Source organism: Paenibacillus vandeheii, assembly GCF_030433635.1.
Taxonomy (GTDB): Bacteria; Bacillota; Bacilli; order Paenibacillales; family Paenibacillaceae; genus Paenibacillus; species Paenibacillus vandeheii.
In genome coordinates this window covers 1-57,671 of record NZ_JAROCD010000021.1, presented here as the reverse complement: position 1 = coordinate 57,671, position 57,671 = coordinate 1, and the positions used below count along the sequence as shown (strand labels likewise).

The 57,671-nt window shown below is 40.3% G+C and carries 56 protein-coding genes, 3 pseudogenes and 1 riboswitch; of the genes and pseudogenes, 9 read left to right on the top strand and 50 right to left on the bottom strand.

What is annotated here, in order from left to right; translation table 11 throughout:
* Positions 1–20: 20 nt before the first annotated feature.
* From P5G61_RS29425 to P5G61_RS29345, 17 genes are all read right to left on the bottom strand, one after another.
* On the bottom strand, positions 21–458 hold the full coding sequence (locus P5G61_RS29425) for a protein-tyrosine phosphatase family protein (RefSeq protein WP_301249749.1): 438 nt from the start codon (positions 456–458) through the stop codon (positions 21–23).
* 27 nt (positions 459–485) lie between these two features.
* Complete coding sequence (locus tag P5G61_RS29420) at positions 486–767, bottom strand: iron-sulfur cluster biosynthesis family protein (RefSeq protein WP_301249748.1); 282 nt, start codon at positions 765–767, stop codon at positions 486–488.
* 17 nt (positions 768–784) lie between these two features.
* Positions 785–2,566, bottom strand: a complete 1,782-nt coding sequence (gene arsA, locus P5G61_RS29415) for an arsenical pump-driving ATPase (protein ID WP_301249747.1) — start codon at positions 2,564–2,566, stop codon at positions 785–787.
* Positions 2,567–2,585: 19 nt separating this feature from the next.
* A complete protein-coding gene (gene arsD / locus P5G61_RS29410; protein ID WP_024634599.1) occupies positions 2,586–2,951 on the bottom strand; it encodes an arsenite efflux transporter metallochaperone ArsD in 366 nt (121 codons plus the stop codon).
* Between the two features lie 57 nt (positions 2,952–3,008).
* Positions 3,009–3,428, bottom strand: coding sequence for an arsenate reductase (thioredoxin) (arsC, locus tag P5G61_RS29405; protein ID WP_024634598.1), 420 nt, complete (start codon positions 3,426–3,428; stop codon positions 3,009–3,011).
* Between the two features lie 39 nt (positions 3,429–3,467).
* The gene (locus tag P5G61_RS29400) at positions 3,468–4,763 is read right to left on the bottom strand and encodes an arsenical efflux pump membrane protein ArsB (protein ID WP_024634597.1); all 1,296 of its coding nucleotides are present in this window, start codon (positions 4,761–4,763) and stop codon (positions 3,468–3,470) included.
* Between the two features lie 107 nt (positions 4,764–4,870).
* Entirely contained in the window at positions 4,871–5,197 is a 327-nt protein-coding gene (locus tag P5G61_RS29395) for an ArsR/SmtB family transcription factor (RefSeq protein ID WP_024634430.1), read from the bottom strand.
* Positions 5,198–5,354: 157 nt separating this feature from the next.
* On the bottom strand, positions 5,355–5,678 hold the full coding sequence (locus P5G61_RS29390; protein ID WP_024634429.1) for an ArsR/SmtB family transcription factor: 324 nt from the start codon (positions 5,676–5,678) through the stop codon (positions 5,355–5,357).
* Between the two features lie 124 nt (positions 5,679–5,802).
* On the bottom strand, positions 5,803–6,555 hold the full coding sequence (gene pstB / locus P5G61_RS29385) for a phosphate ABC transporter ATP-binding protein PstB (protein ID WP_024634428.1): 753 nt from the start codon (positions 6,553–6,555) through the stop codon (positions 5,803–5,805).
* 19 nt (positions 6,556–6,574) lie between these two features.
* Positions 6,575–7,468, bottom strand: a complete 894-nt coding sequence (gene pstA, locus P5G61_RS29380) for a phosphate ABC transporter permease PstA (RefSeq protein WP_024634427.1) — start codon at positions 7,466–7,468, stop codon at positions 6,575–6,577.
* Positions 7,469–8,386, bottom strand: coding sequence for a phosphate ABC transporter permease subunit PstC (gene pstC / locus P5G61_RS29375; protein WP_024634426.1), 918 nt, complete (start codon positions 8,384–8,386; stop codon positions 7,469–7,471).
* Between the two features lie 83 nt (positions 8,387–8,469).
* Positions 8,470–9,459, bottom strand: coding sequence for a PstS family phosphate ABC transporter substrate-binding protein (locus P5G61_RS29370; protein WP_024634425.1), 990 nt, complete (start codon positions 9,457–9,459; stop codon positions 8,470–8,472).
* A 122-nt stretch (positions 9,460–9,581) separates the two neighbouring features.
* Entirely contained in the window at positions 9,582–10,010 is a 429-nt protein-coding gene (locus P5G61_RS29365) for an arsenate reductase/protein-tyrosine-phosphatase family protein (protein WP_024634424.1), read from the bottom strand.
* Positions 10,010–10,729: a winged helix-turn-helix domain-containing protein gene (locus P5G61_RS29360; protein ID WP_152532790.1), complete on the bottom strand. Its 720-nt coding sequence runs from the start codon at positions 10,727–10,729 to the stop codon at positions 10,010–10,012. Before P5G61_RS29360 ends, P5G61_RS29365 begins: the two co-directional genes overlap by 1 nt.
* 336 nt (positions 10,730–11,065) lie before the next feature.
* Positions 11,066–12,472, bottom strand: a complete 1,407-nt coding sequence (locus P5G61_RS29355) for an NAD(P)-binding domain-containing protein (protein ID WP_024634422.1) — start codon at positions 12,470–12,472, stop codon at positions 11,066–11,068.
* Between the two features lie 80 nt (positions 12,473–12,552).
* Positions 12,553–13,011 carry a MarR family winged helix-turn-helix transcriptional regulator gene (locus tag P5G61_RS29350; RefSeq protein WP_175395102.1) on the bottom strand — a complete coding sequence of 153 codons (459 nt, stop codon included), beginning with the start codon at positions 13,009–13,011 and terminating at the stop codon, positions 12,553–12,555.
* A gap of 47 nt (positions 13,012–13,058) precedes the next feature.
* A complete protein-coding gene (locus P5G61_RS29345; protein ID WP_024634062.1) occupies positions 13,059–14,126 on the bottom strand; it encodes a flavin-containing monooxygenase in 1,068 nt (355 codons plus the stop codon).
* Positions 14,127–14,437: 311 nt separating this feature from the next.
* Between P5G61_RS29345 and P5G61_RS29340 the strand changes: the two are divergent.
* Positions 14,438–14,975: pseudogene (locus P5G61_RS29340) on the top strand (cupin domain-containing protein).
* 82 nt (positions 14,976–15,057) lie between these two features.
* Here the strand turns inward: P5G61_RS29340 and P5G61_RS29335 are convergent.
* Positions 15,058–15,600, bottom strand: a complete 543-nt coding sequence (locus P5G61_RS29335; RefSeq protein ID WP_024634061.1) for a recombinase family protein — start codon at positions 15,598–15,600, stop codon at positions 15,058–15,060.
* Between the two features lie 163 nt (positions 15,601–15,763).
* Between P5G61_RS29335 and P5G61_RS29330 the strand changes: the two genes are divergently transcribed.
* The 4 genes from P5G61_RS29330 (at position 15,764) to P5G61_RS29315 (ending at position 20,027) form a co-directional block, all read left to right on the top strand.
* Complete coding sequence (locus P5G61_RS29330; RefSeq protein WP_024634060.1) at positions 15,764–17,227, top strand: SulP family inorganic anion transporter; 1,464 nt, start codon at positions 15,764–15,766, stop codon at positions 17,225–17,227.
* A gap of 16 nt (positions 17,228–17,243) precedes the next feature.
* Positions 17,244–17,663: a universal stress protein gene (locus tag P5G61_RS29325; protein ID WP_024634059.1), complete on the top strand. Its 420-nt coding sequence runs from the start codon at positions 17,244–17,246 to the stop codon at positions 17,661–17,663.
* Positions 17,664–17,768: 105 nt separating this feature from the next.
* Complete coding sequence (locus P5G61_RS29320) at positions 17,769–19,502, top strand: ribonuclease J (protein WP_024634058.1); 1,734 nt, start codon at positions 17,769–17,771, stop codon at positions 19,500–19,502.
* A 3-nt stretch (positions 19,503–19,505) separates the two neighbouring features.
* Positions 19,506–20,027, top strand: coding sequence for an NUDIX domain-containing protein (locus P5G61_RS29315; protein WP_024634057.1), 522 nt, complete (start codon positions 19,506–19,508; stop codon positions 20,025–20,027).
* A gap of 434 nt (positions 20,028–20,461) precedes the next feature.
* Here P5G61_RS29315 and P5G61_RS29310 read toward each other — a convergent pair whose 3' ends face one another.
* The 14 genes and pseudogenes from P5G61_RS29310 to P5G61_RS29250 form a co-directional block, all read right to left on the bottom strand.
* A complete protein-coding gene (locus P5G61_RS29310; RefSeq protein WP_024634394.1) occupies positions 20,462–21,628 on the bottom strand; it encodes a cation:proton antiporter in 1,167 nt (388 codons plus the stop codon).
* A 1,379-nt stretch (positions 21,629–23,007) separates the two neighbouring features.
* A complete protein-coding gene (gene xerS, locus P5G61_RS29305) occupies positions 23,008–24,093 on the bottom strand; it encodes a tyrosine recombinase XerS (RefSeq protein ID WP_024634443.1) in 1,086 nt (361 codons plus the stop codon).
* 266 nt (positions 24,094–24,359) lie between these two features.
* Positions 24,360–24,542 (bottom strand): annotated as a pseudogene (locus tag P5G61_RS29300) (VOC family protein); the annotation flags it as partial.
* A 78-nt stretch (positions 24,543–24,620) separates the two neighbouring features.
* A pseudogene (locus tag P5G61_RS29295) lies at positions 24,621–24,716 on the bottom strand (ArsR/SmtB family transcription factor); the annotation flags it as partial.
* Positions 24,717–25,094: 378 nt separating this feature from the next.
* Positions 25,095–25,331 carry an S-Ena type endospore appendage gene (locus tag P5G61_RS32005; protein WP_435874305.1) on the bottom strand — a complete coding sequence of 79 codons (237 nt, stop codon included), beginning with the start codon at positions 25,329–25,331 and terminating at the stop codon, positions 25,095–25,097.
* Between the two features lie 102 nt (positions 25,332–25,433).
* Positions 25,434–26,324: a multicopper oxidase family protein gene (locus P5G61_RS29290; RefSeq protein WP_024634441.1), complete on the bottom strand. Its 891-nt coding sequence runs from the start codon at positions 26,322–26,324 to the stop codon at positions 25,434–25,436.
* Positions 26,325–26,708: 384 nt separating this feature from the next.
* A complete protein-coding gene (locus P5G61_RS29285; protein ID WP_024634440.1) occupies positions 26,709–28,697 on the bottom strand; it encodes a peptidoglycan D,D-transpeptidase FtsI family protein in 1,989 nt (662 codons plus the stop codon).
* Between the two features lie 167 nt (positions 28,698–28,864).
* Positions 28,865–29,482 (bottom strand): TVP38/TMEM64 family protein, encoded by a 618-nt coding sequence (locus P5G61_RS29280; RefSeq protein ID WP_024634439.1) that lies wholly within the window; start codon positions 29,480–29,482, stop codon positions 28,865–28,867.
* A gap of 158 nt (positions 29,483–29,640) precedes the next feature.
* On the bottom strand, positions 29,641–32,076 hold the full coding sequence (locus P5G61_RS29275; protein ID WP_152532791.1) for a heavy metal translocating P-type ATPase: 2,436 nt from the start codon (positions 32,074–32,076) through the stop codon (positions 29,641–29,643).
* 19 nt (positions 32,077–32,095) lie between these two features.
* Positions 32,096–32,293: a cation transporter gene (locus P5G61_RS29270; RefSeq protein ID WP_024634437.1), complete on the bottom strand. Its 198-nt coding sequence runs from the start codon at positions 32,291–32,293 to the stop codon at positions 32,096–32,098.
* Between the two features lie 256 nt (positions 32,294–32,549).
* Positions 32,550–32,879, bottom strand: a complete 330-nt coding sequence (locus P5G61_RS29265) for a four-helix bundle copper-binding protein (protein WP_081718281.1) — start codon at positions 32,877–32,879, stop codon at positions 32,550–32,552.
* A 181-nt stretch (positions 32,880–33,060) separates the two neighbouring features.
* Positions 33,061–33,297, bottom strand: coding sequence for a glutaredoxin family protein (locus P5G61_RS29260; RefSeq protein ID WP_024634435.1), 237 nt, complete (start codon positions 33,295–33,297; stop codon positions 33,061–33,063).
* A gap of 47 nt (positions 33,298–33,344) precedes the next feature.
* Positions 33,345–33,548, bottom strand: coding sequence for a cation transporter (locus P5G61_RS29255; protein ID WP_024634434.1), 204 nt, complete (start codon positions 33,546–33,548; stop codon positions 33,345–33,347).
* Between the two features lie 311 nt (positions 33,549–33,859).
* Entirely contained in the window at positions 33,860–34,180 is a 321-nt protein-coding gene (locus P5G61_RS29250) for a metal-sensitive transcriptional regulator (RefSeq protein WP_024634433.1), read from the bottom strand.
* Positions 34,181–34,329: 149 nt separating this feature from the next.
* Between P5G61_RS29250 and P5G61_RS29245 the strand changes: the two genes are divergently transcribed.
* On the top strand, positions 34,330–35,919 hold the full coding sequence (locus tag P5G61_RS29245; RefSeq protein WP_024631552.1) for a multicopper oxidase family protein: 1,590 nt from the start codon (positions 34,330–34,332) through the stop codon (positions 35,917–35,919).
* 294 nt (positions 35,920–36,213) lie between these two features.
* Here the strand turns inward: P5G61_RS29245 and asnB are convergent, their stop codons facing one another.
* The 9 genes from asnB to P5G61_RS29200 form a co-directional block, all read right to left on the bottom strand.
* A complete protein-coding gene (gene asnB, locus P5G61_RS29240) occupies positions 36,214–38,109 on the bottom strand; it encodes an asparagine synthase (glutamine-hydrolyzing) (RefSeq protein ID WP_024631551.1) in 1,896 nt (631 codons plus the stop codon).
* Positions 38,110–38,315: 206 nt separating this feature from the next.
* Positions 38,316–38,789 (bottom strand): C40 family peptidase, encoded by a 474-nt coding sequence (locus P5G61_RS29235; protein ID WP_024631550.1) that lies wholly within the window; start codon positions 38,787–38,789, stop codon positions 38,316–38,318.
* A gap of 5 nt (positions 38,790–38,794) precedes the next feature.
* Positions 38,795–38,928, bottom strand: a riboswitch (cyclic di-AMP (ydaO/yuaA leader).
* Positions 38,929–39,094: 166 nt separating this feature from the next.
* The gene (locus P5G61_RS29230) at positions 39,095–39,802 is read right to left on the bottom strand and encodes a response regulator transcription factor (protein ID WP_024631549.1); all 708 of its coding nucleotides are present in this window, start codon (positions 39,800–39,802) and stop codon (positions 39,095–39,097) included.
* A gap of 101 nt (positions 39,803–39,903) precedes the next feature.
* Positions 39,904–41,295: a sensor histidine kinase gene (locus P5G61_RS29225; RefSeq protein ID WP_024631548.1), complete on the bottom strand. Its 1,392-nt coding sequence runs from the start codon at positions 41,293–41,295 to the stop codon at positions 39,904–39,906.
* A 106-nt stretch (positions 41,296–41,401) separates the two neighbouring features.
* Entirely contained in the window at positions 41,402–42,022 is a 621-nt protein-coding gene (locus tag P5G61_RS29220) for an NAD(P)/FAD-dependent oxidoreductase (RefSeq protein WP_024631547.1), read from the bottom strand.
* 271 nt (positions 42,023–42,293) lie between these two features.
* On the bottom strand, positions 42,294–43,202 hold the full coding sequence (locus tag P5G61_RS29215) for a WD40/YVTN/BNR-like repeat-containing protein (RefSeq protein ID WP_024631546.1): 909 nt from the start codon (positions 43,200–43,202) through the stop codon (positions 42,294–42,296).
* Positions 43,203–43,466: 264 nt separating this feature from the next.
* Positions 43,467–44,453 (bottom strand): stage II sporulation protein P, encoded by a 987-nt coding sequence (locus tag P5G61_RS29210; protein ID WP_024631545.1) that lies wholly within the window; start codon positions 44,451–44,453, stop codon positions 43,467–43,469.
* Positions 44,454–44,887: 434 nt separating this feature from the next.
* Complete coding sequence (locus P5G61_RS29205; RefSeq protein WP_024631544.1) at positions 44,888–45,448, bottom strand: YdhK family protein; 561 nt, start codon at positions 45,446–45,448, stop codon at positions 44,888–44,890.
* A gap of 996 nt (positions 45,449–46,444) precedes the next feature.
* Positions 46,445–46,762, bottom strand: a complete 318-nt coding sequence (locus tag P5G61_RS29200) for an NAD(P)/FAD-dependent oxidoreductase (protein ID WP_024634614.1) — start codon at positions 46,760–46,762, stop codon at positions 46,445–46,447.
* A gap of 150 nt (positions 46,763–46,912) precedes the next feature.
* Here P5G61_RS29200 and P5G61_RS29195 point away from each other — a divergent pair, with 150 nt between their 5' ends.
* Positions 46,913–47,281, top strand: a complete 369-nt coding sequence (locus P5G61_RS29195) for an ArsR/SmtB family transcription factor (protein ID WP_435874304.1) — start codon at positions 46,913–46,915, stop codon at positions 47,279–47,281.
* Complete coding sequence (locus P5G61_RS29190) at positions 47,268–49,397, top strand: heavy metal translocating P-type ATPase (protein ID WP_301249745.1); 2,130 nt, start codon at positions 47,268–47,270, stop codon at positions 49,395–49,397. The genes P5G61_RS29195 and P5G61_RS29190 overlap by 14 nt, the downstream gene beginning before the upstream one ends.
* Before the next feature lie 270 nt (positions 49,398–49,667).
* Here P5G61_RS29190 and P5G61_RS29185 read toward each other — a convergent pair whose 3' ends face one another.
* The 9 genes from P5G61_RS29185 to P5G61_RS29145 all read right to left on the bottom strand — a co-directional run bounded on the left by P5G61_RS29185 (position 49,668) and on the right by P5G61_RS29145 (position 56,934).
* Complete coding sequence (locus tag P5G61_RS29185) at positions 49,668–50,522, bottom strand: cupredoxin domain-containing protein (protein ID WP_301249744.1); 855 nt, start codon at positions 50,520–50,522, stop codon at positions 49,668–49,670.
* 375 nt (positions 50,523–50,897) lie between these two features.
* Positions 50,898–51,335: a protein-tyrosine phosphatase family protein gene (locus tag P5G61_RS29180; RefSeq protein ID WP_029881694.1), complete on the bottom strand. Its 438-nt coding sequence runs from the start codon at positions 51,333–51,335 to the stop codon at positions 50,898–50,900.
* A gap of 1 nt (position 51,336) precedes the next feature.
* Positions 51,337–51,762: an arsenate reductase (thioredoxin) gene (gene arsC, locus P5G61_RS29175; protein WP_024634603.1), complete on the bottom strand. Its 426-nt coding sequence runs from the start codon at positions 51,760–51,762 to the stop codon at positions 51,337–51,339.
* Between the two features lie 56 nt (positions 51,763–51,818).
* On the bottom strand, positions 51,819–53,201 hold the full coding sequence (locus P5G61_RS29170; protein WP_301249742.1) for an arsenic transporter: 1,383 nt from the start codon (positions 53,199–53,201) through the stop codon (positions 51,819–51,821).
* On the bottom strand, positions 53,198–53,527 hold the full coding sequence (locus tag P5G61_RS29165) for an ArsR/SmtB family transcription factor (RefSeq protein ID WP_301249741.1): 330 nt from the start codon (positions 53,525–53,527) through the stop codon (positions 53,198–53,200). Before P5G61_RS29165 ends, P5G61_RS29170 begins: the two co-directional genes overlap by 4 nt.
* A gap of 131 nt (positions 53,528–53,658) precedes the next feature.
* Positions 53,659–53,886, bottom strand: coding sequence for a hypothetical protein (locus P5G61_RS29160; RefSeq protein WP_301249739.1), 228 nt, complete (start codon positions 53,884–53,886; stop codon positions 53,659–53,661).
* Positions 53,887–53,914: 28 nt separating this feature from the next.
* Complete coding sequence (locus P5G61_RS29155) at positions 53,915–54,952, bottom strand: flavin-containing monooxygenase (RefSeq protein WP_301249738.1); 1,038 nt, start codon at positions 54,950–54,952, stop codon at positions 53,915–53,917.
* A gap of 69 nt (positions 54,953–55,021) precedes the next feature.
* Positions 55,022–56,437, bottom strand: a complete 1,416-nt coding sequence (locus tag P5G61_RS29150) for an NAD(P)-binding domain-containing protein (RefSeq protein ID WP_301249737.1) — start codon at positions 56,435–56,437, stop codon at positions 55,022–55,024.
* A 68-nt stretch (positions 56,438–56,505) separates the two neighbouring features.
* Positions 56,506–56,934, bottom strand: a complete 429-nt coding sequence (locus P5G61_RS29145; RefSeq protein ID WP_301249755.1) for a MarR family winged helix-turn-helix transcriptional regulator — start codon at positions 56,932–56,934, stop codon at positions 56,506–56,508.
* Between the two features lie 161 nt (positions 56,935–57,095).
* On the opposite strand from P5G61_RS29145, the gene P5G61_RS29140 reads away from it, so the two are divergent.
* Positions 57,096–57,383, top strand: a complete 288-nt coding sequence (locus tag P5G61_RS29140) for a GNAT family N-acetyltransferase (protein WP_301249735.1) — start codon at positions 57,096–57,098, stop codon at positions 57,381–57,383.
* Positions 57,384–57,671: the final 288 nt, after the last annotated feature.

Below are 57,671 nucleotides of genomic sequence, written 5' to 3'. Positions count from 1 at the left end.
CTTTATTAAAAGAAATAATATTAACTATTAGTTGCTTCATACATACTCTTCAGTACATGACGCATTTCAGGCTTGATTGAAATGTCCGGACGTCTCTCCATTGCGAGTTTTTCAGCTTCTTCAACTGTAGTAGCTTCACCCAAGTTCATCAAAAGAGCTGTAGCTACTGTACCCGTACGGTTCCGGCCACCAGCACAGTGAAAGAATACTTTTTTACCTTCCTGAACAGCTTCAGTCACGGCTTGAATAGCGGACTTGATGGATTCTTCCTGATCATTCCCATTTTCAACAATTGGATAATGATGTCGGTGTGCTGAATCAGGAAATCCTTCTTGTGCCTTACCATCATCTCGGAGATCAAATACCTCAGTTACACCTTGCTCCTTGATCGCACTTAGAGCAGCATCTGCTCCCCCAATATATACTTTACCTTTAACCAGTTCATGATAGTTAGACATCGTTATCCTCCTCTTTTCTAATTGTGCTTAACAGCAACTTGAGCCTCCACTAACGACGAGTCCAAGTCCATCAGCAGATTGTTCCACATCCAGGGTAATCGATTCTACGGTAGCTGCAATCTCGGGATCGACAGCTACGCGTATCGCATTGATTTCCTGTACCACATCGTTCTCTGCAGGATCAGCGAGCCCTAGTTGAAAACTGGGTCCACAGCATCCGCCGCCAACCATGGCAAACCGAAGCGTATGCACACCTGCTTCTTTCATCATTGCCTCGATATAGGTTTTAGCACCATCGGTAATCATCATCCTCGGTTGACTCCTCTCTATACTTCACTCGTACTTCCCGCTTCAGTCCAGGTCTTTAAGCTATCATAACCAACTACTTCTCTGGATTCCCATGGTATAATCACGGTGTTTCCATCCGAAGCTTTATGAATCTGCTGAATCCATTCCTGCTCAGCGATGGCCCGTCCGCTAAGAATGGGGTCCATGGTGTCTGTCACGGCAAAACTTTGATTAATGGTCCACCACTTGGTTGGTATACTGGCCCGCTGTAAGTCCTGTTCCAAACGAAAAGCCTCATAATACGGTGTAGCCTCTGCGAGTGTAACAATAACAACACTTGTTTCATTCGGATCACGAAGTCGTGGTAACAAATGCTGAACGGCAGCCGGGATGGCACCTGCTGAACGTGCAATCTCCTTATGGTACTCTTCCGTTGCATCGAGAAGAAGTAACGTGTGCCCTGTTGGAGCCGTATCAATAACCACAATCTCATCGCTGCTTCGTTCAACCAGATTGGCAAATGCACGGAAAACTGCAATTTCTTCAGTACAAGGTGATCTTAAATCTTCTTCCAAGTAAGCCAGACCATCCTCATCCAAAGAATCCTTGTTCTGCTCCAGGACTTCCTGTTTATATCGTTCCAGTTCGACCTTCGGATCGATACAGCTCACGGTGATGTTGTCCGTCTCTTGTTCGAGCACATGACTCAGATGGGAAGCGGGATCGGTTGTGCTCAGATGTACCCGGTGACCTCTCTCTGCCAGACCAACAGCTATAGCTGTTGCGACCGTTGTTTTGCCTACGCCGCCTTTTCCCATGGTGAAAATCACTCGGATACCCTGGTTCTCCATATCATCTACGAGATGTTGCAAAGGGAAAACCAACGAAGAATTTACATTTTTCTCTTGTACCAGCCTAACCTCCGGGGCATCGAAGAAATGACGCAAATGCTCAATGCCAGTGATGTTAAACGGCGCTAGAGGAATTTGATAGATTGGAAGCTGCTGAACAGCTTCAGGAAGTTTCTCCAATGCACGTACCTGTCGACCGTAAAAAGCAGAAGAAACTGTATCCTGCTCGACAACCGAAGAAAGCATCCCGTTCACGATCAATAACTGATTCTGAATACCGATCTCTCCAAGCTCTTGCGATGCCCGCGCAGCTTCCTTCAGCGGCGAATCATCCGGACGAGTCACCAGTACAAGTGTCGTCTCATTGGAATCAGACAAGGTTTGGACGGCATCCTCATATAATGTTTTTTTCGCTTCCAGACCGGCAAGCGGTCCCAGACAGGAAGCGCCATGCGTACTTTCAGATAAAAACCCGCTCCAGGCGGTCGGCAATTGCAACAAACGCAGCGTGTGCCCTGTCGGAGCCGTATCGAACAAGATGTGATCATACTGCTCTCGCAGTTCTTGATTAGTCAGCATGGAACTGAACTCATTAAAGGCAGCTATTTCAACCGTACAGGCTCCAGATAATTGCTCTTCCATCGTGGCGATCACTGTATCTGGAAGCACGCCGCGGTATGGCCCAACCATTTCAGCTTTGTACTCATTAGCGGCGGTTTCAGGATCGAGATTGGCGGCATCCAGATTATTCATTCCAATTACAGGTACGGGGTGATTAGAGAGCTCCATACCAAAAACATCCTGTAGGTTAGAAGCTGGATCGGTGCTCACCAGCAAAACACGCTTCCCCGAATCGGCAAGCGATACGGCTGTTGCACAAGCCGTAGACGTCTTGCCTACGCCCCCTTTTCCGGTAAAAAACAGATAAGGGGTTAACGACATGGATTTCGGTTCAAATCGGTTTAACATGTTGAGAGGACCTTCTTTCCTAAAGCTCGGATTTGGTTTTGACTTCAAGACGTATTCTCGGCTTAGCCACCAGTTCTTCTTCCGTCAAACCGGTCCATTGAACGAATTCTTCGTTGCTTGGATAACCATTTTCCTTTACCACTTGACCATCTACAATGATAATGGGCAGCACTTGAGGACCCTTTTCAGCCAAAAGCTGTCCTACGAGCGGACTTGCCACAAAAGCATCAGGTTCACTGGTTAAGTTATAACGGGATACCTGAAACTGTTTCTTTTGCAAATTATGGACGACAGCAGATACACGAATCAGTTCCGGATCAACACCCGGACCACACACGCCGGAAGAACAACACATGGCAGGATCGTAGATCTCCATTGTTTTCAACGCGAACACCCCTCTCCAAATTAGAAAAGCCGGGAAACATTCTCCCGGCAGTTTGTATTATTTGCCGGTTTCAGCGAACGTTTTAATGCGCTCCCCAATCTGGTCACGAACCCTTTGGAATACAGCCCATTTCTCTTCATCTGTCCCTTGCGCTTTGGCAGGATCATCGAACCCCCAGTGTTCCCGCTTGACATGTTGTGGTGTCATTGGACATTTATCCGCAGCGTCTCCACACAATGTGACTACAAAATCAGCATTGTTCAACAACTCTGAATCAATGATATCGGAAGTTTGAGTTGAAATATCTAGGTCAACTTCTTTCATGGCTTCCACTGCTTTTGGATTCAGACCGTGTGCCTCAATTCCCGCACTATAAATGTTCCAGTCCTCACTTAGATATTTCTTAGCCCAGCCTTCGGCCATTTGGCTCCGGCAAGAGTTGCCAGTGCATAGGAAGTACAGTGTTTTTTTACTCATGTTCATCGTCTCCTCGTTGTTTGAATTATAGAATGCTTTTTATAGAATGCTTAACCACAGATACAGACCCAATAGCGTAATAAGCAGAGTCGGAACGGTGATCATGATACCTGTCTTAAAGTAAGTGCCCCATGAAATTTTGACGCCTTTCGTGCTAAGTACATGAAGCCAGAGTAGCGTCGCCAGTGAACCGATCGGAGTAATCTTGGGACCCAGGTCTGATCCAATAATATTGGCGTAAATGAGCGCCTCCCGAACCTTTCCTGTAGCCGTTGTTGCATCAATGGCAAGCGCATCAATTAGCACGGTAGGCATATTGTTCATCAAGGATGAAATAATTGCCGCAATAAAGCCCATACCCATCGTTGCAGCAAACAATCCTTGATCCGCCACAGCCTGAATGACCACGGCTAGGAGATCCGTTAAACCCACGTTACGTAGACCATAGACCACGACATACATGCCGATGGAGAAGAATACGATGGCCCACGGCGCTTCTTTGACAACCAATGTAGTCGGTACAGCAGAACTGCGGGAAGCCATGAACAGGAAGAATATCGCGACAACACCGGCCACAAGGGATACGGGAATACCGACGAATTCACTGGTGAAGTATCCAATGAGCAGAACTCCCAAGACCACCCACGACAATCGAAACATTTTCATATCTTTAATGGCAGATACTGGAGGTTTCAATTCACTGGCATCAAAACGTTTGGGAATACTCTTTCGGAAGAAGAGATACAATACGCCGATACTCGCAACCAGTGAGAACAGATTCGGAACAAACATCCTTCCTGCGTACTCCATGAATGTAATGCCAAAGAAGTCAGCAGATACAATGTTGACTAGGTTACTTACAACCAGTGGCAAAGAGGTCGTATCCGCAATAAATCCGCTGGCGATAATGAATGGAAATACTTTTTTCTCATCGAAATTCAGTGCGCGTACCATGGCTAGAACAATCGGTGTCAGAATCAGTGCGCCTCCGTCATTGGCAAAGAAGGCAGAAACCACAGCACCCAAGATTGAGACGTAAACAAACATCCGGACACCATTTCCGTGAGCAGCCTTGGCCATATGTAAGGCAGCCCACTCGAAAAATCCGATACGATCCAGAATTAACGAAATCAGAATGATCGCTACAAACGCAAGCGTGGCATTCCAAACGATTTGCGTCACATCCCAGACGTCTTGGAGATTGACCACACCCACAAGTAAAGCAAGAATTGCTCCGCCGCAAGCAGACCAACCAATGGACAGGTTTTTAGGTTGCCAGATGACGAGGACTAACGTAATTAAAAAGATAATGCAGGCCATGACGACAGAAAACACAAGTTCTACCTCCTCTAATCAAGTGCAGTATAGCTAATAACATTCTCCTCATACCTTCATGTCATTCAATTATTATATAATGATGTACTTATATAATGATCAAAAGTTCAACTACAAATGCGAGGTACGTCCACCTTGTTCAGAGTCCGGAGAATGTTTTGGGAATGAGGCATGGCGTCCAGAACGGTTTTGATATAAGGTGTATCATCCACATTTAAAGAATAGTAGACCCACTGTCCTCGTTTATTTTCCTTAACCATCCCTTGATCCTTTAATTTACGTAAATGCTGACTAATCCCCGGTTGAGAAATATCCAAGACATCAACAAATTCGCAAACACACCAATCCCGATCTTTAAGGAGCGTCAACATGGTTAAACGGGTTTTGTCTCCCAAGAGCTTTAGTTTGTCTGCCGCTTCATGTATGGTCTTCAATTGAATTCCTCCTTCCAGACGGTATATAATCGAATAATTATATTATAATATAGTTATTTAATTGTATCAACCCTTTACCGTAAAAAAAGTGTGCGTCGACTCCATGGTATAAAGAGTCCACGCACACCGTTTTATTCGGTTGAGTATTCAGCCTCCCTTAACACTGGGAACCGACTCCTTTTTTCCCCAAAGACAGCAGCACAGTTTCCTGATCTGGCATCTGATCGAGCACCGCTTTAATATATGGCTTATCTTCTACATCTAAGGAATAGTATACCCACTGCCCCCGGCGTGTTTCGCTAACAATCCCCTGAGACTTTAATTTGCGTAAATGTTGGCTAATTCCGGGTTGAGACATATCAAGTACTTCAACAAAATCACATACACACCATTCTTTCTCTCTTAAGAGAATGAGCATGGTCAGACGGGTTTTATCTCCAAGCAACTTTAACTTATCTGAAATTTGTTCAATAGATTCCATTTGCGTTCATCCTTCCCTGCGTTCAACAATCCTAACTGATATATAAGTTTATATTTATATTCTAAAGCAAGGATATGTTGAAATCAAGGAAGTCAGTGTAATGCTTCTTTCGTGAACATAACCTTCAACCAAAACGACCTGCAACATAATTCTCCGTTTTTGGATTTTTCGGGTTACTAAATATTTGGCTTGTGTCGTCGTATTCAATCAGTTCTCCATCCAGAAAAAAGGCACAATGATCTGAAATCCTTGCAGCTTGATGCAAGTTGTGAGTCACCATCACAATCGTATAGGATTGTCGAAGTTCTTTAACGAGTTCTTCAATTTTAAGGGTGGATAACGGATCTAATGCAGCAGTAGACTCATCCATCAGCAAAATTTCAGGATTCATCGCCAGAGCTCGGGCGATACATAAGCGCTGCTGTTGTCCTCCTGAAAGCTGCAGAGCGGATTTTTTTAGCAGGTCTTTCACTTCGTCCCATAAAACCGCTGCTTTCAGACTCTTCTCCACAATATCATTCAACTCGGGTTTGCGGGTAATGCCGTGTAACCGAGGACCATAAGCGATATTATCATAGATTGATTTGGGAAACGGATTAGGCTGCTGAAACACCATTCCCACTTTTTTTCGGAGTAGTTCCACACGCACTTGATCATCATAGATAGCATGCCCCATAATGCGAATATTTCCTTCAATTCGCACCCCATCGATACGATCATTCATCCGGTTAATGGTTCGAAGAAGTGTTGATTTTCCACAGCCCGAAGGACCAATAAACGCAGTAATGGAATGTTCAGGTACATCTAGACTAATATTTTTCACAGCCTGTTGCTGTCCATAAAATACACTCAAGTCTTGAATTTGAATGGCGTTCATACAATATGTCTCCTTAAAATTACAGGTTTTTCTGATATTTATTTCTCAATACAACGGCAATCAGATTAAGTGTAAGCAGCAGAATGAGCAGAACAATAATACCACTCGCGGCTAAATCGTGAAACGAAGTCTGCGGTTTGGATATCCAGTTGTATACCTGTATAGGAAGCACCGTAAATTGGTCCATCAGATTACTAGGTAAAAAGGCTACATAGGTTAAAGCTCCAATCATCACCAGAGGAGCCGTTTCTCCGATTGCTCTGGACACTGCCAAAATGATCCCCGTCAAGATCCCTGGAAAAGCGGACGGAAGGACAGAACGTTGTACGGTCTGCCATTTGCTGGCTCCCAGTGCAAAAGAAGCATCTCTGCGGGAACCTGGAACGGCTTTTATCGCTTCTTGTGCAGACACGATAATCACCGGAAGGACAAGCAGTGTCATGGTTAATGCCCCGGATATCAGACTTCGCTCCAGGTTTAATCCTCTCACAAAAATGGTGAGTCCCAGGATACCATAGACAATGGATGGAACTCCGGCAAGTGTACTAATATTAAGCTGTATTAGTCTAGTCAGCCTGTTTTTCTTTGCGTACTCTTCCAAAAATATAGCTGCTCCGACACCAATAAGAAATGAAATTGGAGCCATGATACAGACCATATAGAGCGTTCCAACGAGGGCTGACTTCAAGCCAGACCCCTCTGCCCTGCGAGAAGGGTAATTGGTAAATAACTCAGGAGTAAATGTAGCAACTCCGTCAATCATAATATCGATAATAAGAAGCATAAGTGCAAGTACCCCGACGGACGTCGCCGCCAGAAACAAAATTTTCATCCAACCGTCTCTTTTTTTTCTGGCCTGAACCTGTTTTGTTTCTGTACTCTGGATGTTCTGCTTCACAACCGTTTCAGGCATTTAGTAGACCTCCCTATATCTTTTCGATACAGCCGCAGCAATGATATTTAAGATAAGCGTGATTACAAACAACGTAAGACCTACAGCAAAAATAGATCCATACGCTAGTGATCCATGCGGAGTATCACCCAAACTCACTTGCACGATGTAAGCTGTCATGGTTTGAATACTATCAAGTGGGTTCGCCGTAAGCTGAGGAGTCGCACCTGCTGCAACAGTTACAATCATGGTCTCTCCTATAGCACGAGAAAAGGCAAGAACAAATGAAGAGATAATTCCGGATAATGCTGCAGGAAGAACAACTTGTACAGCCACTTCAAATCGTGTTGCCCCCAGCGCATAAGCCCCGTATCGCAAACTGCTGGGCACAGCTCTCATGGCATCTTCGCTGAGTGATGAAACCATAGGAATGATCATCACGCCAACGGCAATTCCTGCACTTAGGGCATTAAACAGACTCGTTCCGGGAATAAGCGTTTGAATGACAGGGGTAATAAAGCTTAAGGCAAAATATCCATAAACGATGGTTGGAACTCCGGCCAAAACCTCTAGCACAGGTTTCACGATGTTTCGTACTCGCAGTGTTGCATATTCACTCAAATAAATGGCTGTTGCCAGCCCTACAGGGATGGCAATACAACAAGCAATTAGCGTGACCATCAATGTTCCAAACATTAACGGAACTACCCCAAAGCTTACTGGCTGAATTAACGGCGCCCAAGTCGTACCTGTTAAAAATTCAAGAATCGGCACCTGCTTGAAGAATGCAATGGATTCTGAAACGAGTGTGTATACGATGCCTATTGTTGTAAGGATGGACACCAATGCACATAAGAATAAAAGGAAAGGCATCACATAATCTGCGTATCGCACCTGGTTAGAGCGAAAAGGATGATTTCCTTGGGGTATTGTGTTCATATCAGCTCTCCTCATTAAAAACTAAAGCGTGTGTGACGCCTCTTGGTCCCCAAGAAGCATCACACACGTTAAGGTTTACGCGGTTACTTTAACTTCTCCAAATCTTCCTTATACATTTCTTCTGGCAAACGAATATAGCCGACCTCTTCTGACAATTCAGCAGCATTCGTCAAGTAGTATTCAACAAATGCCATAACTTCAGGATTTTCCAGCTTTTGTTTGTTCACATAAATATAAAGCGGTCTGGATAGAGGTGCATAGGTCCCATCATTAATCGTTTCGTGTGTAGGTGTAATTGGACCGTTTCCTCCATCAATGGGAACCACCTTCAACTTGTCCTGATTCTCTTCATAGTAAGCAAATCCGAAATACCCAAGGGAATACTTCTCACCTGCCACACCTTGAACCAGTGTATTATCATCTTCACTGAATGTAACTTGCGCATCGTTCCGGCTTTGCTGCGCTTCCTCGTTTACCGTTTCTGTGAAGTAGTCAAATGTTCCTGAATCGGCACCTGGTGAGTAGATTTTAATATTCTCATTTGGCCATTCACTGCGTACGTCACTCCATTTCATGACTGTACTTCCAGGTTTGAAGATGCTGTGCAACTCTTCTACAGTCAGATGATCGACCCAGTCATTCTCGGGATTGACCAAGACGGAAAGACCATCATATGCAACTTCAAGTTCCAGATACTCTACGCCATTTGCTTTCGCATTTTCGGCTTCTTCCGGTTTAATTGGACGGGATGCATTATTAATCGCCGTCTCTCCGTTAGCAAATCGTTTAAACCCGCCTCCTGTACCTGAAACACCAACGGTGACACGGACATCTCCATGTTCTTTACCAAACTCTTCAGCTACCGCCTCAGTAACGGGATATACCGTACTTGATCCGTCAATATCCACCGTTCCTGTCAATTTTTCCGAGGTGCCTTGTTCTTCTGATGTAGCGGTTTGTCCATTCCCTGAACTCTCGTTACTACCTGTACTAGCTGTACCCCCTGCGCATGCTGACAAAGATAGTGCTCCTACCAGCACCAACAGCATATAAAACCATTTTCCCTTTTTCATGATCCCCATCGCTCCTAAAATTTAATGTTTATATACACATATCATTATTAGTTTATATGATTAAATGAATTCTCCTTTTGTGTTAAATCTGTGTAAAAGGTTTAGCCACAATCGTTTTGGATTCAAAAAGTCCGGAGTAATCCATATTCGTTTAGCAATTCCCTCACGTACATTTTGATCTCTTCTCTAGTTTGACGAACAGCAAGGATCGTAGGATTATTTACAGCGAGTGGATCGGTAATCGGCCATACTCGGTAATCCAGACCAAAAGGGATTACGGGACAGGCCTCTCTGGTCTCATCGCACAGTATAATAATAACGTCGGAATCTACAAATGAAATCATATTGAGGAGCTTGCCCGACTCTTCATGACAAGGTACATGTTCTTCCTGAAGAACTTGAATGGTAAGTGGATGAACAGGCCTCGGATCTATGCCGCCGCTATCTACCTGCACCTGTTTGTCCGCATAGAAAGAAGTATACGAAGCCGCGAGCTGACTTCGACAACGATTATGTGTACACCAGAAAAATATTCGTTTGGGCTGTTTCATTAACTCACTCCTTTAAATTGCAAGCAATATCCAAAGTTTCGTTTGGTTTGAATATGAATCAAATCATCAAATATCTCTATCTTCCGCCGCAGTTCATTCACGTAATACTCAACACGCCTCCGGTCCAGTACAATGTCTTTCGCTAGCAAAAGTTTTAGCTGTTCAGCCGATGTATACTGCTCTGGCCGTTGAAGAAGTTGCATTAATAGATAAATTTCTGCCTTGCGTAGTGCCTGACGAACATGCCCCAAACGTATCTCCATACAATCGAGATAAATTTCAATTTCATTTAACTTAAATGCTTTATGTTGAACAGATACTTGCCAGTCATAAGGTCGAATCTTCATTCTGTACTTGGCCCAAATCAACTTTAGTTTCAAGTTCAATTCCTCAAATTCAAAAGGAACGTTAAGATTTTCCTTAACAAAATCTAAACCTTCTCCAGCTTCATTTCTTTCATCATCAACGGGCGTCTCAGCAAGCAAGAGAATTGGTGGCGTATGTCGAAAAGACTGTATTGTCAAAAGAATATCCCTCTCCTTGGCTTGCTTCGAATCTAAAATAATCAGATCCAGATGACTCGAATCTGTATAGTGTCTATCTTCAAAGTTTTTGACGTGGTATCCTTGCTTGGATAAACCGAATTGCAATAAGCTGATCATCATTGGATTATGATGAATAACTAAAATTTGTTTTGGTACAAAGTCCATCCATTCCATAAGCAAAATCACACCTTCTTCCGTAGACTATAATCAATCTTCTTGAGATACTTAAGTGTCGATAAAAAACTCTATTTCAGACAAATATAAGCCTATGCTTATATTGTAATACTCAATTTACCTAAAGCAAATGGTTTTACAGAAATTTTACAAAGGGCTGGTTTTCAGCAATCCTGATTGGGTGGCTAAAAGATAACCATATCAACATAATTACCGTTTGAAGAAGTAGATCGAGCCATAATAATCTTGACGGAAGTAGGAAAATTCAAGAAGAATATAAAAAGGTACGTTAACAAATAGGTTGTTAACGTACCTTTTTTGAAATTTCAACTCATATCATCCTTCATTAGAACAAGAGGAACTGCAATCACCGGTGGCTTGCACTTGCTTTGCTTGTGGACGACTGACACTGCATACCCCTGTTTCAGGCAGATCGAGTTCTACTTTTGCAGCAGCCTCCAGATCACCCGCCAGAAAAGCAACTACAGATCGAACTTGTTCGTAACCTGTGGCCATCAGGAAGGTCGGTGCACGGCCATAACTTTTCATACCCACAATATACAGGCCTGGTTCTGTATGACGCAATTCCTTTTCCCCATGAGGTCGAACGGTACCGCAACTATGAATGTTCGGATCGATTAGCGGAGCCAACGCTTCCACACTTTCTGTTGCCTGGTCAATGCTCAAACGTAGTTCGCCAAGAAAGGAAAAGTCAGGTCGGCTTCCTGCATTCACAATGATTTCATCCATGTGCTGCAGTTCGCGGCTTTCCCCAAGCTGCTCTCCACTAATAGTGATTCTCTCCCCATCTTGCTTCAACTCCTGAATGTGGAACGGGGTGACCACACTAACCTTTCCGGAATCCACCAATTCATGCATGCGACTGCCTAATTCCCCCCTAGCTTCCAGTTGATCATTCGCTTCTCCACCATAAGCTTCCTCTACTTGATCTCTTCGCATAATCCAGGTCAGTTTGGTATGAGCATTCGTTTCTTGCAGTTTAGCTAAATCAAGTAAGGTATTTAAGGCTGAATGGCCGCCACCTACGACAGCAATATGTTTACCCGTATAGCGCACTTGATCGGCCCCAAGTACATCCGGTATACCATAGAATATCTGTTTATGAAGAGATTGCTCCTGAGAAGTCAGTACTCCGCTTGAAAGCACCGGATTTGCTTTTCCCCAGGTTCCCGAAGCGTCAATGACAGCTCTCGCCTCATATTGTTTGGCCTTGCCTTTTTCTTCTACATAGATGACAAAAGGTTGTTGTTCTCTACCGGGTGTTTTCATTTTATCTGTATTTTTGCGACTGATCCCAACAACACGTGTATTCAAATGAAGATCGGAGTTTATCTCGGGTAACTCAGCGAGTGGTCGTAAATACTGATCACGCAGCTCATGTCCCGTCGGTAATTCGTCTGGAGATGGGGCAATCCACCCATTCTTCGTCAACAACCTTTCTGCTGCTTTATCTAGGTTATACTGCCATGGCGAAAATAGACGAACATGGCCCCACTTGGAGATATTCTCACCTACTTTACTCCCCGCCTCAAAAATGATAAATGATTGGCCAGCTTCAATCAGATGTGCCGCTGCTGCCAGACCAATAGGCCCAGCACCAATGATGGCTACAGGTAAATGAGATAGCTCTCCTTGGTGTACAGGATCTTGAAGAGAGATCTGCTTTTCCATGAGCGTAGGTTCACAACAGGACTCGACTGGTTTAAATTCAATGTTTTTCATTTCAAATGACCTCCAGTAGTTAGTTAAATATATTTGCAACCTACAAGTATTAGAGAAATGTAACGGGGTAATAATGCTCATTACCCCACTGACGTACAGCACATTTTCGATTTTAACATACTCTCATTAAGCAGTTTAACAGATTGCATAACGATTGCTTTTTCTGTATCAGTCATGAAAGAAAAAACCTCTTCCAGATGTGTATTCATCCGATGATCTATAGCTGTCGCTACAAACTTCCCCTCTACCGTCAATCTCAGAATGTATACTCTCCGATCTTCAGGATGAGGTGTTTTTAAGACCAGGTTTTTCTTAATCAACGTCTGTATTTGACGACTAAAGGTTGTAATATCCATGGCTAGCGTTTCGGCAATTTGTTGCATAGATGGCTCATGTTGATGGTCAATTTCATATAGGATATGACTTTGGATTAAAGATATTTCCTGCTCTCCAACCGTGCAACAATTTTTATCCAGCAAGCCGAAGCGACGTACCATGATCTGTAATAACTCTCTTGGGTTTTGGTTATCCGGCAACATGATCACCTCTTGGTGTCTATTATAATCATATTATTTGTATATTGCAACTATTTTAAATTATTCTGCTTTTCTAAATTGTTTTGGATATGCTTAACGACATACTCAGCATCTGGCCCCACACCCCGAAGAGTTGCTGATGCAAAGGAGCGCTGTCCAGACAAGCCTACAAAATAAAGTCCGGGGATTGTCTTGCTAATCCCGTTCTTTTGCTCGGGTTCGCCTTGACCATCCAGTCCACCTAATGCATCAATATAAGAAACGTTGGAACGATATCCTGTCGCGAAAATGACGGTTTGGACCTCTTCTTGTGTTCCATCAGACCAGATCACACCTCTGTCATAAAATGCGGTGAACATTTTCTTTTGTTTCGGGTTCCCCGCTTTAAGCCGCTGCTTATATCCATCCAAATCCAGAACGGATGACCCGTTTGCAAATGACTTCCCAAATTTCCAAAACGAATCGATCCCCGTTAGCTTAAACCAGAAGTGAATATCCTGGCCCAAGAGACGCTGCGGGATTAGTGCTACTGGTTCTCTCACAGCAAGTGTTGTTTCAGCTACTTCGGATAGTTCCATCGCAATCTGAACCGCGGAATTTCCTCTCCCTACAACAATGACCGATTGATTATGAAAAGGGGCCGGTGTTCGATACGTCGCGGAATGTAAGATTTCTCCCTCAAATTGTTCATGGTTTGGAATCGAAGGGGTATAGGGTCTACTAAACGATCCAGTTGCCAAAATCAGATTGCGAGCCACGTATTTCTTTCCACTTGAAGTTGTTACTGTAAAAACCCCGGATTCTTTGGATACTTGATCTACATGGCTGTTATAAACCAAAGGCAATCCAAAATGAGAAGCATAGTCCTTCAAGTATTGAATAACTTCATCACGTTGTGGGTATCGATCCCCTGGAGAATCTATCGAAAGCCCCGGCAGAGACGAGTACTTGGCCGGTGAGAATAACTTCAAATTATCGTAATACTGTGGCCACGCCCCTACCGCTGCTCCTCCTGCCTCCAAAATCAAAAAAGACAGCCTTTTCTTTTTTAAATGATAACCGGAAGCAAGTCCTGCCTGACCTCCACCAATAACAATGACATCCCAGATTGGCTCCATAACACATCTCCTTCAAATATAATTAGAGTGATTCATTCTTACAAGGTATGTACTCGTTTAGTATAATTGTTTATTTGCAAATTGCAAGTATATTTCTTCGATGACTAGTTATCTCATCTAAAAAGCTACCCTGGAAGTGTTCATTAAAACGCTCGGTAAAAAAATTATAACGTTTACTTACGTAAACGCTCCACGTCATAAAACCAATGTAAACATGTAGGCTTATGCCCATTATTGCAAATGTTGTATACCTTTCTATAGGCGGCTGCATAGGGTGTGAGTAGATATTTCACCAAAGAAGGAGAATGACTATGTACCCTAAATTATCAAATCGAAATCAATGGCATAATCCAGTGCCTAACATCCGGAATAACAACGGACAGGTCCTCACCCCTCCGTATTGCCATGGAAATGTGAACCTTAGTCACCCTGGTGGAAATATAGAAATAAGAGATTATGGACAACAACCACTTGTAATCAATATTGATCAAGCTACAAAGTATAATCAAAATTATCGTACGGCTCTATGGACAGGAAAGCACTTTCAAGTGACTCTGATGAGTATCCGTGTTGGCGAAGATATCGGTCTGGAAGTCCACCCGACAACCGATCAATTCATACGGATTGAAGAAGGTCAGGGACTTGTGCAAATGGGAGACGAGAAAGACAAATTGAATTTTCAAACGATGGCCTGTGAGGACTATGCCGTTATGGTGCCTGCTGGAAAATGGCACAATATCCAACACAGGCAGTATACCTCTTAAAGTGTACGTGATCTATGCACCGCCTGAGCATCCTTATGGGACAGTGCATGGAACAAAAGCCATTGCCATGTCTTCTGAAAGTTAGTTGATCGTATTCTAATGCAATTTACAAAAGCCTGATTTCTCTTCATCGTCGTGGAGAAAAATCAGGCTATTTCTTAATTTAATTACTTATCGAGGTATCGATACAGCGTTGTTTTGCTAATACCTGTTTCTTCACGAATTTCAGCAAGACTGTACTCTTTACTTTCATACATTTGTATCGCCTTCATTACGTTCCCATCCAATTTACGAGGACGACCTAACTTCGTCCCCTTTTCCTTCGCTTCATCCATTCCTTTTTTCGTGCTTTCACTGCTTAAATCTCCTTGGAAGTCAAGTAAAGCCTTCACATGCTCCAGAAAAATACGACCAGAACTGTCCTGTGTATTCAAATTTTCATTCAGAGAATACAGATGGGCCTCTCGCTTTTGAAATTCCTTCAGCAGATCGACAAGATGTTTTGTAGAGTCAGCTAAGGAGAACAATCGAGTAACAACGACGACATCTCCTGCTTCGAGCTGGTTCATCATGGCATTTAGCTGCGTTCTTTGCTTTGCAGATGAATGTTCTTCCTTCAATATTCGATCACAGGATTTCCGCTTTAAAATTTCGTGTTGATTTTGACAATTCGGGTCATCCTGTGAAGGTCTCATATAGCCAATAATCATGTTAAAACTCCTAACTGCAACTGACATTATAAAATTATAACACAAAATAAGAACCGAAATGGTTCCTTTTTGGGACTTCCTGTGATAAGATCAATATACTTCAACCGGATATGACTTTTAGTCGAGTAAGAGTCATAAAAAAAGATAAGGAGTGGAAGTACACGTGATTGAACGGATTAAGAAAGATTGGTTCTCTAATATTCGAGGGGACATATTAGCCGGGATTGTAGTGGCATTGGCACTCATCCCCGAAGCCATTGCATTTTCTATTATTGCTGGTGTAGATCCCATGGTGGGTCTGTATGCATCGTTTTGTATTGCTGTCATCATCTCATTTATTGGTGGCCGACCAGGGATGATTTCGGCTGCTACTGGAGCCATGGCCTTACTTATGGTTCCTTTGGTCAAGGAACATGGCGTTCAGTATTTACTGGCTGCCACCATTCTTACTGGGGTTATCCAATTGCTTTTTGGCGTATTCAAAATCGGGAAACTCATGAAATTCATCCCGAGGGCTGTCATGATCGGTTTTGTGAATGCTCTCGCTATTCTGATATTCATGGCACAAGTTCCCCATTTTGTAGGCATATCTACGCTGACCTACATCTTCGTTGGAGTTACCTTACTTATTGTATATGTTTTACCCCGATTCTTCAAAGCCATTCCAGCACCTCTTATTGCCATTGTGGTTCTAACCGCAGCTGCCATTTGGGGGAACCTGGATTTGGGAACGGTTGGAGAGCTAGGTATTATCACACAATCTCTTCCCTCATTCTTTATTCCCGATATTCCTTTTAATATCGAAACATTGCAAATTATATTCCCTTATTCTATTTCACTGGCTATTGTCGGGTTGGTTGAATCTCTATTAACGGCTTCCATCGTGGATGATATGACGGGAACGAACAGTAACAAAAACAAAGAAGCTCGCGGACAAGGAATTGCTAACGTCATTACCGGTTTCTTCGGCGGTATGGCAGGCTGCGCCATGATTGGACAGTCTGTAATCAACGTCAAGTCTGGTGGGCGAGGAAGGTTATCTACACTCGTTGCAGGCGTATTCCTCATGTTCCTTATCCTTGTACTTGGCGGTGTCGTTGTTCAGATCCCTATGCCTGTACTCGCCGGGATCATGATCATGGTAGCCGTCGGAACATTTGACTGGTCTTCCTTCTCTTATCTCCGTAAAGCTCCAAAAAGTGATGCACTCGTGATGCTAGTCACCGTTATTGTTGTTGTAGCAACCGATAATCTTGCACTAGGTGTCATTGTCGGCGTCATTCTCAGTGCCATCTTCTTTGCTTCTAAAATTTCAAAGGTGAGTGTGAAGCAGCTCTCAACGGAGAAAAACGTAAGATTTGATGTGTCGGGTCAGCTATTCTTTGCATCGGTGGAAGGTTTTATTGAATCTTTTGACTTCGAGATTGCGGATTCGGACATTAGTATTGATTTTTCAAATGCACATATTTGGGATGACTCAGGTGTAGGGGCTGTCGATAAAGTAGTCATTAGATATCGGGAGAATCATAACCGAGTTAAGATTAAAGGACTGAATACGTCAAGTGAAAAACTCGTAAATAAGTTAGCGGTTTATCAAGATCCAAATGCACAATTAAAATCACATTAAGGTAGGAGAGATGAACATGTATCAACATATTCTACTTGCTGCAGATGGTTCTAATAATGCCATTCGGGCAGCGAAAGAAGCCGCTTATATTGCATCCTTAATCCCTGATGCTGAGGTCGAGATTCTGTTTGTTGTAGACCTGTCCAAGGTCAAAGATGAAGTGCTCCATTCTCAGAATCATGAGGAAATTGAACTGAAACGTAAACAGAAACTTATGCCTGTTCAGCAAGAACTTACAGAGAAACATGTGAACTATCGAGTTACCTTCGTAAATGGAGATCCTGGTCCTACGATTGTTGATTACGCGAATAAGAACAGCGTTGATCTGCTTATTATCGGTAGCCGGGGACTGAACTCCTTACAGGAATTCGTACTTGGAAGTGTGAGTCATAAAGTCGTTAAGAGGGCTCATTGTCCAGTTATGATTGTGAAATAGATGATGGATATGAAGCACAGGACCTCTGCAATTGCAGAGGTCTCGCTTCTTTTTCTAAAGGAATTAGATTAGATCATTTAAACGTTGACTGGAGGAGAGGAAATCTTGGAACACTCCAAATTAAAGACTCAAAAACCACAAAAAACATCACGCTATCTTCCTCCTGCTGTACGTATTTTTGCGCTTGGAGGTCTCGGGGAAATTGGAAAGAACATGTATGGGATCGAATATAAAAATGAAATCATTTTGATTGACGCAGGTTTGAAATTCCCCGATGCCCATATGAACGGTGTAGATTACATTATTCCTGATATACGTTACTTGCTGGACAAGCCTCAACAGATTAAAGCTCTTTTCCTTACTCACGGACATGAAGATCATATTGGCGCTATTCCCTATTTACTCAGACATCTTTCGTTTCCAATCTATGGCGGTGCACTAACAATCGGCTTGGTCAAAGCCAAGTTGGAAGAGCACAAGTTAACGAATTCAGTGGATTTTCATATCATTCAGGATCACGAACGCGTATCATTTCAGCAGCTTTCTGTTCATTTTTTCCGAACAATACACAGCATACCCGATGCCTTTGGTATCGTTGTAGATACGCCCTATGGTTCTATTGTGCACACAGGTGACTTCAAATTTGATATGACACCTGAAGGAAAGACAGCAGATCTTCATAAAATGATGCAGTTAGGTGAAAAAGGTGTGCTTGCTTTGCTGTCTGATAGTACCAACAGTGAACGCGAAGGTCAGTCTCTTTCAGAACAAACAGTGGGTGAATCTGTTTTGGAATTAATCCAGCAATGTGAAGGCCGAGTTTTGTTTGCGACTTTTGCATCCAATGTCCACAGGTTACAACAAGTCATTCATGCTGCTTCAGAGTGTAATCGGAGAATTTTAATACTGGGCCGCAGTATGGAAAAAATATTCTCCATTGGTCAAGAACTTGGACACCTTCATATACCACAAGGTATGTTAATGAATATGAAGGAAATCCACACCACTCCACATCATCAAGTCATCATTTTATGCACGGGTAGTCAAGGAGAGCCTAATGCAGCTTTAACCCGTATTGCAGCCGGCTCCCACCGTCACGTTCAAATATTCCCAGGAGATATGGTTGTCTTTTCTTCTTCTCCGATCCCTGGTAACGTCATTCAAGTCAATCGAAGCATAGATATGCTGATGCGTTCTGGAGCCGCTGTCCTCTACGGAGCAGAGTATGACATTCATACTTCAGGGCATGGATCACGGGAAGATTTAAAACTGATGATACGGACCATGCGCCCGAAATATTTCATACCGATCCATGGAGAATATCGAATGCTGGTAAGTCATCAAAAACTAGCTGAGCAAGTTGGAATACCCTCCAACAGAATCTATGTATTGAACAATGGAGAGCCTCTCCTCATTACTAAATATCATGCTCGAAAAGGAAGGAATCTCCCTTCGGGATCGTCATTTGTGATACGTGGTAAAGTTGAGAGGCATGAGCCTGAACTCATTGATGAACGCAATAGATTGGCTAAGGATGGTGTACTTATTGTAGCACTTGTCTTAAACAATGAGACATGCCAAATGATATCAGGGCCTGATCTCATTAGCCGAGGGTTTGTCTATGTACGAGATGCTAACGAACTGATGAAAACAGCAGAATCACATTTGAAATCCGCACTATATGGACTAGAGCAGAAAAAAGAAGCCCGCTGTGGGATTTGGGAAAGGAAGATCTCAGAAGTACTCCAGAACTTCTTTTACTCACAATTACAACGAACTCCTGTGATTTTCTCTTCCATTCATAGCGTTTCACATCCTACTCAAGTAAAGGACGACTAAACAATGAGAATGATTCAAAAGTTAATTCATCCCGATACACCTGATCCAAATGGCCGAATGTTTGAACGAAAAGCAGCACGTGGCATTATTATGCGTGGTTCTGAGATTCTTCTACTCTATACCCGTAGATATAATGACTACAGTTTTCCCGGAGGTGGTGTGGAAGCGGATGAGGACCTACTAAGTGGGCTAAGAAGAGAAATTGCCGAAGAAACCGGAGCTACCCAGGTTGAGGTAACAAACGAGTTCGGCTACATTGAAGAGTATCGTCCCCATTACAAACCCGAATATGATCTGATCCATATGTTATCTTATTATTATGTTTGCAACATTCATGAACAGCTTGGAGAAGCCAAACTCGAAGATTATGAAATGAACAATGGGATGTCTGCCGTCTGGATCGACATTCATCAGGCCATTAAGCATAATCGGCAGGTAATATTGAATAAAGAGGCTTCCATGGGATTTTCCATTGAAAGAGAGACGATTGTTTTAGAGTTGATTGCATCTGAATTAATCTTTTAGATTAGAATATTAGACTCGCAATGTAATTTGTAATGGCCCCACATTCATGTCCTCAACCAGGACATGAATGTGGGGCCATTAAATTAAACTAACCTGTCTATAACGAACTATCTTATGAAAGTTCGATATAATTATTAGAGTTGAAGCCATCTAGTTACATCTTCAGATATAAGACCATTCTGACGATGTGTGACAGGCATTTCACTGATTTGTAATAAAAAGTAACTATCATGCGTCCGCAGACACTCAAGAAGGTACTTATCTAACAAATCAATATCATCAGCTGTTTTAATTAAATACACTCTGTCATGAAGATGTTTGACCTCAAACAGGTGTTCAAGATGAAAGTTTATACACTCCTCAGTCCATCCTTCATTTTTAGGCTTATAAGAAAACAAATAGAGTTTAGATATAATATTCGCCCCCTTTTACTCTTATAGTCCGCCTTCTTTTGAAGCAGTTTCCTTACGTGGCTTAAATAACACCTTTAACATTGGTGGAGCCATTAAAGTTGTAAGAATGACCATTATAACAACTGAAGTGAAATATTCAGGTAAAAGAAGCCCTGCTTGTATACCAGTTGAAGCAATAATTAATGCAACTTCTCCTCTTGATACCATCCCAGCTCCTATAGCAAAAGAAGATACATTGCTGAATCCTGTAATCTTTGCTCCCAATGCACCGCCCAGTAATTTAGTCAAAACAGCAGCAATGGTTAGAACGACAAGGAATCCTATCTGTTGTCCTACACCTTCAAATGAAACATTGAGGCCAATGCTCACAAAAAACACGGGAACAAAAATTGAATATGCAATGGGCTCGACCTTTTTTTCAACAACATTCTTAAAATTCGTTTGTGAGATTGCAATACCGGCAGCAAATGAACCAATTATACCGGCCATACCCATCAAATCAGCAAAGTACGCAAATCCAAAACAAATGAAGAGTGCGATTGATATTATGGGTTCTGTTACCTTAAGAGTTGAGAGCCACTTCATAACACGAGGAACTATAAATACCCCTGCAACAAACACACCTATGAAGAACAGCACTTTCTTCCCTACTAAAAGTCCTAACGATACATCCTGATCTGTACCCAAGAAACTCATCATAAATGCCAAAAGAATAACAACTAAAATATCGTCTACTACAGCAGCTCCGAGAATAGTTGTGCCTTCTTTTGAACTTAAACGATCCATATCCTTCAGCACTTGTACTGAGATGCTTACAGATGTTGCACTGAATAAAACACCCATAAAAAGTGCATAGTTCGTGGATAGTCCAAATAGATCTGCTACTCCAAATCCACCTACAAAAGGAAGAATAATTCCGCCAATGGCAACGGCAACCGCGGACTTCCAGTTTTTCTTTAACTGGTCAAGGTCCGTTTCTAATCCAGCAATGAACATAAGTAATAGGACACCTATCTCAGAGATGTAATGAATAAATTCATTATTATTAATCCACCCGAGAATTGCAGGTCCTAAAATAATACCGACTACCAGTTTGCCAAGTACAGAGGGTTGCCCCAATTTTACTGATACATGTCCTGCTATTTTTGTACTAACAATGATTAAAGCCAAATACCATATAAATTCCATTCTATCTACTCCTCAACAACAACATATAAAATAACTTGAACGCGTTCCTGAACATAATAATTGACCTAAAACCTTAGGTCAATATAGCATTTAAACCAACGAAATAGAGTTGTAATACTTATGATAACCCTTGATAATCCCTGTATACGTATTTTTTAATTAAAAGCCAAAAAACAAGCATTAGGGTCGATTTTTAATATGTACAAAAAAACATAATTACTGAGAAGCGGAACCCCTCAGTCATACTCTACTTGCATACGCATCTTGCCTGAAATAATGAAATCAACTTCATCACCATAGTCCAAATAGCTTGACTGAAGGATCTTCTTTGAAATGATCTATAATCAGACCATCTTGTTTGGTCTTGTAACGTTGTGCATGCTAAGAGTCATTTTTCTTCCTCTGCAGTAGGCAGCCGTCTTTGCTATGATCCACAGTATAGCTCAAAGGCAACCGTCGTTTGTATTTTTATGAACCACCTCCTTTTCTCTGCATTTGTTTAACTAATCTACCTGTTAGCCTAATGAATTGATGAGCGAAAACTTTATTAGAAATATGTCTAATCGGTAATCGAACTATGTTCTTGTCCACTCCGGCAATCGGTACAAGTTCTTGTCCTCAACTGCCAGTTCATTCTGATAATTCTCTTTTTTAATGCCAAGCCGACCGTGTTTAACCTCTCATCGTGTCAGTTTTCCTTTAACAATATAAAAATTGTTATGTATTAAGGTATTTAATGAAGTTGTAACTGCGTGTGTTAAATGTTTAGATATATACCTAATCGGCAATCGGACTATGTTCTTGTCCATTCCGGTAATTGGCACAAGTTCTTGTCCCCAAAAGCAAATTCCAGTAACCAAGATTTCGGTTTTTAATGCCAAGCCGCCCATATTTACTTCTCACATCTTGCCTTTTGTCCCAAAACAACGTGAACATTTTCATGTTTAATGTAGCTTAATGAAGTATTAAGTGCATACGCTGATTATTTAGATATCCATCTAACCGGTAATCAGATCATGTTCTTGTCCATTTCGGCAATCGGTACAAGTTCTTGTCCTAAAAGCTAGTTCCGATAACAATATTTCGCTTTCTTTACCCTATCTGCCCGTGATTTATCTCTAATCAATTCATTTGATCCATTAGAAATGAAAAAACTGTCCTGCACTATACTGACTATTGAGACTTTAATTATTTCTCATTTTATTTAGACATGTATCTAATCGGTAATCGGACTATGTTCTTGTCCATTCCGGCAATCGGTACAAGTTCTTGTCTTTTGCTCGGGACACGAACTTGTACCGATAAAATAAAAAAGCCGCTAAAATAGCGACTTCAATGGGTCTATGTTCTTGTCCCTCGACAACAATTGAACTTAAAGTTTATTGCATAAAAAAATTTAAATCCATTTTATTAACCGCTTTCTTCAAATCATCATCTGATAAATGTGTATATATCATCGTTGTCTGTACTGATGAATGACCTAGTTGATCTTTCAGTTTTGGAACATCATTGTTAGCCTTATGATATCGAGTTGCAAATGAATGTCTCAATGCATGCACATTTAAAGATGGTTTACCATAAAGATTAGCATATTTTTGAACTAACTTTTCTATGGCTCTTTGAGTAAGTCTTCGTGTGCCTCCTTTTCTTCCTACAGGAGCAGCTATAAATAAGGCTATCTCTTTTGAGCTGGGTTTATACTTTTGATCTCTAATTTTTATATATTCTTTGATGTCATATAATGCAAGATCACTAAAGTAAACATACTGCTCCTTACCGCCTTTACGGACTACTCGTAGTAAATTTTCAGTCAAGTCTACATCTTCAATATTAGCGCCAACCACTTCGGACAGTCTCAATCCAGATCCCAGAATCAAAGAAGCGATGGCTGTATCACGCTCACGATTAAATAAAAAATAGTTATATAATCTCTTATTTCCTTTAATCAATTCACCATAATCATTTGCAATAAATTGTCTGAATAGATTGAACTCCTCATGCTTCAGAATCTTACCACTGATTTTTTGTGCACTCGACTGAGCTGTGCTTAAAACAGGATTTAATTCTAACTTGGCCATCAGATTACGCTTAATATAAGGAGCTAATTCAGAAGTTTCAGCTTTATTCTGTAAGTAATTAAACAATGATTTAAGTGCAGCCAATTTTCTGTTCACAGTACTTTTAGAGTTCCCTAGTTGATTCTCCAAAAAGAAAAGAAAATTTTCCCCATCACGTATAGTCAATGATTCCAGTGTACTTAACTCAACTTCTTTACGACTACATTTAACAAGCCCCTCAGAAATTAGCCAGTCAAAAAAAATTATATAATCATGGCAATAGTTGAGCATGGTGGTTGGTGATAATTTTCTTTTTCTGCTATCTATATACTCTGTAACATACCAGGGCAAATCATCAAGTTTTTCTTCAATACGTTCTAAATATTTAATTTTTGTTTGCTTTTCCATGGGATTCTCCTTTTTTCTAAAGGATACTTTGTACATATTATAATTCAATATTTTTATTCGTCAAATTATTATTTTACGTAATTATATGAGATTATTTGATATCGTTCTTACCATACCATATATATCCATACCAGCAGCCGGGTTGGTTTGGGAAGATAATCAAGGATAAATTTAACATCAAATTAAACATTATTTCCGGCGGGGAGCAAAATTCCGGTATATTTGGCGCAGCGACAGCAGTAGAAGTACCACCCATGGATGCATGAAAAGTCACTAGGATAGAGTACGTTTTTACCTTTCTTTAGAGTGAGAATAAAGCCTTCATCATCAAACATAACTGCAAATGCGTTTCCCCTCGTACCTTCACATTTCATACCAAAATAAGTCTCTAAAAACTCGCGAGCAGCAGGAACATCAGTAACTGTTAGGTTCAGATGATTTAATTTCATAATTACACCCTTTCCTACATATTTTGTACGTCCTCCGTAGAGCTTTATCTTCAATCCAAATAATACCACATAATGGATCCGTTCTGTAGCGACAACACCGGCACTGCGAAGTTTCTGCAAATGTTGAGATACGGTTGATTGGGGTAGATCAAGACATTCCTGCACATACTCAAGAATTTTGTCCAGAAAAAGCTTTAATTACTCTTGAGAGTTAGTTTAATTTTTAAATGCTAACAGCCTTCTCCCGATACTCGGTGAACCTCTAAGTGTTATTGAGGTTTTAACTACATATGCTTATTATTTAGATGATCATCTAATCGGAATATGTTCTTGTCCTTGTCCATTTCGGCAATCGGTACAAGTTCTTGTCCTTACCTTGAGACAAGAACTTGTACCGATAACATAAAAAAGCCGCTAAAATAGCGACTTCAATGGGAATATGTTCTTGTCCCTCGCCATCTGCGGTCTGCTGCCACAATGTGTGCATAGCGAGAGGTTTGAGGATCTCTTTTCATTTTTTCATTTAATTACCATTAGAACTGCTGAATGTAGTCAGAATATTTCCATAATAAATTTCCCACTACAGTTATTCGTAATTTCTGATTCAGGTGCTACAATTATTTGGGTTATGTTTTGACAGCTACATGCTCTTGAATTTCCGGGGTATACTGGAAAAATGTACGAACCATCATTATAGAATATATGAACTAAAAGTGAGGTTGTATTCTTTTGATCATTATATATGGTTATTGATGCATGTAGTTCTTTGTTATTTATAGAGGACCAGATCGTAAGGTTCTCTAATCCCGTCTTTGGATCAAAAAATATTTCTCCACTTAATGAGATTTTAGCCCCTCCATTCGCTTTCTTTACTGGGTTATCATTTTTTTCTTATTTCTCATAGACAATTGTCTTAAACATTCCACCAATTGGTTTAGTGAAGTTATTGGATATATGATGTGGCATATGGCAATGGAAGGGCCATGTTCCTGGGTTATTCGCGCAAAAGAGTAAGTCGTATGTCGTTCCACTCGAAACTTCTATCGTATTTCGAAGTAATCTGGCGGAACTTGAGATTTCATTACCGTCTGCAGCTGTGAGAAGAAATTGATGTCCATGAAGATGAATGGGATGTGCATTCATTCCTATGTTCCCAAGACGAATACGAATGTTTTCGCCATATTTAACTGGTAAAGAATTAGAATATGGAAAACAACGCCCATTCATTGTGAAAAAATTAAAACTGTCCGTTAAGGGGTCTAAATCGTAATCTCCTTTCCTCAATTCACCCTTAGGCAGGCCTTGAAGATGAAATTCCTGAAGCATGATGAAGTAATCTCTATGAATATAGTCATTACATCCCGATTCTATTATAAATCCACCCCCTAGTCCCATTAATTCTTGAGTAACTGTATTGTGATGAGTATGATACATATGCGTTCCCGGTGCATTCATAATCTGAAAACAATAATCAAAGTATTCACCTGGTCTAATTTTGGGTGTTGGTTCAACTTCAGGAACACCGTCCATAGAGTTGGGGATATCCAGGCCATGCCAATGGACACTGGTTGCCTCCGGTAGATGGTTTATAACCCTGATCTTAACCCAATCGCCTTGTTTAACTCGTATAGTTGGACCCGGAATGAAACCGTTATACCCCCAGCCCTTCATTTTTATTCCAGGCAATAGTTCTCTCGTTACAGGCTCCGCAACTAACACAAAGCACTTCATTCCCTCTTCGACGGTAAAGGGAAGATCCGGGATATCCGGTGTGATAACCATAGTACTCCTCCATCCCAAATGGAATTGTTTACAATGGAGGATATATATGAAATTCGAGGCTTGTGCTATTACTTTATTTCCATAGCCGAATACTATGTCTAAGATGAACCTTAGTTTATATCAAATGCTTGCTCGCTAGTACATCCAAGGACATTTATGATTTTCAGCCTAGGTTGTTGTTCTCCGATATAGTTATTTCTGTGTTGTGTCGCAGGAGCCTAAACGATATCCCCTAAGTGACTTCTTCTTCACTTTTCAAGTCCAAACAAGAAAAGCGTGCAACAATCGGAATTCTGCCCTATCCCCCAGTTCTTACTAACAACTCTTGCTATCATATGGTCACTATAAATCAATTGAATAATATTTTTGTTTTTATTTGACGGCTCATTTTGCTGGATTGCTACCCAGTCCATATTCCCTATCATAGGCATCAAATATTTCACGAGCAATGGGTGCTGCGCTACTTGATCCATACCCCCCTTCAGGTACAACCACGGCTACTGCCAGTTTTGGATTCTTACGAGGTGCAAAGGCGATAAATACGCCGTTCTCAACATTAATCGATTGACCATTTATATAAATAGTCTGTTGAGAGGTGCCTGTCTTTCTCGCGAAATCATAGGGAAACCCACTGAACGCGGCATCTACATTGGTAGACATTCCACGTTGAATGGTGCGCCAGTATCTGTCATCATAATTTGCTGTATTTAGTGTTTTTGGTTTAATTTTTTTAACGACATTACCTTCAGAGTCACGTATTTCTTTTACCAGGTGTGGTTCAAGACGTTGTCCTTTATTCGCTAACATCACGGTATACTGTGCGAGCTGCATTGTTGTATATTTGCCTTGTTGTCCAAATGAAGCAAAAGCCAAGCCTGTGAGTGCAGATTGATTTTCTTGGTTATATTCAATTCTGCCTCTAAATTCTTTGGGTAAATCCACTCCAGTATCCACGCCTAAGCCGAATTCTTTCATATATCTGTCCCATACTTTAATACCTTCCACATTATACTTGTTCCAAAGCTGCTCACCGATCATGTCAATCATAAAAGCATTTGATGATTTCGTGATTGCTGTCTCTGGATTTAAAAGACCATATACGCTTCCTGAAGAGTTTCTGACTCTGGTACGATCTTTACCAAACTCCGCGTATCCGCGATCCTGATATGTTGAATTCGGAGCAAAAAAACCTTCATTTAAGCCAATCAAAACACTTAATGGTTTTATTGTTGACCCCAATAATACGGTTGACTCTGGGTGCTTTCCGGTGTCGTTTGGAGGAAAGGATTCAACTGTACCATTTCTATAGATGTACTTAATCTTTTCATAATCCCATTCCGCATTCGGATCATAATCAGGCATACTTGCCATAGCCACGACATTACCGCTATCTACTTCCATTGCGACAGCAAAAGCTGTTTTTGCATTAGTATGAAGTTTTCCTGAAACTGGAGTCCGCTGTAACCAATTCAACTGTTCTTTTATAGCTTGTTCTGTTTGAACTTGTACGTTTTTGTTGATGGTCGAGATGATATCGTATCCTTTTTCTGGAGGGAGCATGTTTCCTCCCTCTTCAGGCAAATTTAACGCATTAATGGGGATCTCTTTAAAACCACTTTGTCCTCGTAACACGTCCTGATATTGAAGTTCAAGACCATCAACACCAACATTTTCTAGCTCAGAGTATACAAGCCCAGGATTGGTTTGAGTTGGATTTAAACGATCAATTTCTTTGTATTTTGCTAGTGTCTTTGATGTTTTGAATGTTTTCATGTAACCAATAGCTTGAACAGCCACGCCATCCTTATCATATTTGCGTTTGCTTTCTTCCACTACACTCAATCCAGGAATGATATTTCTATTCTGAAGAAAGTAAGCGACTTCTCTATCAGATAGGTCACTCTTGATCAATCTCGGAGAATAACCTTGGGTCTGTCGATATTCCAGATCCATCGCATTCAAAATATCATCTACCGAGAACTCTTTACTCCCTGGATCTTTAAATTCCTGAAATACTTCATACAATTTTTCTGCAAATTGACCAGCTTCCTCACGATTGGGATTTTTAGGCCCCCCCTCCTGTTGACTATAATTTTTATACAATGTGATGTATAACGACTGAATGGGCTCGGAATATGCCAATTTTATTTTACCTGATGAATCATAAATGGAACCACGAACGGGCAACAAAGGACTTGTTCTGGTGACACTTTCACTTTGTAAACGGCTAAGCTCGGGGCCTTCTACGAATTGCATATAAGCGAGACGAATGATGATAACTGAAAAAATGACAAAGGATACAAAAAAGAAAAAGTTAATGCGAAACTTAGAACTGATTGGTTTTGGTTCTTCTGCATCGTAATGATTGTTCATCTGATAATACTCCTCTTGGTCGTTCTTAAGTAACAGTGTAAATTTTAAATTTGAAGGAAGTGTGTTTTTTTGTTATATCAATACAACCAAATTTCAAATAGCTGAAGGCAAACCAAAAAAGCTCTACGAGGACGTAGAGCCTTTTTAGTCACCTTATTGAATTGTATTTATTCTTTATATCGAAGATATATTCTATAGCCGATAAAAACCAGTAATAAAAATGAAGCATACATCAAACTGACTTGTACTAGTCGTGTTCCTTCATTCCATATTTCATGCCCTATATAGGCAAAGGTCATCATTGCGGGGATTTTACCTAATAAGGTTGCGAGTATGAAAATCTTAAAATTTAAATGGAATACTCCTGCGTAAATATTGATTGCCGCAGCTGGTAAAATGGGTATGATGCGAGCTGATAGAATCATCCAAAACAGGCGCTGGCTACTCATCGCATGTAGTTGATCTAGAGATGTAAATCTCTGGGTAATCCTTCTTCCCCAAGAATAAAGTAAGTATTTTGCCAATAGATAGACAATAATCGCAGCTAAAGTGGATATGGCCACGTTCATAGTACTGCCCAATACTACACCATATTTAGCGCCGATCACTCCACCTACAATGCCAAACGGGATCACAGGAAACATAGCAAGAATAGTAATTACAAGAAACATCAGAGGTAAGCTAGCCGTATTATCCCCAGCTATCCATGCATACAATAAATCCCGCTTCATGAAAACAAGCATAAATACAACCAGGTTAATACAGAATATAATCCATTTTTTCAACCTAACATTCTCCTGAACGAATTTCTAGTTTACAAGTGAGTTTTGGCAATCTTTTTCTAACGTACACATAGGGGTACCCCTGTTACTGATACTTTATATAATGTAACACAAACGTACCCCTATCGTTATATTATACAATGATTTTATCACGTCAGTTTTTAAGAATTACGAATTTTCACACGTTGTAGCCGAAGTGCATTAAGAACAACAGATACTGAACTTAATGCCATTGCAGCACCAGCTACCCATGGAGCCAAAAGGCCGATCGCAGCTATTGGAATACCCAGCGTATTGTAACCGAGTGCCCAAAATAAATTTTGTTTAATGTTAGCCATAGTTTTACGGCTCATATAAATAGCGTCAGGGATACTTGAAAGATCGCCACGCATCAATGTTACATCAGCAGCTTCCATAGCAACGTCTGTTCCTGTACCAATAGCCATTCCGATGTCTGCCATAGCAAGGGCCGGAGCATCGTTTATACCATCTCCTACCATCGCTACCTTTTTACCTTGTGCTTGCAGTTTTTTAACTTCTTCCGCTTTACCTTCAGGGAGAACTTCAGCCAGGACGTGGTCAATGCCAACTTGAGCCGCAATCGCTTTTGCCGTCCGTTCGTTGTCCCCGGTAATCATAATGACCTGGATACCCATCTCCTTCAAACGGCTGACAGCAGCCTGAGAGGTTTCTTTAATGGTATCTGCCACAGCAACCATCCCCGCATACTCTTTATCAATAGCGACAAGCATAGCTGTTTTCCCGGATTCCTCTAAAGTAGACATCATGTTGTAAGCTTGTTTTGCTTCTACATCGAATTTATCCATTAGACGACGTGTACCAATTAATAACTCTTTACCACTCACAACAGCCTTGATTCCAAAGCCTGGAATGGCCTCAAAGGATTCTGTTCTGAGCAGTTCAATATTTCTTTCCATAATGCCCGCAACTATAGCCTCAGCTAATGGATGTTCTGAATTTTTCTCAGCTGCCCCCACAAGTTTAAGGAATTCTGTTTCATCGCCCTCGACCAAAACATCGGTAAGTTCAGGTTTACCTTTTGTTACTGTACCTGTTTTATCGAGAATAATTGCATCAATTTTATGGGTCTGTTCCAGATGTTCTCCACCTTTAAACAAGATTCCAAGTTCAGCTGCACGTCCAGAACCAGCCATAATGGAGGTTGGTGTAGCAAGCCCAAGTGCACAAGGACAAGCAATAACCAGAATGGCAATTGCTTTTTCTAAAGAACCAGCAAAATCACCCGGTGTTACTCCGAAGTACCATACCAAGAATGCCACTACAGCGACTCCTACAACAATCGGCACAAAAATCCCTGAGATGACGTCTGCTACCCGTTGAATAGGAGCTTTTGATCCTTGCGCTTCCTCGACAACTTTAATAATTTGTGCAAGAGCTGTTTCTTTACCTATTTTTGTTGCTTTCATTCGAAGCACACCGTTTTTGTTTATGGTTGCTCCGATAACAGCATCCCCCACTTTTTTTTCTACAGGGAGACTTTCACCAGTAAGCATCGATTCATCCACAGACGAGAGTCCTTCCAGAACTTCCCCATCCACAGGCACTTTACTCCCTGGTCGAACAATTACAACATCACCTACAATCACTTCTTCCACGGGAATGGTCAATTCTTGATCTTCTCGGACAACTATCGCCGTCTTGGCTTGAAGTCCCATTAGGGATTTAATAGCTTCTGACGTACGTCCTTTTGCCAGGGATTCGAACAGTTTCCCCATAACCACTAAGGTAATCAACACGGCACTTGTCTCATAGTACATCGCAGGTCCATGATGTACGCTACCGCCTTCAATTGCCCAAACGATGGTTAAATACAGACTGTAAAAATAAGCAGCTGAGGTCCCTAATGAAACAAGAACGTCCATGTTTGCACTGCCATTGCGTAAAGCTTTATATGCACCAATATAGAAGGGTCTTCCGATATAAAATTGAACTGGCGTTGCTAATGCCAATTGGAACCATGGATTCATAAAGAGATCTGGTAACCATACCCACGAAGTAAATGAAAAGTGACTTACCATTGCCCAGAGTAAGGGAAACGATAAAATCGCAGAAATAAGAAGTTTTCTTTTTTGTTTTGATAATTCTTTTTGTCGACGTTCAGCTGGGTCGCTTTGTTCCTGTTTCGGTACAGCTTGATAGCCGAGTTTCTCTACTCTCTTTTGCATATCAGTCACAGAAACATCTGCCGGATTATATTCGACATGAGCAACTTCCATGGCGAAATTTACGGTGGCCGTGCTTACGCCAGGTAACTTATTCAGAGTCTTCTCGATTTTTAAGGCACAAGCCGCACAAGTCATACCGAAAAGTTCCAAATCAACGGCTTCCTTAACTGTACTGTAGCCAAGCTTCTCAATGCTTGCTTCCATCTTACCGATGTCGACTTTACTTGGGTCATATGTTACTGTCGCTTTTTCCATCGCAAAGTTTACGTTAGCTTCTGATACACCTTCCAGCTTGTTCAAAACCTTCTCAATTTTTAAAGCACAAGCAGCACAAGTCATACCTGAGAGTTGAATTGATGTTTGTGATTTTTTCTCTTCAATTGTTGACACTATATATACACCTCACCTTTTAGACTTCATATCCTTGCTCTTCAATAGCCTCTTTAATGGTCTCTAGAGTCACCTTATTTTCATCATATACTACGGTAACAGTGCCATTTTCAAGATTAACATTCCCTTGAACACCGAGCGATTTCAAAGCACCTTCGATTGAGTTGACACAATGTACACAAGACATGCCATTCACATTTAACACTTCATTTTTCATAATTCACTTCTCCTTATATATGAGATTTTTATTTCAGTAATATTAACTTCACTTCATGTATAAAGCATACCCCCCTACCCTATATTTTGTCAAGCGCAATACCCGAAAATTTTAAGCCCATTTTATTGTTGATATGTAATTATGTTATTCTTCCTTTTCAAAATTCGAATTATTTCTTAGGAATTTAATAAAAGGAGTTCTCTCAGAATTTATGAACTGATTCTGAGAAAACTCCTTCTGTGCTACATTTCTTTTATTAAGCGGCCATTTCACGACACATTTTTGCACAAGCAAAACACGCTTCTGCACATTGTTGACAATGCTCATGATCATGTTTTTTACATTCGTTCCCACAAGCTTCACAAGCGTCTGCGCAAGCAAGACATATCTCTTTAACATATTTGCTATTGATCGACATGGCATGAGCGGCAAATTCACAGATATCCGCACATTCACGATCCAAGCGAATACATTCTTTCATCATTCCAATATGCTCCTCATCTAAACAAGAAACATAACAATGATTACATGCAACCATACATTTTAAACACTCTTCAATACACTCTTTGTACTTTTGATGTGACATTATAATTCTCCTCTCGTATCTAAAGTAGTAGGGTAGTCCCTTATTCTATATTTACCCCATATAGAAATTTCTATTCATGGCGGCATTTCAGAAGATAATCTACTACTCTAGAGTGTGAAAGAGGATAATTCTGTGCACATTTCACAATCGATGGAGTGAACCGAAATATCATTTAGGGTTCTTATCCAAGAAGTGTTTTTTCAATTTCTTGACGATTGAAGACAAATCCGAAATAAACTTTACCTTCAATGAAAATTGTAGGGACCAAATTTTTACCTGTTCGTTCGCGCAGAAGGACAGCATTTTCTGGATGATCAGCTATACTAAACTCTGTATACGGTATTTGATGATCATTTAAGAATTTTTTGAAATTTTTGCAATCTTCACAAGTTGGCGTTGTAAATACCTCGACATGCATACGCTTCACCTTCTTCTAACTTGAAGTAATGATTCAAGAAGATCATGTTATTCGACTATGTCGTAGCCTTGATTTTCAATTGCTTCTTTAATATCCGAAAACTCTAGTTTGGTTTCGTCAAATTTAACTTCAACCTTACCTTCCGCGAGAATTACTTTTCCTTCTACGCCTATTTGATTTAAGGCACCTTCAATTGAATTTACACAATGCCCACATGACATACCTTTTACTTTTAGTGTAACATTTTCCATTTTTCATACTCCCCTTTAATTGAGTTTAAATATATGTTATTTCATTGAGGCATGAACTCTTTTGATTAATTCATTCACTACTTCAATATGCTTTGTTGACTCCATTAAGTGCACCTGCAGCGGATAGGAGCATTAGGCCTCAATGATTGTTTGTCATTGGACCATTAACTTCATCCTATATTGTCCAAATGAATGACTTTTAATGTACATCACCTCCTTCATTAATACCATACCCCCCCTCACTATATTTGTCAAAGTATTTAGCTGTAAACAAAAAAAGAGTTTTTGCAAACCCTCTTTTGTTTACAGCACTATTTGATTAATTTATTTATGGTCACTAACAATTCATCTATAACTTCGTTTTCACCTTCCTGAATTCGTTCAATTACACAGCTTTTCATGTGATGCTCTAACAAAAGTTTTCCAACACCGTTCAAAGCCGATTGGACTGAAGAGATCTGATTCAGCACATTATCACAATAGGTATCTTTTTCGATTAATCCTTTTAGCCCTCTAACTTGTCCTTCAATTCTGTTAAGTCGGTTAATTAAATTATTCTTTGTTTTCTCAGAATGATGGCTCCTGCGTTCTTCCGTGTTGCATGACTCATGCTCTTGAATTAGGTCTCCCATTTTCCGATCACTCCTCATTATTTTATCTTATATTATACTATAGCCCCCCTATACTATACAAAATGAAATTCATCTACATTATTTCTACATATATTTTCTATACTATTATCGTTATTACCAATCAAATACAAAACGGTGGAGGAAAGAATATGAAATTGATGCTTTTAAAGAGGTTTATCGTAATTGGTTCTTTAGCTATTCTCGCTACGGGATGTACTAATGCGATTAAAAATAATGCAATGGAAGGAATGGATCATTCAAACACGAATAATCCTACTTCGGCTGGTTCCAGTCCTGTGAAATTCACATCTAGTACTCCAGTGGTAAATGGCAAAGAATTTACGATCACCGCACAAGAGAGCAATCTTGAAGTTTCCAAAGGTAAGATATTACCTGTTTGGACTTTCAACAATTCTGTCCCCGGACCTCAAATCCGTGTAAAGGTTGGAGACAACGTAAAAATCAATCTAAAAAATGAGTTGAATCAGCCTGTCTCCATTCATTGGCACGGCTACCCCGTTCCGAATAACATGGATGGCATTCCTGGCGTTACACAAGATGCCGTTGAACCAGGTAAAACATTTACGTATACGTTCAAAGCTAATGTACCAGGTACCTATTGGTATCATTCTCATCAAGACAGTGTAAACCAAGTGGATAAAGGCTTGTACGGTTCCCTTGTTGTTGAGGAACTGAAAAATGACTATGACCGGGACTATACTCTCATGTTAGATGAATGGATGAGTTCCAGCGACATGAATACGAGTGATTCCGACAATATGGGTATGAAAGAGATGAATCATAATGAAATGAATATGTCCGGATCGGATATGAACATGGACGAGAACACTACGGGTATGGGCGGACATGATATGAGCATGTATGACCTATACACGATAAACGGGAAATCAGGTACTGCCATTGATAAACTCATGGTTAAAGAGGGCGATAAAGTTAGAATTCGCTTAATTAATGCAGGATACATCAGTCATCAAATGCACTTACATGGCCACAATTTTAAAGTAATAGCGTCGGATGGACAGCCCCTAAATGAACCCGAGATGATAAAAGATCAATTACTTTCTATAGCTCCTGGAGAACGTTATGATATTGAATTTACAGCTGATAATCCAGGCTCCTGGCTACTTGAAGAACATGGAATTGAATCGCCGAAACAAAATATGAAAGCCGTTATCCAATACGAAGGTTCAAAAGTTCAAAATGACAATTCCAATACTTCAGCTACGCTTCCTGTGTTTGACTTCGAAAAGTATGGTAACATGTCAGATCCATTATTTTCGTTGAATGAGATATTTGATCAAAACGTGACAATGAATTTAAATACGGAAATGAAAGATGGAGAAATGGTGTACACCATTAACGGAAAGGTATTTCCGGATACAGATGTCATAAAAGTCCAGAAAGGTGACAAGGTCAAAGTTACTTTTGTGAATCAGTCCAAAACGGATGACCATCCTATGCATCTCCATGGACAGTTTTTCCAAGTGCTAAGTAAAAATGGTCAATCCTATCAGGGGTCAACGATCATAAAAGATACACTAAATGTTAAACCAGGGGAAACTTATGTTGTTGCTTTTGAAGCCGATAACCCTGGAAATTGGATGTTCCATTGCCATGACTTGCATCATGCTTCCGCGGGAATGGTAACGGAAGTCATGTATACAGATTATGAAAGTAACTATACACCTGATCCGAGTGTGGAGAACGTAGCGGAATAAATAAGTAGCATTGATTTACTCTTTATTAAGATCTGCTAATAATACGTTAAAAGATAAACAGAAGAAATTATAATGCGGCGATCTTTCCCGGAATGTAACCGAGGATTGGTTGCCGCATTTTTTTAGAAACACCTTAATTGTAAAAAAGCGATACTGTTGCGCTTAAATGCATATCATTCTCTTCTATTAGCTAGCATACCAAAATCCCCCAGGTATAGAGAACTCATTAAAATGAACTCTAATCCGAGGGGACGATATTTCAGAACTATATTGGCGACGTTACTGACTTTTTTATTACAATATCATTCTATTGGAAGATGGACCTGAAAAGGAATACGCACGATCTTCAATATATATTTGATGCCATAAGATAAATACAAGAATGGTCCACAATTTACGGCTTGCATCCAATTTCCCTTCCTTATGGATCTCAAGTAGCTGCAATACATACGTTTTATTGATCCATTGATCTACGTCTGCTGTCATAATCAGATTCCTAGCCCATGAATACCATTCACTTTTTAACCATACTCTCGTTGGGACAGGAAAACCTAATTTTTTTCGTTGCTGTACATCAGGTGGAACCACATCTTTCATAGCATCACGGAGTAATAATTTAGTTGCTGTGGGTGTAACTTTATACTTAGTAGGGATGGTAGCAGCTAATTCAAATACTTTGGTATCTACAAAGGGAACGCGAAGTTCCAAGGAATTTGCCATCGACATTTTGTCTGCTTTCATTAGGATATTCCCACGTAGCCACGTATGAATATCAATATACTGCATCTGTGTGACTTCATCATATAACTTCGCTTGTTCATAAAGTGGCTTAGTCACCTGCTGGGTTGGTTTACATACTCCCTGCTCCGATAACCATGGTGCTAATACCTTACTTTTTTCATGATCCATAAAAATCTTCGCATTTCCAAAGTAACGTTCTTGCAGAATAAGACTCCCTCTTTCCAAGAATCCTTTGCCTTTCATGCCGGTAGGCAGTAATCGTCCAAGATGTCCTGCAAGACTTCTCCATGGACCTGGAAGACCCTGAAACATGCGGAGAGCATAGGGTTCCCGATAAATGTTGTAGCCACCAAAAAATTCATCTGCACCTTCACCTGAAAATGCCATCTTAACATGCTGACTAGCCAACTTCGATACAAAGTAGAGACCCACGGCTGATGGGTCTGCTACTGGCTCATCCATATGCCATATTAGAGAAGGTAGTATATCTATATAGTCGCGGGCATTAATCCGAATTTCATGATGCTCAGTCCCTAAATAGGCTGCTGTCTTCCTAGCATCATCCAATTCACTATAGCCCGGCATATCAAATCCAACGCTGAATGTTTGGGTTGGCTCCAAGCGATGAAGTAAACCAACTAAACTGCTTGAATCAATACCACCCGATAAGAATGCTCCCCTAGGGACATCTGAGTTCTTATGAATACGAACAGATTCCGTTATTACTGATCGTGTTTCCTCTACTAAATCGGAATACGACCTACTTTCATGGGGCTCAAACTTCACTTCGTAATACGGTCTGATGGTCATTCCATTATTCTGTACAATCAAATAATGGCCTGCTTTCAGTTTATGGATCTCTTTGAACATCGTTAGAGGTTCAGGTACATATTGAAATGTGAGATACTGATAAAGAGCATTTTCATCCACTTCCCTATCAATCCTACCTGAAGCCAGCAACGTTTTAATTTCAGAGCCAATCATGTATCCGGAGGCGGTCTCACTGTAATAAACAGGCTTGATTCCGAAATGATCCCGTGCCGCAAATAAAAGATCACTCCTTTGATCCCATATGGTGAACCCAAACATGCCTCGTAAATAGTTGACACATTTAATTCCAACGTCCTCATAAAGCCTCAGTAATACTTCGGTATCGGAATCTGTATAAAATGTATACCCCTTCTGACTCAACCAATCCCTCAACTCTTTATAATTATAAATCTCTCCATTGAATACCAACCAAATATCTTTGTTCTCATTGGTCATGGGCTGTGCCCCGTGCTCAATATCCAGTATACTTAGTCTCCTAAAACCCAGACCGATATGATCATGGATATATATCCCTTCATCATCTGGGCCACGATGAGCTATGGAGTCCGTCATCTGTTGCAGAATGTTTGCATCTACTGGCACATGATATTTGTTATATAAACTTACAAATCCACACATTGGGCTAATCTCCTCTAATCGATATAAGATTAGTTTAGCCTTCATGTATGTGGAATCTGTGTAAGAATACTGTCTATATCATAAATCACGTTCTTTTAAGTTATCTATATATTTACTGGATTAGTTCATTGGAGTGATTCTATATGTTCGAGGCAAGTTGTAAACAAAATGGACAAACCCGTCTCCTCACGGGCTTGTCCATATTTTTAATGACTGTCGTCAATCATTTTAAGATAGTTCTGCTCGCTAACCACTCGGCGAGCTGTAACATATCTGGATTTATAATAACTTTCAGATAAGCTACTAATTCGAACACCTTTACTGCTTGATGAATGTGCAAATTGATTGTTACCTACATAAATGCCCGCATGGGAAATGCTGCGACCATTTGTATTGAAGAAAACGAGATCTCCTGGGCGTAGTTCTTCTTTTTCTACAAACGATCCCTTTGTTGCTTGCATACTAGAGGTGCGCGGCAAATCTAGTTTAAATGCATTAAAAACATAAAGGATAAAACCGGAACAATCAAAACCTGATGTTGTGGTCCCACCATAAAGGTAGGGCGTTCCAACCACTTCTTTTATTTCTTCAGTTAGTTTTGCCTGACTAGCAAATGCTCCCGTTGCTGTGGAGGTAAATAAAACTGCTGCTCCAAGCACCGACAAAATGACCTTTTTCAAACTTTTGTTCCTCCCTTAGATGCCTACGGAGTTAGCTTAAGGATTCGGTTAAAGGCTCCCTATATTCTTATCTTGCAAGAATAATTCACCCAACAAATGGTTCCCCCGTTTTCAATACGAAATTCGGCAAAAATAGTTAAATGTTTGTAACCTATAGAGTATTATATTGTTATAATGTGTGGATTTTATGTAGAATTCTCATATATCTTACTCTACAAAAAATGAAAAGACCGTCCCCTGTTAAATTCAGGGAACGATCGCTTCTTAGGACAAATTCTTTTTTTTACCAGCTTCTACTTATAAGCTCAAGGCTCTTCTACACTATACAACCACTTATATCCTATGCCCCAAACTGTTTGAATGGGATTCTGTTCTAATCCAGCCAACTGTAACTTCTCGCGGATATTTTTGACGTGGGTGTCCACGACTCGGTTATCCCCAAAAAAGTCACTTCCCCACAGACGTTCAATGATTTCATCTCTAGAGAAAACTCTTTGTGGGTGCTCAGCCAACATAAGCAAGATATCAAGTTCCTTTTGGGTTAAATCCAGATTTGTGTCTAATACCAAAACTTGTCTTCGATCTGGATAAATAATCATGTCTGAATACACGATTTTTCTACCGACTTCTTTTAGGCTCGAAGACTGTGAAGATCGTCGAATAAGTGCAAACAGGCGAGCGATGAGTTCATCTGAATTTACAGGTTTCACCATATAATCATCAGCACCCACTCCTAAGCCATGCACCTTATCCTTCACATCCCCTCGAGCAGTAAGCATTAATATAGGAGTTTCACTAAATGCTCTGATTTTTTTACAAAGATGCCAACCATCCATATCCGGCATCATAACGTCTAATAAAATGACATGATACGAATTTTTCTGAAGATAGGACAGTCCTTCGGTTCCATTATGAGCTTCCGTAATATCAAAACCTTCTTTAGTTAAATAAATACGCAATAGATTTCTCATATTCCATTCGTCATCAATAACTAATGCTTTCAACTTGTTCATATGGTCATCACCATCCAATACAAAAATCTATAGATATATTACAACATAGCCGTTCTTCTTACTTTAATTTTCAAATATCATTAGCTCAATTGTTTTACATATTATATTTTGGAACTATGTGATTTCAATGAAGAAGACGTGATGGTCGGAAAAATTATTTTAAATCGCGTGCCCTCTCCAATTTTACTTTCTACCTGTATTGTTCCTCCTTGTTGTACTACAAGACTTTGAACAATAGACAGCCCAAGTCCAGTTCCTCCATATGCCCGAGATCTGGATTTCTCAACTCGGTAAAAGCGCTCAAATATATTCGGAAGTTCTTCTGCTGAAATTCCGGGTCCCGTATCGCAAATACTTATCGCCACCCCACCTGTTTCAGAACTTAAAGAAACTTGAATATACCCCTCAGCTGTGTAACGAATGGCATTATCCAACAGATTAAGAATGATCTGTTCCAGTCGGTTAGGGTCTACAAAAATATGAGGTACGGAACTCAGGTTACTTTGAATCGTAAGATCTTTCTCTTGGGCTTTTAATTGAACCTTATCTATAGACCTTTGGATAATCGAAGTGGGTGCGACAGACATTAGTTTTAAGTCAATTTTACCTTCCTCCATCTTAGACAGTTCAAAGAGATCATTTATGATTACATTTAAACGTTGTGCTTCCTCAGAAATGATTTGTAAATATTTTTTCTTTTCTTCTTCATTTTCCACCAGATTTTTAGCCAATATGTCTGCATACCCTTCCATATAGGTAATGGGTGTTTTCAATTCATGAGAGACGTTGGCAAAGAACTCCGAACGATTATCTCGATATTGTTTTAATTCTCTAGCGAGGTCGTTTATGGCTTGTGACAATGAACCAATCTCATCTTTAGTTTCCACCGGAATTTCAAGATTCAGTTCTCCTTTGGCAATTTGGCGAGTTGCACTTTCAATTTTCAGTAATGGATTCGATAATTTTTTGGATAGAAAAAAGATGCAACCCAACGCCAATAACAGTGATCCAAATCCAGTTATAAATAGTAAATTTCTGATCGTTTGGATCGATTCTTTCATCTTTTCTAGAGAACTAATCACATAAATCCCTTTGACCGTTGGATTAGTGGTCACGGGGATACCATGAAGCAGGTAAAGTTCGTTATTTAATGTGAATTCTCTTTCCACCTTCTTCCCTTCAAACAATTTATCATTGTCCCAGATATAGTCAGGGAGAGTTGAGGCGTCTGAAGTCTTTGATTCAATGAATGTTCCTTGTGCGCTCAAGATATACATCTGGACCCCCGTAAAATCGGCCATTTGTTCTGCACTGTTACCTTGCTCCTCAAGCATAGTAGACAAATGTGCTGCTAACTCGTTGGCTTCATCGTGTACTTTAGATGACAAAAAATTCGTGAATATGAGGTTAAGTACAATGCTTAGCAATATTAAAATCCCAATAAACAAGCTGAAAATGGTAAAACTGAGTTTTAAATGAATTTTATTCCACACCGAATATATCACCTTTTGATATCATTATTAGGAAAATAAAACAGTCGCCATTATGGCGACTCATAAATATTTCCCTGTTTAATTTATTTTTGCCATTTACTATAGATTAAAGCACTCTCTTTAATTCTTCAGCAGTGATTCTCTTCAAAAACTTACTGAATTTTTCCTTACCTTTTGCATGAATTTTATAATAATCAATTATTTTCATTACAGTTTGTGTCACTTCCGCTTCCGTTAAACCAGCTAGAAAAAGTTCTGCCAAAGAAGCTTTGATCCCTTTTGGATCTCCACCTATATACATATCGAATTTATCTTTCATTTTAACGATTCCGATATCTCTCAAGAGGGGTTCACTAGTCCCAAGTGCACACCCAGCATATCCGACCTTAAGAGGTGTCGGTGTCAATATCCCCGCTATAGCTTGATTTAATTTTAGAGCAATGTCTATTCCAGACTCCTCAGCTCCTCTGCAAAAATTGCAAGCGATCAGGGCCTTAGTTGCATAACCTGCAGGGTTTACCTCAAGTCCAATGCTTCGAAGATTGTCAGTTACGACTCCTTCTGATTCAGCCGATATTTCAATATAAAATTGTTTAAACGGAGTCATCTCGGTCTTTTGCTCTGGCCCAACAAGTTTACTGATAGCTGAAAGTTGCACTGCAGTAAACAAGCTACCTCCTACTTGAACTGGTGGGGAAACTGCAATCATCAACCTTTCATTATTCACTTCTTACTCTCCTTTAATCGATTAATGTTAAAGCCTTCTTCATGTATAAAGTACTCATTTATATGACTGTATCAAAGCAATTCTTACCAGGTTCCACCGTTTAGGGTACATGAGTGCACTGAGTTATCTTTAGAATACCCCCCTATAGTATAATTTTCAAGCTTTTCTTTACACATTAAATAAGATTAAATTAAATTAGCTCATGCTGCTTAACCGTACCTCTTGGGCCTTTCATAATAAGGATAAGAGTATACCTCTAAGGTTTATTCTTTCATGATTCCCTTAAAGACCATTTCTCTCCACCATCATTGCTTTCATAGACCGAATACTGATCTGTTACAATGATGAGCTTATTCGGATCTTGTTTTGAACTTTTGATCCCCAAAGGCATCTCACCATCTAAGTCTACGTCGAGGTTAGACCATATTTTCAAATCAGTAGATTTTAAAAATCCACTTTCTGACATGATAATCGTCCTTCCATCGGACAAAGACAGTACTCCGTATGCCGGCTCATTTGTAATCTGAATTTGTTCCATATCTCTGCCCTTGTCAGTATAGCTAACCAGCCCTGTTTCCGTTGCAGCCAAAATGGTTTCTGTAGCCGAAGGAAATATAGAAATCGAATAAGCCCCTTGAGGTATGCTTCCGACTTTTTGCCACTGTTCCCCACCATCTTTCGTTTCGTACAAATTGTTGTCAGCACTAGCCAACAACGCAATTAAGTGACTTGAATTCCTCAGATCCATCGCTAAGTAGTGAACATCCGGCTCATTGGGTTTTGCTTGATTGGGAAGTCCATTCTCTGTAGTTTCCCAGGTCTCCCCTCCATCATTAGAACGTTTCACAAAACCATGGCCTGCGACAAAGATGTTCATGGGATTATTGGGATTCGTTTCAATTGCCATGACATCACTTGTCATAAGTTCTTTACTAGCTCGCTTCCATTTTTGATCTACAAATTCATATACTCCGTTATGAGTCCCCATCCATATGGTTGTATCATCTTCTACAAAACTAAAGATATGAGGATGGGTGGTGGTCTGGGGTGTTAATAGATCCAAATTTACTTTCCTGTCTTCTCTGCCCTCTCCCCAAATAATAAAACCGAAAAACACCACTAATGATAATGCGAGATAAAAGCCCATACCCAGGGAAAACCCTTTTTTCTTTTTTTGCATTGATCATTCTCCTTGCCTTTAATAATGTTATGTCAGTATAGTGAAAAATTGTGAAGATTCTGAGTGTATTGACGGAAATATGCAGGAGGATACTCTATAATCACATGATGTAATAACCTAAAAATATATATATATTTCAACCATCTGGAGCCATATGGTCACAGGATTCCTCATGAGTCAGCCTATGATCAGCTTTTAGTAGGGGGAAAATCAATAAAAAACCCAATCAGCAAGAGCTAATTAGGGGGAGTGTATATCTTACTATTATGAAAGTGTTGATCCATGGTCTTCATGCCAGATTTGGTGGATCACATCGGCCAAGATCGAAATCGTTCTATAATTTTCTTCAAGTACATTTTCTACGCCGCCGATTTCGATTAAGGCACTAGATTCGGCAAGCGATTGGTTGTATTTCCCGTTACCACTAGAATGATCTTTTGAGTATATTCCCTTCGATATTCCAGGTATTTTCTTGTTTAATTTATTCTGTAATTTGGTGGCAAACTCCATCGTTTCCTTCCAATTGGGATTTTCTTTTCCTACCACAAAATATAATTGTGCATAGTTAAGTTTATCAAACACAATGGTCGTCTGATCTTTGGGTTGTGAATCACGATGGATATCAAAGACGTAGTCAATGGATTTATGATTAGACAATTCCTGGCTCAATGTATCCTTTGAATAACTATAAGATTTAGCGTAGTCGAAGTTCTTAACTATACTTGGATAGTCCGCAGTAGATTGAATCACATTCATCCCTTTCGCTGTTAGTTTTTTAGTGAGGTCCTCTCCCAATAAGGTGACATTAATATTAGAATCAAATGCTTCATCTGCGGAGGTTTTACCTTGCAGCTCCGGTAACCAAGATTCACGGTTATGAGTATGATAAATAAGAATTTGCGGTTGAGTAGATCGTGAAGCACTTTTTTGCTGGTTTGTGTTTTTCGTCGCGGTTATGTTGTTTGGCTTCTTAGTCACATGCTCATGGTTTGTATTTTCTGTTTTAGTCGATTGGTTGGTTATCTTATCTTTAGAAGTCTGAGTACCCTTACTCAGTTTGGTTATTTCTTTAGATTCTATGCCACCTGTTTGATCTGAAGTAATGTTGTTCACCACTACCTGGCTGCGTGGAGGTACGCTTTCCTCTACAGGAATGAAGTCAATGTACATAGGGATAACTTTCAAGGAGATAATGAAAGATGATAGAAATGTAAAAACGACTAACTTACTCCTTCTTCTTCTTCGTGCCATTTCATTTTCACTTCCTTTTTCATTTTGTCTCTACCATTTCTATTCGCTTTTTCATAGAATAGAACAACATTCCGTATCCCAGACCCACAATAAAAATAGAAAGACCCTCATAGCTTTTCTTAGGATTTATATAACAAAGTCTGTTCTTTTTTTCATATATTCTCCATAGTTTATAGATTCCCTCATGTTTACACAGTTTTTGCTTGTCTTCATGGGGAGAGTTATCGACTTAAGGACTAGAGTTTGTAACGAATAGAAAAGCTACCCGGTACGATATCTATTAAGGTAAACATCAATCTTCCCTATACATATTAATTTTGAACACTAGAGACAATTAAAGTATGTAAATTAACTTCAACCCAATATCATAAACCTTGATGTTGCGTAGAAAAAGAAAAGAATGACGTCATTTCTGACGTCATTCCATAAGGGATCTATTTTGTTGAAAGCTCACTTTCAACTAACCATTGGTGATTTTTAACCGGGTTTCCACCGGTTGCTGGTGTATAATCGACCATATAAACCGTTGTTTTCTCAGCTGAGTCAATAGTTGCCTCAGCACCCATCATGCCTTCCATATGGTCAGCTTCAAGGGTAACTTTGGTCCCTGGTTTTAAGGGCTCGCTACCTGCATCTTTGATTTCTTCTTGAATAACCCACTTATGATTAGGTATTGGATCACCTCCAGTGGTTGGAGTAAAAGTTACTGCGTACGCTACAGTATCATATGCGCCTACTACTTTTGCCTTTGCTCCGTTCATGCCTTCCATGTGATCAGCATGGATGACGACTTCGTCTCCAACTTTATAAGTCGGATTCTCGGCTTCTTTTATGCCCTCAGGAACCTCTCCCGATCCTGAATGATCCATCTCACCCATATTCGAGTGCTCGCTTTCTGTAGTCGTATTGGAATTGTTGTTGTTGTTCTCCTTGTTCCCACATGCACTCAACACCAATAAAACTGCCAAGCTAAGTAAAATCAGTATTTTCTTCACTGTTATCACACACCTTTACTTTTATTTTTGTACTTATGCGTGGGTGTAAATCGAGTCACTTTAACATTTTACCCAAAAACATTGAAGATATTGTGAAGATCCACTTATTGATCCATTTTATTTATTTAGGAGGACATTCCTTTTCTTTAGGAACGGTACATTGATTAACATCTATTAACAATCTCTTTGTCAAATGCTTCGTAATACTCGTTTATAAACTCTTCCCATTGTTGATCCTTAGAGCTTTGGTCCTTCATCTGGAATTCAGCTAGGTAAAGTGTGATCAATGATTAATCCGGAACTTCGGCAATCCATGAAGAGTCAATAAATTATACTGGCTTAAATCCTGCTTCTAAATACGTAAGTATGAAATCTGGGACTATCTTTAATGCAGCTCAATACATATACCTATCTTAATTTTTACTGCCCTTCTAAATAAGTTCGAAGAATAATGCGACCTACTCGGTGGATCTCTTGTCGTTCCTGCTCATTAACTCTCTTGGTGTATGACTTATAAATATTTGCGCTTGGATAACGTTCCCCTTGATGGAAAAAGTGGGAGAATCCTTTCTCAAGACTAATGTAACACTTTGCTCGCAACACTTACATCAGAATCCATATTTTGAGAATGAATCCGATACTCCTCAGTTAGGAAAAAGAAAGCCGTATCAATATCATCACCTAATAACGGTATCAGAAGTCCGTCAGCTAACCATCCTTAATTAGGAATAGCTGTACTAGAAGATTCCTTCGGTAATATACTGGCAGGTGCAATAAAATTATCGACCGCAGTTTGAGATAAACGTAGTTACAATTTTAGAGTTTGCTACCTGTGTTTGAGCACCCGAATTTCCGCCACCAACCACTACTGTATTTCCTGGGCTCAATTGATCTGGGTTTAAGTACTCTGAAGAGTACTGGGTAACATTCTCTGACAATGAATTGGAAAAGGACAGAGTATTTTCACATGGTAAGGGCCTGTTGCAACGATGATGTTCAAGCCTCAAATATACCTTCAGTTGTCTCTGCTTTAAAGTTACCATCCTTCCAAAGCCGTTTAATAAGACATTCCAGTTTTACGGGTAGATCCATTTTCTTTGCATATGAGTCAAGATAGTTTGCAATCTCATCTTTACTTGGCAGTCCATTCTGATCACCTTCTATCGGCATGCCAGATAACCCGTCGTACATACGAGGCGTAAAGAGATGGAGTGATTCGTAGCGGCGTGAATCGTCTATTGATGATGCATCGTCCAGAATGATAAAGTTTAAACCAGTTTGTTTTAGCGGCCAATCCTGCTTGTCCAGCACCAATAACTAACACATCGAACATAGTTATCCTCCTTCAATTGAGTTAATGTAGATTAGCCTGTTTAGTATCAATCAAACTTACGTTTGATTGAATAATTAAAATATGGTAGTGTAACAATCAAACACATTTTTGATTGACTGGAGGATATATTTATGAAGGATAGTTGTGAAATTTACTGTTATGACGAGCCTAAAGTTCGTAAAGTTCAAAAGGCATTAGAACAGCAAGATATAAAGGGCATGGCCAAGATGTTTAAGTTGTTGGCTGATGAAACTCGAATGAAGATCGCGTTTGTTTTATGTGAAGAAGACGAACTTTGTGTATGTGACGTGGCCAATATTACGGGATCATCACTTGCTACCGCATCTCACCATTTGCGGTCGCTAAAACAGCTTGGAGTAGCTAAATACAGGAAAGAAGGAAAGTTGGCGTTTTATTCACTGGAAGATGATTACGTACGCCAATTAGTTCATTTAGCTTCAACACATAGCAAGGAGTTGATGACGCATGCAACAACATGAGGAAGAAATAAGTAACAAAGAGGTCTATCGTGTACAAGGGTTTACCTGTACAAACTGTGCCGGTAAATTTGAAAATAACGTAAAAAGTCTTCCTGGTGTCACAGACGCACAGGTTAATTTTGGGGCAGCCAAAATAACCGTTATGGGAAATGCAACTGTCGAAGAGTTAGAAAAGGCAGGTGCTTTTGAAAACCTAAAGATAACGCCTGAGAAACAACGGGTTATAGAAAAGAAAGAGCCTTTTTGGAAAGAGAATTGGAATGTGCTTTTGTCCCTTTTATTGATGGCGGCAGGTTATTACTTGGCCTCGTACTATGGAGAAGAAGCCTTGGTTCCTGTAATGGCATTTGGAGCGGCCATAATTATTGGCGGATATGAACTGTTTAAAAAAGGGATCAAGAACTTATTTCAGCTGCAATTTGATATGAACACGCTGATGACTGTTGCCATCATTGGAGCCGCTGCCATCGGAGAGTGGGGCGAAGGTGCTGTTGTTGTGTTACTCTTTGCCATTAGCGAAGCATTAGAACGGTATTCAATGCAAAAGGCTCGTCAGTCGATCCGTTCACTTATGGACATTGCCCCTAAAGAAGCTCTGATTCGACGTGATTCTGCTGAAATGACCATAAGTGTTGATGATATCCAAGTTGGAGACGTTATGATCGTCAAGCCAGGACAAAAACTGGCTATGGATGGAGTTGTAATAAAAGGAACGTCGACGTTAAATCAGGCAGCAATCACGGGAGAGTCTGTTCCTGTTGCTAAAACTGTTGACGATGAAGTGTTTGCCGGAACACTAAACGAGGAAGGGTTGCTTGAAGTCAGAGTTACTAAGCATGTTGAAGATACAACAATCTCCAAAATCATTCATCTCGTGGAAGAGGCACAAGCTGAACGGGCACCATCTCAAGCTTTTGTGGACCGGTTTGCTAAATACTACACGCCTGCAATTATGGTGCTGGCTTTGGGCATTGCGATTATTCCGCCTTTGTTGGGTGGGGACTGGGGAGATTGGATATATCGTGGGTTGTCCTTGCTTGTAGTAGGGTGTCCTTGTGCATTGGTTATATCTACACCAATTTCTATTGTTACTGCTATTGGGAATGCAGCGAAAAACGGTGTATTGATTAAAGGGGGCATCCATCTTGAAGAAGCTGGGCGCATTTCGGCTGTTGCATTTGATAAAACAGGTACCCTTACTAAAGGATTCCCGGAGGTAACGGATATTACTGTTTTTGGTGAACATAGTAAGGGCGAGATGCTTTCCATTGCTGCTGTAATTGAAAAAGGATCACAACATCCACTAGCATCAGCGATTGTACGAAAAGCTGAACAAATGGGGGCGGATCTCTCCCTTTCAGTTGATCACTTTCAATCAATCACAGGGAAGGGTGTCAAAGCCTCGGTCGGACAACAGCAATATTATATTGGTAGCCCTAAACTGTTTGATGAACTGGAAGCTGAGGTATCCATTTCAATACGTGAACAAATTACCATGTTTCAGACACAAGGGAAGACGGTAATGGTGCTGGGGACGCAACATGAAGTCATTGCCTTAATTGCGGTTGCCGATGCCGTACGTACTTCGAGTAAGGCTGTTATTAATGAATTACATTCTATAGGCGTAAAAAAGACGATCATGCTCACTGGTGACAACCAGGCGACAGCTAACGCAATTGGGCAGCAAGTAGGTGTAGCAGAAATTAAAGCAGAACTGTTACCTCAAGACAAATTGGATTACATCAAGAAGCTCCGAGGAGAGTATTCTCATGTAGCGATGGTGGGTGACGGAGTAAATGATGCACCTGCACTTGCGGCTTCCACTGTGGGTATAGCCATGGGTGGCGCAGGTACTGATACTGCTCTTGAGACAGCTGATATTGCACTGATGGCAGATGATTTAAGAAAATTGTCTTACACTATCCGTTTAAGTAAAAAAACACTGGCTATCATTAAACAAAACGTAGCTTTTTCCTTAGGGATTAAGTTGTTAGCTTTAATACTTATCGTTCCCGGATGGTTGACCTTATGGCTTGCAATTCTGGCTGACATGGGAGCAACTTTGATTGTGACCCTTAACAGCTTAAGACTTTTAAAAATTCAAAAAGAAAAGTAATACGATCCGACCGCTGAAAGGCGGTCCTCTTTGTAATTACTATACTACCCTACTCGTTAGCTTAACGAAAAGACAGCCGACTAATTAGTCGGCTGTCTACTTTAATTATAGCATTTTATTGGATCTCCCAACAAACTTATGCTTCTAAGTTGCGTTAAAGAAATCATGATAATTTCTTAAAGCGGCCATTGCACGCCAAACTATGGGTTAAGTCACATGAAAAATTTCAAAAGAAAAGCTTTAAATGCAGTGAACTCAGTCAAAACTCAATTATACAACTGTAATAGTCCCATAATACATATACATCCCACAATTGAAATGATAAGTTCCAGGTTTCAAGTCACTTAAGGTAATGAAGTTATCCCCCTTTTCAAGATACACATCTATACCTAAATCAGCAGACTCAACACTTCTTATACATGTATAACCTGTTGGTTTAAGGAAATTAATTTTTGTAGGTACACCGGCTTTAACTACAATATTCTCTTGGCTAAAGCCATCCGATTTTACATCTACTGAAATCACTTGATATCCTGCATTTTCTTGAACAGATTTCTGTTCTTTTGTTTGCGCATTAACTACAGGGTTTTGATTCTCTTGATACTGATTAAATAGCAGCAAACCCACCGAAACAGTACCAAAGGCAACAGTTATTATACCTGCACTAAAGGGCACGCTAATCCCACTGCTCGTTGTTTTATTGGTTTTAACTGAATCTGAATTTGTTAATTGAAGAACAACACAAAATATAAGGATAAACACGATATCAACAAACAATGCCATGATATAAGTAAATCCAAGCATAGATCCGAGCATGGCCCCCATCATTCCACCCATGATTCCAGCTAACATGCCATCTAACGATGCCAGTACACTCACAGGCTTTCCTGTAAAGTAACCGGTCCCCAAACCGAATAAAATAGCGATGATGGTAGGGACAGCCAAATCATGATCAAACACAATGCCTAGTTGAAAACCAAGGGCAAGACTAGACATCATCCCAATGCTCATAGCAATCATCATTCCAGGCATACCTGTGACTCTATCTTTTCGTCTATAGGTATTCAGCACAATGTATCCGGATAGAACGATAATCATTACTATACTTAATAATGTAATTAGCATTATAAGCCTCCCGATATATAAAATTTTAAATAATCATGTACTACACATTGTAGTGTATTTATGAATAGAATACAGTTTAAATTCGAAACATTCAGTAATTGTTCATAAAATTACTGTGCTATTTAGGCAAACGGCTCAAAAAAGAACGTCTATTCTAGGTACAGAATATAGCCAGAAAGGCTCCGAGAACATAAAAATAGTCCTTAGGGAGATAAACTAGATATTTGATGTGCAAGCTTCAAGTATGTAATTTTAACCTACTTAATGCAAATTTTTTCCTTTAGTTGAACAAAAGCAGCCGATCACATGGATCAGCTGCATCTTTGTAATATTGAGCTATAGTTTCCCGTTAGCTTAACGATTAAAAGCCTCGTTTTAGTATAATTTCTTTAATAATTCCTTTTGCGTTGGCTTAATATTAATGATATTTCTGATGTGTTTTGCCTTTAACTCAGCATCCTCAATTGTACTGGCTAACCCTAGTTCTAACAGTGTTCCAGCTGCAACGGTCCCCGTTCTGCCCTTGCCACCCCCACAGTGAAAGGCAACTTTCTTGCCGGCGTTATAAGCTCCAACAACCTCATCAATTGCTTGTTTAAAAAGTTCGGCTTCGTTTTCTTTCGTGTTGTCATCAAGCGGAACCTTTACCCACTTCACATGAGCTGCTGGATATGCACATTCTGTTGCTTCTTCCCGCAGATCCACCACGACTTCAATACCTTCATTAAGAACCATTTCCTCTACGTCTGCAGCTCCGCCCATAAAGATTTTATCCGCAACGAGTGCATGGTACTCCTTTTTAGCATGATTCATCTTACTTACCTTCTTTCAAGAATTGCTCAATTCGAGCCTTAATTGAATCACGGACTTCGGCGAACGTAGCTGTGATTTCTTCCTCTGTACCTGTCGCCTTAGCTGGATCATCGAAGCCCCAGTGCCATCTTTCGGCTTTGTCATTACGTACAACCGGACAATTATCGTTGGCATGACCACAAAGCGTGATGATGTAGTCTGCTTGCTTTAAGATCTCAGGATCAATGACATCTGATGTATGATTGGAAATATCTATCCCAGCTTCTTTCATAGTTTGAACAGCGCGAGGATTTAAGCCATGCGCCTCTAACCCTGCACTTCTCACCTCGTATTTGTCACTACCAAGCGCCTTTAAAAATCCATCGGCGATTTGGCTTCTGCAAGAGTTTCCTGTACACAAAAAGTAAACAAGTGGTTTGTTGTTCATGATTATTGATCTCCTTTATCTTTGGGTTGGCTTACTTGTACTTTCGCTTCGCCCATTTATGAGTTAATTAATGTTTTTATGATCATAGCGATAACAACCAATGCTACTGTGATTACGGCAATCATCAACCAAACGTTTATGCTTGTTGAATGAATCAAGTGTAGCCACAAATACAGTCCTGTTAACGTGATAAAGAGCGTTGGGATGGTGAGCACAATTCCAATTTTGAAATAACTTCCCCACGTGATTTTTACATCTTTGCGGGACAGTACATGTAGCCACAAAAGTGTGGCGAGCGATCCAATCGGTGTGATTTTTGGACCCAAGTCGCTGCCGATAATATTGGCATAAATCAGCGATTCCCGGATGACACTTTGCGTACTCGTTCCATCAATAGCAAGCGCATCAATCATCACTGTCGGCATATTGTTCATAACCGAAGACAATACTGCAGCTAGAAAACCCATACCAAGTGTGGAGATGTAGAGCCCTTGGTCGGCAATAGCTTGAATGACCTTACCAAGTTCATCCGTCAATCCTACATTTCGCAGTCCATAAACGACGACGTACATACCAATGGAGAAAATCACGACTGCCCATGGAGCCCCTTTAATGAGCTTCCAGGTTTGAATAGCGTGACTCCGTCGTGCAGCTAAAATAAACAAGATGGCAATAACCCCAGCGATAACAGACACCGGAACTTGAATGAACTCGCTCATCAAGTACGCAATCAGTAGCACGGCTAAGATCACCCAAGATATTTTGAACAGTTTCTTATCCTTGATCGCTTCAGCTGGCTTTTTGAGCTGACTGACTTCGTAGTTTCCTGGAATGCTCTTTCTAAAGAACAAGAATAAGACCAGAAGACTCGCTAATAATGAAAAGAAATTCGGAATAATCATACGACTTGCATACTCCACAAATCCAATACCAAAGTAATCCGCAGAAACGATATTGACAAGGTTGCTAACGACGAGCGGAAGTGAAGTTGTATCTGCAATAAAACCACTTGCGATGATAAAAGGTAAAATCATCTTTTGATCAAATTTGAGCGCTCGGACCATGGCAAGCACAATGGGTGTTAATATCAGTGCGGCACCGTCATTTGCAAAGAACGCTGCTACACCTGCTCCAAGCAGCACAACATAAACGAACATCAGCTTGCCATTACCTCTTGCGAGCCTTGCCATGTGTAATGCAGCCCATTCAAAAAATCCGATTTCATCTAAAATCAGCGAAATTAAAATAATGGCTACGAAAGCAAGCGTGGCGTTCCATACGATTCCTGTGACCGTACCTACATCGGATAGACTTACGACTCCAAAAAGGAGAGCAAGGACAGCTCCAGCTGACGCTGACCATCCAATATTCAGTCCTTTAGGTTGCCAAATCACAAAAGTCAGTGTAAGTAAAAAGATTAAAATCGCGATAATGGTCATGCTTCCTCCTGAGGACCGCAGCAGTTTTTCAATCCTGCTATTATATCTTTCATGGATGGCAGATACGGATACACACACTGAACATATGCTTCTGCATCTGGATTAAGAGAGTAGTACACCCACTGCCCTTTTTTCTTTTCATTAAGGAGACCGGCTGCCTTTAGTTTTCGAAGATGCTGACTGGCGTTTGGTTGTGACATGCCAATAATGTCTGTGATATCACATACACAAAGTTCTTGTTCCTGAAGTAGCGCAACAATGGTCAGACGTGTTTTATCAGCTAATAATTTATACGCCTCAGCCATCTTCTGAATTTTTTGTTCCATATGTACCCCCTGTGAAGATTATGGTCGGATTCATTTAATGATATAATCATATAATAAATCACTTATATAATCAACGACGAATATAAAGAGTATTAGTACACAAAAAAAGTCGGCAATAAAGATTGCCGACTTTACTCTCGAACTAAAAATTCACATTTTGATTTAATAAAATAATGACCGTCTTTCATCTTAACTATATCTTTCGTTTGATACTCAATGACTCCACCTTGATCTAATAATTCATCATGCTGATATACCTCTACATGCCATTGTTTTAAGATTGCATCATTAAGTTGTGCTGCGGTATACAAAAGTGTGCCCTTCATTATAGTCACCTCAAGAATTGTTATAATCACCAATTATAACATCCTCCTGAGATTCAATAGCTCACAATCTTTTCACAAGTGATTGTACAACTTTTTTCGCATCTTTCCCTGAGCCTCGAATCGTCGCCGAAGCAAATGAGGTCTGCCATGGTATACCTACGAAGTGAATACTTTCATCGGTTTGTTTTAAAGGTACACCAGATGAATCAAGAACGTTCAATCCACTAAGATATTCGAAATTCGGAATATAACCTGTGGCATAAATAACTGTATCCACATTTTCACGAGTCTCATCTGCCCACACTATCCCATTTTCCGTAAAAGCTTTGAACATCAGTTTGGCATCTGGCTTACCTTGATCGATAGCACTTTTATATATACCGGTATCAAGGACACCGTCACTGCTTTTTTGCAATAATCGTTTGCCCCAATTGGTTTGATCAAGCCTAAGTATAGTTAGCCAAAAGTGAATATCTTTCCCTACAATGACCTGCGGCTTGAATTTGATCGGGCTTCTAGATGCAATCGTTACATGAGCAGTCCTAGCAAGTTCAACCGCTATTTGGACCGCTGAATTGCCTCCTCCCACTACAATGATCCGTTTATTTTTAAACTCTTTCTCATTTCGGTAGTCTTTGGCATGAAGCATTTCCCCCTTAAATTCATACATGCCAGGAATGTCTGGAGTATGAGGATTTACGAATGCCCCACTTGCACAAATGATGGACCTTGTTCGAAACTGTTCTCCGCTTAAGGTATGGACTGTATAGATATTGCTTTCCTTGTCTACCTTGATTACTTCTTGCCCTGAATGTATTGGAAAATTGTATGTAGCCGCATAAGACTTTAAGTACTGAACAACCTCATCTTTACGCGGATAAACATTTGAACCGCCTGGAAATGCGAGTCCTGGCAATGAGGAATACGACGCAGGTGAAAACAACGTTAAGCTATCATAATAATTTGCCCATGATCCTAAATGCTCTTCACTCTTTTCCAGTAAGATAAAGTTCCGTTTAGCTTCTTGTAAGTAGTAGGCTGCTGCCAAACCGGATTGACCACCACCAATAACGATGCAATCATAAATCATGTTTTTCATTTCTCTCCCTCCTTCTATAAAAAAAAGCTACTGCATCACGTTCCGGATGCAGTAGCTTCAAATTCTTGTTTATCCGCAGCAAGAATTTGATCCTGCCTTTTCTGTTTTTGAAGGAGAGCAGCGATTCGAAGATGATGTTTCCTCCACTTGAACCGGTTCACAGCAGCTGTCCTTGCTATTAGCACCAAGACTGCAAACCCCCGTCTCCGGCAGTTCCAGTTCTACTTTTTGAGCTGACTCCATATCTCCCACCAAAGCCGCTACAATGGATCTGACTTGCTCATATCCCGTTGCCAATAGGAAGGTTGGCGCTCTTCCATAACTTTTGGCACCCACGATATAAAAGTCCTTTTCAGGTTGACGCAGTTCTTTTTCGCCATGTGGTCGAACTGTACCGCAGCTGTGTACATTGGGGTCAATCAATGGTGCAAGCTCATAAACACAGTCTAAGCTTGGGTCCGTTAATACCCGAACTTCTCTCACCGTTGATAAGTCAGGACGAGAGCCTGTGTTACCTACAATTTCATCGATGTGATCTATAACCAGTTGTTCATCTTTAATGGTTCCGGAAACCTGGATCTGTTCACCTTGTTTTTGAAGTTCTTCAATATGGAATCCTGTCAGGACCTTTACAGCACGGGATTCAACCACTTTTTGAATTCGAGTACCCAGTTCACCCCTTGCCTGAAGCCCATCTAATTCTCGCCCGCCATAAACATCCTCAATATTTGCCTTTCGAATAGTCCAAACGATTTCAGTTCCCGACTCCTCTTTTTGAAGCTGGGCAAGTTCAAGCAACGTGTTGATCGCAGAATGTCCGCTTCCTACAACAAGCACCTTCTTGCCGCTATAACGATTTTTCTCTTTTCCTAATACAGCAGGAATACCGTATGAAATGTGACTATTAAGCGCTTTTTCCTCTTCTGAAAATATACCGTCTGAACGAAGCGGGTTGGGATTGGACCATGTCCCAGAAGCATCGATAACAGCCCGTGCTTCATAAATAAACGAAGATCCGTTTTGTTCAACATGGATCACAAACGGCAGTTTCTCACGCCCATTTGTTTTCACCTTACTTAACCCTTTACGACTGATCGCGGTAACTTTCGTATTCAAATGCACATTTGGACTTATTTCAGGTAGCGCAGCCAAAGGTTTTAGATAATGCTCAATAATCTCCTTACCCGTTGGGATTGTTTCGTTCTGTGGAGCAACCCAATTCGCCTTTTGCAGCAACTCTTTAGCAGCTTTATCGATGTTATACTGCCATGGCGAGAACAGTCGTACATGTTCCCATTTTCGAATGTTTGCCCCCACTTCATGTCCAGCTTCAAACAACATAAACGGCTCACCTTTTGATATGAGTTGTGCTGCTGCCGCAAGACCAACCGGTCCAGCTCCAATGATTACAACAGGTAATTTGCCCTTCTCTTGTACTGGTGCTTCGCAGCAGCTCACTTGGTTCACAGGAATATGTTTAATCATTTTAGTTTCCTCCTCTTAATTACTTGCATTTTGCAAATATTTTATTAAATAAATGGGATAATTATTTATTATCCCAGTGGTGTACAGCATACGCTGGATTTCGCCATACTTTCGTTTAACAGTTTGACTGCGTTGATCACCATATCCCGTTCAAATTCAGACATGTGCGAAAAGACTTCTTTTAAATAATCATTCATCTGCTCATCAATGACCGTAGCAACAAACTTACCTTGTGTAGTCAAGGATAATATGTAAATCCGTCGATCTTCAGGTAAGGGCGTTTTTTGAACCAAACCCAACTTTACGAGACTTTGAACCTGGCGGCTAAACGTCGTGATGTCTATGGATAGTGCATCTGCCACTTGCTGAATGGATGGATTAGGCTTACGATCAATTTCATAAATGATATGACTTTGAACAAGTGAAATATCCAGCCCTCCTGCGGTGCAGCAGTTTTTATCCAGTATTCCAAAACGTCGTGTCATGATCTGAAACATCTCTCTTACGTTGTTTTCCAATGACCTCACCTCTTGTTATAGTTATACCCTTATTATTTGCAAATTGCAAATGTTTTTTTTATTTATCTATTCCCCTTCCCATTTCAAATTAGATTGTGATATATAAACATATACAATAACAAAACATTGGAGTGATCAACATGGTAATTCTGCGGCAAGCTACCGAAGTAGATCTGGGAAGCATTCTGCCTATTTATAACCAAGGTATTGAAGACCGCATTGCCACGCTAGAAACAGAGATCAAAGATGAAGCTTACATGTCTGAATGGTTTAACAAGCACCAGGGGCGTCACTCGGTGCTTATAGCCGAACAAAATGATCAAGTGGTTGGATGGGCTTCTATTAATTCATATAATTCTAGAAGCGCGTATGACGGTGTCGGTGACCTCTCCATTTATATTCATCGTGATCCTCGCGGCAAGGGATAGGCAATCAGTTGCTTAAGAAATTAGAGGATATCGGTAAGCATATGTATATAATTTTGTTATAAAAATAAATGGAAATGTATTCTCTATTTTTTATCAGTCCTATACTGTATATCCCTTCTCTCTACTTTTTTATCAAAAGTCGAGAACTTCAAGGTACATTTGTCTATAACTATGTGCAAATACTGGATTTTTTTTGAACAATCACTGAATGTTTCGAATTTAAACTGTATTCTTTTTGTAAATGCACTACAATGTGTAGTACATGATTATTTAAAATTTTATATATCG

What these genes read in the sequence shown, in the direction of transcription:
- P5G61_RS29425 (WP_301249749.1), bottom strand. Translation starts at nt 458, where the DNA reads ATGTCTAACTATCATGAACTGGTTAAAGGTAAAGTATATATTGGGGGA.
- P5G61_RS29420 (WP_301249748.1), bottom strand. Translation starts at nt 767, where the DNA reads ATGATGATTACCGATGGTGCTAAAACCTATATCGAGGCAATGATGAAA.
- arsA (WP_301249747.1), bottom strand. Translation starts at nt 2,566, where the DNA reads ATGTTAAACCGATTTGAACCGAAATCCATGTCGTTAACCCCTTATCTG.
- arsC (WP_024634598.1), bottom strand. Translation starts at nt 3,428, where the DNA reads ATGAGTAAAAAAACACTGTACTTCCTATGCACTGGCAACTCTTGCCGG.
- P5G61_RS29390 (WP_024634429.1), bottom strand. Translation starts at nt 5,678, where the DNA reads ATGGAATCTATTGAACAAATTTCAGATAAGTTAAAGTTGCTTGGAGAT.
- pstB (WP_024634428.1), bottom strand. Translation starts at nt 6,555, where the DNA reads ATGAACGCCATTCAAATTCAAGACTTGAGTGTATTTTATGGACAGCAA.
- pstA (WP_024634427.1), bottom strand. Translation starts at nt 7,468, where the DNA reads ATGCCTGAAACGGTTGTGAAGCAGAACATCCAGAGTACAGAAACAAAA.
- pstC (WP_024634426.1), bottom strand. Translation starts at nt 8,386, where the DNA reads ATGAACACAATACCCCAAGGAAATCATCCTTTTCGCTCTAACCAGGTG.
- P5G61_RS29370 (WP_024634425.1), bottom strand. Translation starts at nt 9,459, where the DNA reads ATGAAAAAGGGAAAATGGTTTTATATGCTGTTGGTGCTGGTAGGAGCA.
- P5G61_RS29365 (WP_024634424.1), bottom strand. Translation starts at nt 10,010, where the DNA reads ATGAAACAGCCCAAACGAATATTTTTCTGGTGTACACATAATCGTTGT.
- P5G61_RS29360 (WP_152532790.1), bottom strand. Translation starts at nt 10,729, where the DNA reads ATGGAATGGATGGACTTTGTACCAAAACAAATTTTAGTTATTCATCAT.
- P5G61_RS29355 (WP_024634422.1), bottom strand. Translation starts at nt 12,472, where the DNA reads ATGAAAAACATTGAATTTAAACCAGTCGAGTCCTGTTGTGAACCTACG.
- P5G61_RS29350 (WP_175395102.1), bottom strand. Translation starts at nt 13,011, where the DNA reads ATGTTGCCGGATAACCAAAACCCAAGAGAGTTATTACAGATCATGGTA.
- P5G61_RS29345 (WP_024634062.1), bottom strand. Translation starts at nt 14,126, where the DNA reads ATGGAGCCAATCTGGGATGTCATTGTTATTGGTGGAGGTCAGGCAGGA.
- P5G61_RS29335 (WP_024634061.1), bottom strand. Translation starts at nt 15,600, where the DNA reads ATGATTATTGGCTATATGAGACCTTCACAGGATGACCCGAATTGTCAA.
- P5G61_RS29325 (WP_024634059.1), top strand. Translation starts at nt 17,244, where the DNA reads ATGTATCAACATATTCTACTTGCTGCAGATGGTTCTAATAATGCCATT.
- P5G61_RS29315 (WP_024634057.1), top strand. Translation starts at nt 19,506, where the DNA reads ATGAGAATGATTCAAAAGTTAATTCATCCCGATACACCTGATCCAAAT.
- P5G61_RS29310 (WP_024634394.1), bottom strand. Translation starts at nt 21,628, where the DNA reads ATGGAATTTATATGGTATTTGGCTTTAATCATTGTTAGTACAAAAATA.
- xerS (WP_024634443.1), bottom strand. Translation starts at nt 24,093, where the DNA reads ATGGAAAAGCAAACAAAAATTAAATATTTAGAACGTATTGAAGAAAAA.
- P5G61_RS29290 (WP_024634441.1), bottom strand. Translation starts at nt 26,324, where the DNA reads ATGGTTATCACACCGGATATCCCGGATCTTCCCTTTACCGTCGAAGAG.
- P5G61_RS29285 (WP_024634440.1), bottom strand. Translation starts at nt 28,697, where the DNA reads ATGAACAATCATTACGATGCAGAAGAACCAAAACCAATCAGTTCTAAG.
- P5G61_RS29270 (WP_024634437.1), bottom strand. Translation starts at nt 32,293, where the DNA reads ATGAAAAATGAAGTGTTAAATGTGAATGGCATGTCTTGTGTACATTGT.
- P5G61_RS29265 (WP_081718281.1), bottom strand. Translation starts at nt 32,879, where the DNA reads ATGTCACATCAAAAGTACAAAGAGTGTATTGAAGAGTGTTTAAAATGT.
- P5G61_RS29260 (WP_024634435.1), bottom strand. Translation starts at nt 33,297, where the DNA reads ATGCATGTCGAGGTATTTACAACGCCAACTTGTGAAGATTGCAAAAAT.
- P5G61_RS29255 (WP_024634434.1), bottom strand. Translation starts at nt 33,548, where the DNA reads ATGGAAAATGTTACACTAAAAGTAAAAGGTATGTCATGTGGGCATTGT.
- P5G61_RS29250 (WP_024634433.1), bottom strand. Translation starts at nt 34,180, where the DNA reads ATGGGAGACCTAATTCAAGAGCATGAGTCATGCAACACGGAAGAACGC.
- P5G61_RS29245 (WP_024631552.1), top strand. Translation starts at nt 34,330, where the DNA reads ATGAAATTGATGCTTTTAAAGAGGTTTATCGTAATTGGTTCTTTAGCT.
- asnB (WP_024631551.1), bottom strand. Translation starts at nt 38,109, where the DNA reads ATGTGTGGATTTGTAAGTTTATATAACAAATATCATGTGCCAGTAGAT.
- P5G61_RS29230 (WP_024631549.1), bottom strand. Translation starts at nt 39,802, where the DNA reads ATGAACAAGTTGAAAGCATTAGTTATTGATGACGAATGGAATATGAGA.
- P5G61_RS29215 (WP_024631546.1), bottom strand. Translation starts at nt 43,202, where the DNA reads ATGCAAAAAAAGAAAAAAGGGTTTTCCCTGGGTATGGGCTTTTATCTC.
- P5G61_RS29210 (WP_024631545.1), bottom strand. Translation starts at nt 44,453, where the DNA reads ATGGCACGAAGAAGAAGAAGGAGTAAGTTAGTCGTTTTTACATTTCTA.
- P5G61_RS29195 (WP_435874304.1), top strand. Translation starts at nt 46,913, where the DNA reads ATGAAGGATAGTTGTGAAATTTACTGTTATGACGAGCCTAAAGTTCGT.
- P5G61_RS29190 (WP_301249745.1), top strand. Translation starts at nt 47,268, where the DNA reads ATGCAACAACATGAGGAAGAAATAAGTAACAAAGAGGTCTATCGTGTA.
- P5G61_RS29185 (WP_301249744.1), bottom strand. Translation starts at nt 50,522, where the DNA reads ATGCTAATTACATTATTAAGTATAGTAATGATTATCGTTCTATCCGGA.
- P5G61_RS29180 (WP_029881694.1), bottom strand. Translation starts at nt 51,335, where the DNA reads ATGAATCATGCTAAAAAGGAGTACCATGCACTCGTTGCGGATAAAATC.
- arsC (WP_024634603.1), bottom strand. Translation starts at nt 51,762, where the DNA reads ATGAACAACAAACCACTTGTTTACTTTTTGTGTACAGGAAACTCTTGC.
- P5G61_RS29170 (WP_301249742.1), bottom strand. Translation starts at nt 53,201, where the DNA reads ATGACCATTATCGCGATTTTAATCTTTTTACTTACACTGACTTTTGTG.
- P5G61_RS29165 (WP_301249741.1), bottom strand. Translation starts at nt 53,527, where the DNA reads ATGGAACAAAAAATTCAGAAGATGGCTGAGGCGTATAAATTATTAGCT.
- P5G61_RS29155 (WP_301249738.1), bottom strand. Translation starts at nt 54,952, where the DNA reads ATGAAAAACATGATTTATGATTGCATCGTTATTGGTGGTGGTCAATCC.
- P5G61_RS29150 (WP_301249737.1), bottom strand. Translation starts at nt 56,437, where the DNA reads ATGATTAAACATATTCCTGTGAACCAAGTGAGCTGCTGCGAAGCACCA.
- P5G61_RS29145 (WP_301249755.1), bottom strand. Translation starts at nt 56,934, where the DNA reads ATGTTTCAGATCATGACACGACGTTTTGGAATACTGGATAAAAACTGC.
- P5G61_RS29140 (WP_301249735.1), top strand. Translation starts at nt 57,096, where the DNA reads ATGGTAATTCTGCGGCAAGCTACCGAAGTAGATCTGGGAAGCATTCTG.